The organism is Cryptosporangium sp. NPDC048952 (assembly GCF_043197895.1).
Classification (GTDB): domain Bacteria; phylum Actinomycetota; class Actinomycetes; order Mycobacteriales; family Cryptosporangiaceae; genus Cryptosporangium.
In genome coordinates, this window is the sequence record NZ_JBICTY010000003.1 from 1,145,471 (window position 1) to 1,201,301 (window position 55,831).

The window sequence follows — 55,831 nt, forward strand, 5'->3', positions numbered from 1 at the left end:
CGGATGGTTGCGCGCCCGGCGGCTGGGCGCCTGATGGTTGGGCGCCGGATGGCTGGGCGCCTGGTGGTTGCGCGCCTGATGGTTGCGCGCCCGGCGGCCGGGCGCCTGATGGTTGGGCGCCTGATGGTGCGCTGGATGGGGGCGTGGGGGAGGGGCGCGTGGATGTCGTCGGGGCGGTGCCTGCGGCGGTTCGGAGGCGGAGGTTGGTGGGAGGGTGGCGCGGGGGCTGGAGGGAGCCGACGGCGGTGCCGCGTTTCCAGTGGGTGCCGCCGTCGGCGCTGAGCCAGCGGCGGCGGCCCGCCTCGACCGTGATCGTGTGGGGCCCGGCCGCGATCAGCTGCACGCCCGAGTCGCGGCCCAGGGTCTCCGCCGGGACGGCGACCTCCTGCCACGTCGACCCGCCGTCGGGCGTCCGCCAGAACGCGGGATCGCACGACGTGGGGGAGGCGCACCGCGGGGTGAACGCCCACCCGTTGCGGTCGTCGGCGAACGCGACCTGGTTCACGACAGTGCTCCACCGCGCGGCGCTCGGTGCCGGTTCCGGTGCTCGCGGGGTGGGATCCGGGCTCGGCTCCGGGCCGAAGGTCGCGACGCCGGCGGTGACCGCGACCGCTCCGGCAACGAGCGCTGCGATCAATCCGTAGCGACGGGGCTGGGAGGGCGGCACGGCTCGATTGTCACCCGCGTGCGGTGAACACGCGTCACCGCGACGCTGCACGTCGTCATTCGTTCAAGTAGTTGTAAATCGTGTAGCGGCTGACGCCCAGGGTTCGGGCGGCGAGTTCGACCGACTCCTTGATCAGGAAGAACCCTCGCTGTTCGAGGTCCTTGACGACGCGGGTCTTGTCGGACTTGGACATGTCGGCCACGTCGACGCCGGTCGCGCCGATCGCTCGGCGGAGGAGGTCGTCGGTGAGGTTCTCGACCGAGTCGTAGAAAGTCTCCTCGCGGTCGTGGCCGCTCACCGCCGGGGTGTCGATCAGTTCGGAGAGCAGGTCGCGGGCCTGGGTGAGGCGGGTGATGTCGCGGTTGAGGCACAGGGCGGCCACCGGTCTTTCGTGGTCACCGCGCAGGAAGATGGTCGACGAGCGGCAGACGATGCCGCCCGGGAGTTCGGTGCGGTAGCCGACGATGCTCTCCGGGGGGTCGTCCTGCATGAGCAGGCGGAGGCCCAGGTCGGTGGCGGGCGCGCCGACCGTGCGCCCGCTGAGCCCACCCGCGATCGCGACGACCGAGTTCGGCAGCTTGCTCAGGTCGTGCAGAACCACCTCGACGCCCGGCGCCAGCGCCGCCGCCAACGGCTCCACCAGAGGCCAATAAGTCTCCACCACCCGCCCCGCCTCAGCGGCGAACTCAGGCGTAGCCCACGACCCCACCGCGTCGGCCGCGCCCGGCCCAGGTGTGCTCGGCCCCACCGCGCCGGCCGCGCCCGGCCCAGGTGTGCTCGGCCCCGCCGCGCTCGGCAAGACGGCCGCGCGCGCCGACGGCGGCGCGCCCGTCGCCTCCGGCGCGATGCCCGCGCTGGGCGGCGGCGCTGCGGCGTCCGGCTCGGGGGTCGGCTCAGGCAACGTGGAACCGTTCGGCCCAGGCCAGGACGTCGGCCACCGAGGCGTTGCCGCCACAGACGACCAGGCCCAGGCGGCACGAGGGGCCGACGCGCTCGATCACCCGGCGCGCCGCCGGGAGGAGGCACCCCGCGGCCGGCTCGGTCCACACTTTCGCGGCCTCGGCGAGCTCCAACGAACCCCGTACCGCCTCGGCGTCGGTCACCACGAGCACGTCCTCGACCAGCGCCTGTACGTGCGCGAACGTCAGCGGCGCCACCGCGGGCGGCGAGAGCGTCGTCACGATCGACGTCGGCACGATGGTCACGGGCCCGCCCGCCGCGAGCGCCCGCGCCATCGTGTCCGACCCCTCGGTCTCGACGCCCCACACCCGCACCCCGGGCCGCAGCGCCCGGAACGCAGCCGCCACCCCCGAGATGAGCCCGCCGCCGCCGATACTGACCAGGACGTCGGTCAGTTCGCCCGCGTCCCGGGCGAACTCCGACCCCACAGTGCCCTGCCCGGCGATCACCGTCGGATCGTCGAACGGGTGGAGCAGCGTCAGGCCCTCGGCCTGCAGCCGGGCGCTGAGCGCGAACGCCTCGGTGACGTCACCGGTCAGGTGCACCGCGGCACCGTGCCGCTCCGCGAGCTCGACGGCCCGGCGAGGCGCCGACCGCGGCATCACGATCGTCGCCTTCACGCCGAGCGCATCGGCCATCGTCGCCACCGCGATGCCGTGGTTGCCCCCGCTCACCGCGACGACTCCGGCCGCGCGCTCGGCGTCGTCCAAAGAATGCAGTTTGGCAGTTGCGCCGCGGGCCTTGAACGAACCGGTGCGCTGCAACAGCTCCAACTTCACGGTGACCGGGACGCCGAGCGCATCGGCCAGTCCGGGGCTGTCGACGGTCGGCGTCCGGACGATGTCGTTCTGGATGAGCAGTGCTGCCGCCTCGACCGCGGCCAGATCCACGAGCATCAACAAAGTGTAGAACCAAATCCACAAAATGTGGAATCATGCCGCGGTGGCCTCGCCGAGGTAGCGGTGGAGCAGTTCCTCGCCCGCCGCGTCGGCGGGCCCCGACCAGGACGTCCGGCCGCGCTGCAGGATCAGGCACGCGTCGGCGAACTCCAGCGCACGGCCGGCGAACTGTTCGATGAGCAGCACCGACACCCCAGCGGCCCGGGCGCGGCCCAGGCTCTCGAAGATCAGGTCGACGAGCTTCGGGGCGAGGCCGAGCGACATCTCGTCGGCGATCACGAGCTTCGGCTCGACCATGAGCGCCCGGGCGAGCGAGAGCATCTGCTGCTCACCGCCGGACAGCGTGCCGGCGAGCTGGCGGCGCCGCTCTCCGAGCACGGGGAACAGCTCGAACGCCCGGTCCAGGCCGGATGCTCGCCGTCCCTTGTCGACGCCGAGGCCCATCCGCAGGTTCTCCAGCACGGTCAGGCCGGGGAACACCCCGCGCCCCTCGGGCAGGTGCACGATGCCCGCGCGGCGCACCTTCGCCGGGGACAGGCGGGTGATGTCCCGGTCGTCGAAGCGGATCGTGCCGCCCTGCGACGGCACCAGGCCCGACAGCGCCCGGGCGAGCGTGCTCTTCCCGGCCCCGTTCGGACCCAGGACGGCCAGCGCGCTGTTCGGCGGCACCTCGAACGAGACGTCGCTCAGCGCCTGCGCGGCGCCGTACCGCACGGACAGCGTGTCGACAACGAGCGTGCTCATGCCACCCCCAGGTACGCGGAACGAACTTTTGGGTCCTCGCGGATCTCGGCCGGGGTGCCGGTCGCGATGCAGATGCCGAAGTCCAGGACGTGCACGCGGTCGCACATGCCCAGCACGAGCGGGACGTCGTGCTCGACGAGCAGCAGCGAGACGCCGTGGTCCTTCACCAGCGTTTTGAGGGTCTCGGCGAGTTCGTCGGTCTCCCGGACGTCGAGCCCCGACGACGGTTCGTCGAGCAGCAGCACCTGCGGATCCACCGCGAGCGCCCGCGCCACCTCGACCAGGCGGCTGGTGCCGAGCGGCAGTCCGGCGGCGGGGGAGTACTGGACGCGGCCGAGGTGCAGCGCGTCGACCAGTGCGTCCACCCGCTCGGTCTCGGCCGCCGGTGGGCGGCGGAAACCACCGCCGGTGAGCAGGTCGGTCCAGAGCCGGGCCTTGGCGTGCCGCATCCGGTAGCCGAGGACGATGTGCTCGCGGACGGTCAGCGTGGAGAACAGTTCGGGGTGCTGGAACGTCCTCGCCAGCCCCCTCCGCGCCCGGGCCTGCGGCGACGCGCTCGTGACGTCGTCGCCGTCCATCAGCACGGTGCCTGCCGTCGGCCGGAGCAGTCCGGACAGGACGCCGAACAGCGTGCTCTTCCCGGCCCCGTTCGGGCCGACGAGCCCGACGATCGACTGCGCCGGTACCTCCACATCGACGTCGTTCAGCGCGACGAGCCCGCCGAAGCGGACCGTGACACCGTGAGCTTCCAGACGGGCAGTCACACTCGCTCCTTCGCGAACGCGGTCACCGGGGTGCGGGTACGAAACCGCGCGGTCAGGCGGGCGATCGCTGCGCCGTTCTGGGCGACTGCGCCCTCGGGGTGGTTGGCCAGCGCGATCGCGCCGAGGCCGAACAGGATCACCGGGATACCGGCGAACTCCGACGGCACGTACGTCGAGAACAGGCCGGGCATCAGGTAGTACAGCAGCCCGGCGGCCAGCGCGGCCATGATCGACCGCGATCCCAGCGTCACCAGCACCGCGAGCCAGACGAGCCCGGCGAACGGGGCGTAGGAGTCCGGCAGCGACGACTGGAAGTTCATCGCGAGGAACCCGCCACCGACCGCGGCCACGAACGACGCCACGCCGGCGACGAGCACCTTGGCCTGCAGCACGCTGATGCCGAGCGTCCGCGAGCCGTTCTCGCTCCAGCGCACCGCGCTCATCGCGAGCCCCGCGGTCGACCGTCGAAGGTTCAGCACGACGAGGCCGAGAATCAGGAACGCCGCCAGCGTCAGCAACGCGAACGACTGGTTCTCCAGCGCGAACGACGGCCGGGGCATCGGCTGGCCGGACCCGAAGTTGTAGAACCGGTCGCGGGTGAACACCAGCGTCGAGACGAGCAGTCCGAACGAGAGTGTCACCAGCGCCACGTAGAGGTTGCCGAGCCGGATCGTCAGCACACCGAGGATGACGCCCAGCGGCACCACGACCAGCGCGGCGACCAGCACCGCGAGCAGCGGCGGCCACGCGTGGTACGTCGAGAGTTCCGCGGCGAGCACCGCGCCGATCCCGGCGAACGTGATCTGGCAGAGCCAGACCATGCCGCCTTCGCCGGTCACCAGCGTGTAGGAGAGCAGCGCGATGCCGAGCGCGATACCGGCCGCGGCGAGCCCGGCCCAGTACTCGGAAAGCATCAGCGGAAGCGCAGCGACGATCACCACGAAGACAGCACTGGGTATGAGGCCCGAACGGGGAGAAGAAGCCGCCGGCGCCTCCTCCTGAATACTGATCGCCCGGTCGAGCGCACCGCCGGCCGTCGTGTCCCCGGCCTGCCCGCGCGCCGCGTAGTACAGCAGGAACACCAGCATGAACGCGAACGGCACACTCGGCACGACGGCTGCGGTGAACGGGCTCTCCGCGTCCAGGTACTTCTGGATCACGGTCGTGACCAGTCCCATCGCGAGCGCGACCCCCACCGCGATCGGCAGGCTGCGCAGCCGCGCGGCGACCACCGCGGCGAACGCGGCCGACATCAGCACGGTCATGCCCTCCGCGGACAACCCGGCGGTGGGGGCGATGAGGATGCCCGCCAGCCCGGAGAGCGTCGCGCTCGCGGCCCACACTCCGAGCGACACCCGTCCCGGCGACGTACCGGAGAGCCCGGTGAGCGCCTCGCTGTCGACGAGCGCCCGGACCTTCAGCCCGACGTCGGTGAACCGCAGTACGCCGACGCCGACGATCAGCACGACCGCGAGTCCGATGTACGCGACGAGCTGGTCGGCGTTGAGCACGGCGCCGAACGGGTGCCAGGTGGTCAGCGGCCGCGGCGCGAGGCCCGGCGCGGTGACGCTGGTCAGGTGGCCCATGATCAGCTCGACCAGGGGCGGGAGCGCGACCGACAGACCCATCGTCGCCATCAGCTTGACCAGCATCGAGCGCTGACGCAGATGGCGGAACAGCACCCAGTACAGCGCCATGCCGAGCACCGGCGCGAACAGCAGCAGCGCGACGACGGCCGACGGCACGATCGGCCAGCCGGCCTCGGTGTTCAGCGCGTAGTAGACGCGCGCCACGGTGAACGCCATGGCGGCGAACGCCAGGCTGAAAATGCCGGATGCGACATAGGTGACGACCAGCGATCCGGCGGCGATCGCGTAGATGGAGCCGAGGGCCAGCCCGGCGAGGACGTAGGAGAGCACAGAGCCTCCAAGCAGGGGGTGGAGCCGTAGATCCACCACAGAGTGCGTCACGGTGTGACTCACGTCAATCCTTGTAAATTTTTCTAACCTTCGAAAGGATCGATGGAAGCTTAGATGCATCTGTAACTGTCAGAGAGGACAGTGAACATGAGCGGAAGAGGCATCGCCGCGGTCGGAGCAGCCTGCGCGGTCGCGCTGGCGGTCTCGGCCTGCGGTGGCGGGTCCGGCGGCAGCGCGACCCCTGGCGACACCGTCAAGGTGGGCGTCCTGACGTCGCTGAGCGGCCCGAACAGTGCGGCGTTCAAGGGCACGGTCTCCGGTGCCGAGGCCCGGCTCGCCGCCTACAAGGACGAGGGCGGCAAGTGCAGCGACAAGAAGTTCGACGTCGTCAAGGCTGACGACCAGTCGAACACGCAGGGCACGCTGACCGCCTCGCAGAAGCTGATCCAGCAGGACAAGGTCTACACGGTGCTGGCGGTCAGCTCGTTCCTCTACGGAGCGACGCCGTTCCTCACCACCGCCGGCAAGGGCACGCCGGTCATGGGTGGCGGCTTCGACGGCGCCAAGGAATGGCAGAACACCAAGAACAACCTGTTCCCGGCCATCCCGGTGCCGGACTACTCCAAGACCTACACGACGGCCGGCGAGTACCTGAAGAGCGTCGGCGGCACCAAGGTCGCGGGCATCGCGTACGAGAGCCCGAGTTCGCAGCAGGGCCTCGAAGCGTCGCTGCGGTCGGCCGAGGCCGCGGGTCTCCAGCGCGGATACGTCAACACGACGATCCCGTTCGGCAGCACCGACGTCGGCGCGATCGTTCTCGGAATCATCGAGTCGAAGTCCGACGTCATCCAGATGGGCATCAACCCCGACACGTCGTTCGCGATCGTGGCCGGGCTCAAGCAGGCCGGCTACACGCCGAAGGCCGTCGTCTCGGCCACCGGCTACGGCAACGACCTGCTGGAATCCGCGCCCGCGGTGCAGGCCGGACAGGGCGTCACGTTCACCACCGGCTGGGCGCCGAACGAGCTGAAGAACGAGGGCACCGAGCGTCTCTCGGCCGCGCTGAAGAAGCACGCGGGTTCGAAGTCCGGCATCCCCGGCTTCGCCCAGGCGATGGGCTGGATGACCGCTGACATGTTCCTGCACGGCCTCGAGATCGCCGGTTGCGACGCCGACCAGTCGAAGTTCCTCTCGACGATGCGTGCGGACAAGACCTGGACCGCCGACGGGCTCTACCCGGCGCCACGGGACTGGACCACGACCGCGGTGACCCAGTCGTGCCAGTACTTCCTCAAGCTCCAGGGCAACGCGTTCGTGCTCGAGCCCAACGCCGCCCCGCTGTGTGGCAAGGAAGTCGCGAACTGAGTGCGGAACAAATGTTAGGTTTCGATTCCTCCCGTCCGAAGAGGAGTGCAGATTGACTACCGAACTCGCACGCCGCCTCTACTCCACGATGACGCTGGCGCAGGCCGTCGACGCGCGGTTACGCAAGGGCATCGGCCGGGGTGAGTTCTTCGCGGTGATCTGGCCCGCGCGCGGCCAGGAGGCCGTGGCGGCGGGCCTGTCCGCGGCCCTCCGCCCCGACGATCGGCTCGTCACCACCTATCGAGGCATCCACGACCTGGTGAGCAAGGGCGTCCCGCTCACCGAGGTCATCGGGGAGATCCTCGGGAAGAGCATCGGCGCGTCCCGCGGCAAGGGCGGCACGATGCACATCACCGCGCCCGATCAGGGGGTCGCGCTGACCACCGGCATCGTCGGTGCCGGGGTTCCCGTGGCCGTCGGGCTCGCGCTCGCCGCCAAGCAGCAGGGCAGCGACCGGGTCGCCGCGGTGACGTTCGGCGACGGCGCCACCAACACCGGCTCGTTCCACGAGGGCATGAACCTGGCGTCGACCTGGCAGTTGCCGGTCGTCTTCGTCTGCCAGAACAACCTCTGGGCGGAAATGACGCCGACCCACGAGACGATGAACATCGAGCAGGTCGTCGATCGCAGGCTCGCGTACGCGATGCCCGGCGAGCGGGTCGACGGCAACGACCCGGAGGCCGTGCACACAGCGGTCGCGGCGGCCGTCGACCGTGGCCGCACCGGTGGCGGCCCGACGTTCATCGAGGCGGTGACGTTCCGCTTCGAGGGCCACTACTTCGGTGACCCGCAGCAGTACCTGCCCGCCGACGAACTGGCGGCGGCCAAGGAGGCCGACCCGATTCCGCGCTACCGGCAGCGGCTGCTCGGTGCAGGTCTGCTGTCGGAGGCCGAACTCACTGCGATCGAGGACGACGCCACCGCGCGGGTCGACGCGGCGCTGGCCGAGGTCCTCGCTGCCCCGGCGCCCGAACTCGCCGAGCTGGAACAGGACTTCTTCGCCGACATGGAGGGCATTCCCTCGTGAGCGCCGTCACCGAATCAGAGACCAAGACGCTGACGTTCGGCGCCGCGCTGAACGCCGCACTGGACGAGGCCTTGACCGCCGACGAGCGCGTGTTCCTGCTCGGCGAGGACCTGGCCGACCCGGCCGGCGGCGTCGGCAAGGTCACGGCCGGACTGTCGACGAAGCACGGCAGGCACCGCGTGCTCGACACCCCGATCTCGGAGGCCGCGATCGTCGGCGCCGCGATCGGGGCCGCGATCGACGGTCAGATCGCGATCGCCGAGATCATGATCATGGACTTCATCGGCATCGCCGTGGACCAGATCGTGAACCTCGCGGCGAAGGCACGCTTCACGTCGGCCGGGCGGACGCCGTGCAACATCACCGTGCGGACGTCCAGCTTCGGCGGCCTGGGCTCGGGCGCGACGCACTCGCAGTCGCTCGAGGCCTGGTTCATGCACATCCCCGGCATCAAGGTGGTCGTGCCCGCCACGCCCGCGGACGCCAAGGGCCTGCTCACGGCGTCGATCTTCGACCCGGACCCGGTGCTGTTCCTCGAGACGAACATCCTCTACGGCAAGCGCGGCCCGGTGCCGACCGGCTCGCACACGGTGCCTCTCGGCAAGGCCGACGTCAAACGGCCAGGGTCCGACGTCACGATCGTCACGTACGGCCGCGGGGTGCACGACGCACTGGATGCCGCCAAGGCACTCGAGACCGAAGGCATCGACGTCGAGGTGCTCGACCTGCGCACGCTCGTGCCGCTCGACGTCCCGGCCGTGCTCGAGTCGGTGGGCCGCACCGGCCGGGCCGTCGTCGCGCACTACGCGGTGGAGTTCGCCGGGCCGGGCGCGGAGATCGCCGCCCGGATCAGCACCGACCTGTTCGGACAGCTCCAGGCCCCCGTGGCCCGGGTCGGGGCCCGGTTCCGGCCGATCCCGGCCGCCAAAGAGCTGGAAACTGCCGTGTTCCCCAACGTCGACCGCATCGTGTCGGCCGTTCGAGCAACAGTGGGATACAACAAATGACCCAGAAGGTCCCTGTCAACGTTCCGAAGCTGACGATGGCCACCACGGAGGTGACGTTCCTCGAGTGGCTCGTCCCCGACGGGACCGCCGTCACGGAGGAAGAGCCGATCTACGTCGTCGCCACCGACAAGGTGGAGAACGAGGTGAACGCACCGGCTTCGGGCATCCTCCGGCACGGCACCGCCGAGCCGGAGGAGGTCTACCCGGTCGGCACCCAGATCGCGACGATCGAGACCGCGTGAACTCCTCCTCGGACGTTCTCGTGCTCGGCGGAGGGAGCGGTGGGTACGCCGCTGCCCTCCGCGCCGCCGAGCTCGGCCGGTCCCATGTCCACGGCTGAGGCTCCTTACCGGGAGCGCATGTCTCGGATGCGGAAGATCATCGCGACCCGGATGGTCGAGTCGCTGCAGACGTCCGCGCAGCTCACGTCCGTCGTCGAGGTGGACGTCAGCGGCATCGCGGCGGTGCGCAAGCAGGCGGGGCTGTCGTTCCTCCCGTACTTCGCGCTGGCCGCGGTGCAGGCGCTGGCCGAGCACCGGATCGTGAACGCGTCGATCGTCCCGGAGACGCACGAGGTCGAGTACCACCCGGCGGTGCATCTGGGGATCGCGGTGGACACTGCACGGGGTCTGATGGTTCCCGTGATCCGGGACGCCGGGGATCTCGACCTGCGCGGACTGGCGGCGGCGATCGACGACGTCGCCGCACGCACCCGGGACAACAAACTCAAGCCCGACGAGGGCAGCGGCGGCACGTTCACGATCACGAACACCGGCAGCCGCGGCGCCTTGTTCGACACCCCGATCATCAACGCGCCGCAGTCCGCGATTCTCGGCACGGGGGCCGTGGTGCGGCGGCCGGTCGCGGTGACGGGTGTCGGCGGAGCGGAGCGGGTCGAGATCCGGTCGATGGTGTATCTCGCGCTCTCCTACGACCATCGGCTCGTCGACGGCGCGGATGCGGCCCGGTTTCTGGTCGCGGTCAAGGACCGTTTGGAGGCTTCTCGCTCATGACGGGATACATCGGTAGCTCGGTGCGGGAGATCGACGCGGCGCCGGACGCGGCGCTCACCGCCGAGCTCCTGGAGCGGCTCAAGGACCTGGACGCCACCCGGATCAACAAGGACGACCAGATCGTCATCCGCAAGGCAGTGCTCGGGTTGCTGTCGATCGTGTCGACGCTCGAGGCGCGGATCGTCGCGCTGGAGGCGGGCGACCAGTAGAGCTGGCCTCACCATCAGGTGGGTGGCCTGCACCAGTGAGTCGCGGCCCCGTGCTGGGCGATCGTGTGGGCGTGCGGAGATTGCTGGGGATTTTGGCTGCGGCCCTCGGTGTCGCGTTCGTGGTGGCGCCCGGATGGATCGCCGGGATCGGCGCGGACTCCCTCGACGCCCGCGGACTCGCCGATCCGTTCCGCACCGCCTTCCGGGCGTGGTGGCAGCGCGGAGACCGGGCTCTCACGCCGGAGCTGGAGGGGATCGTCGACTATTGGTTCCGTTACCACCTGGCAAAAGGTGCGATCGCCGCTCTGTTGCTGGTGGTGCTGGTTCTGCTCGGCCTGCGGCTCGGGCGGTGGGCGGCGGCGTTGGTGCCGGTCGGGTTGGTCGCGATCGCCGCGGTGATGGCGAACGTCCAGGGTGCGGTGGCTCCGTTCGCGTCACTGTTTCCGTTGTTGTCGATCGACGATCTGCGCGCGCCGGCCGCGGTGATGCGTGCGGGGGATCGGCCGCCGACGTTGGTCGCGATGATCGACGACTACACGCTGTATCACGCGGTGATGATCGGGGTCGCCGGTGTGGTGACGGTGGTGTTCGCCGGCGTGGCTGTGGTTCTCGGCCGCCGGTGGGCGCGGTCGTCGTCGAACCGGTGGTGGTTCGGGTCGTTCGGAATACTGGCCGCGCTCCTGTCGGTAGCAGCCCTTGTCGTCACGATCGCGAACACGACCACCACCCTCAACCCCGAGCCGGGCCTCCTAGGCTTCTTCGAAGGAAGCTGGTAGCCCTGGCCGAAGGGCGCCTCGGAGGACGGTGGCTCGGGCGTGGGCGAAGACGCCGCGGGTCGTGCTGCGGCCCACCACACTCGGTGGCACCCAGATCAGATCGCGGACGCAGAAGCTCAGCACGGTCAACGAGCCACCGTCGGTCCGGATCTCGCCCGCGTCCAGCCCCGCGCCGACGATGTCGCGGATCGTGCGGGTGCGGTCCCGCAGCGAGTCCGACAACATGCTCGTCTCCGGCGGATACGACCGGAACCAGGCCCGCTGGATCTCGAACTCCTCGCTGAACCGGTCGCGCGCGTTGATGTTGATCCAGGTCAGCGCGTCCAGCTTCTCGACCGCGGACGCCGCTGACGACGCCACCGCCGCGTAACCGGCCGACAGTCGCGTGTAGAACGCGTTCATGATCGAGGCGAGCAGCGCCTCCTTGCCCTCGACCAGCCGGTACACCGACCCGGTGCCCATGTTCGCGGCGGCCGCGATGTCGCGGATCGTCGTCGTCTCGTACCCGCGACGCGCGAACTCGGCCCTGGCCACGGCGCGCAAGGCAGTCCGGCGGTCGTCGAGATCCTCGTCGGGCGTCGACCACTGCGCGATGGCCGCCGACGCGGCCCCCATCGCCGCGGACCGGTTGAGCACCCGATCGCTCGGCGGCCGCATCGCGATGCCGTGCAGCAGCAGCGTGCAGAGCAGCGTCGCGGTGGTGGCGGCCGGGTCGTCGCCGTGCAACCGCGCGATACCGACGTGCAGCATCGTCTCGCGCAGCTGCTCGGCGAACATCGTGCGGTCGAGCCGCGCGACCAGATCACCGCGCTCGGCGGCGTCGTCCAGATTGCGGTGAATCGCGGCGGTGACGGCGGTCGGTTCGCGCTGCACGAGGCTGACCAGGTCGGGCGTGGCGCCGGTGTGCGGTTCGTAGGCGGAGAGCTGCAGCGCGGCAGCGTGCCGGACGGCACACTCGGCGATCGCGACGCCGAGCGCGGTGAGGCGGTCGGCGGTGGGCGCGCCGAGGGGTTCGGTGAGCCAGTGCTGGCCGATCGCCTCCAGCTCGTCGTGATAGCGCTCGAGCAGTTCGGTGGCGATCGCCTGCTTCGAGTCGAAGTGGTGGTACAGGCTGCCGGGCAGGATTCCACAGGCGTCGGCGACGTCTTTGAGCGACGTGCGTGCGTACCCGGACGCCGCGAACAAGCGCGACGCGATCTGCAGGATCTCCGACCGGCGGGCGCCGTCAGTGGCCTTCGCGCCGGCCACCAGCGGTTGATTCACGCACCCAGTATGACGGCCGTCCGGGGAAACGCCGCAGGGTGGAGCCAAAGCTGGCAATCCTTATAAAGATTACATTATCGTGGGGCGCATGGACTTCAGCGAGAGCGGAGCCGCGGAGGCACTGCGGTCGGAGTTACGTGCGCTGATCGACGAGCACGTCCCCGCCGGCTACCTGGGTGCCTTCACCGACGATCCCGCCGATCTGGCGGTCGCCCAGCGGTTCGCACGCGTGCTGGCCGAACGCGGCCTGTTGTGCCTGGCGTGGCCCGTCGAATTCGGCGGACGCGGGGGATCGGTGTGGGAGCAGACCGTCGTCCGCGAGGAGATGTGGGCACACCACGAGCCGCGGGGCGCGCAGTACATGGGCGTCAACTGGGTAGGCCCGACGATCATGCGTCACGGAACTCCCGCCCAGCAGCGCGAGCACCTCCCCCGGATCGCGCGCGGCGAGGTGATCTGGTGCCAGGGGTTCAGTGAGCCCGACGCCGGGTCCGACCTGGCGTCGCTCCGGACCCGCGCGCGGCCCGACGGGGATGGCTGGCGGATCTCCGGACAGAAGATCTGGACGTCCTACGCGACGATGGCGCAGTGGTGCTTCCTGCTCGCCCGCACGTCAGCGGGGGAGACCAGACAGCAAGGACTGACGATCTTCCTGGTGCCGATGTCGGCGGCCGGGATCGAGGTGCGGCCGATCCGGAGCCTGATGGGTCCGCACCACCTCAACGAGGTCTTTTTCGACGACGTGCGCGTCGGTCCGGCGGACGTGCTCGGAACCGTGGACGACGGCTGGCGCGTGGTGCAGGAAGTGCTGGCGTTCGAGCGGGTCGGCATCGCCCGGTACGCGCGGTGCGAGCGGCTGCTGCAGGCGGCGCCGGACGTGCTCGGCGACGCCTGGGACGCGTTACCGGCCGAACTGCACTCGCGGTGGGCGCGGATGCTGGTGCACTGCCGGCGGGCGCGGATGCTCGCCTACCGGGTGGTGGCCCAGCAGAGCGAGGGGCGCGTGCGGCCCGGTGACGCGGCGGCGTACCGGATCGCGGTGACGCGGTTGGATCAGGAGAGTGCCGAGGTGCTGCAGGAAATCGTCGGCGCGGCGCCGACCGTGGACCGGATCTTCCGGCGCGCCGTCGAGGACCACTGGCGTTACTCGCAGGCCGCGACAGTGGCATCCGGGAGCATCGAAATCCAGCGCGTGCTGCTGGCCCGGGCATTGCTGGCGGCCTCGTGAGGGTCGAGCTGAGTGACGAGGCGGTTTCGTTCGGTCGGGAGGTCAGCCGGGCGATCGAAGCGGCCGGCGGGGACTCGCTCCTGCAACTCGCCGAACTCGACCCGGAGGGCCGCGCGGACCTGGCCGAGCCCGTGCTCAAGGAACTGGGCGCGTGGGAGCTCGAGCCGCGCCGCGACCCGGACGAGCTCGAGGCCGCAGCCGCACTGTGCCGGAGCGTCGGGTACTGGGCGTTGCCGTATCCGGTGGCCGAGCGCCTCGCCCGGCCGGTGGATCTCGACGTCGACGGGCTGCTCGTCGTGGCACCCGATGCCCCGCGTGCGGCAGTCGCGGGGTTGGACCTCCGCTGGGCGGCGGTGACGCTCGACGGTTCGCGGAGCGTGGCGGTGCCCATGGCCTCGGACGTCCCACCCCGGCACGCGGCGTTCGTCGCGCCGCTCCTGCTGCGTCCGCTGTACGGCATGCCGACCGCGGAGGTCGGGTCGACCGCGAGCGCCAGGTCGGCGGCGGGTGCCGGGCCGTCGGACGCCGCCCTCGCGCTGGTTCTGCCGGTGTGGACGCTCCTGGGGATGCTGGACCGGGCACTGGCGCTCGCGGTGGGGCACGTCACGGTGCGTGAGCAGTTCGGGCGGCCGTTGTCGGCACTGCAGGGCGTGCAGTTCCAGTTGACCGACGCGGAGGTCGAACGCGCGGGGCTCGACGCGCTCGCGGGGCACGCGCTGTGGAGTGCGGGGGTCGGGGGCCCCGACGCGCTGGTCGATGCCATCGCGTTGCGGGTGGCGGCGATCGAGGCGGCCGAGGTGGTGTTCCGGGTGGCGCACCAGGTGCACGGGGCGATGGGGTTCTGCGACGAGACGCCGGTGTCCTGGCTCTCCCGGTACAGCCAGCCCTTGCGCCGCCTTCCCTGGGGCCTCTCCGCTTCTCGCGACCTGCTGGTCCGCGCGGCGGGCCGCCGCGGCCTGACCGGCCTCTTCGCCCCCAGCCCGGCCGCGGCCACTCCGGCCTCCGGGCCGGCCGTCGACGGGCTGGATGCGGACGGGACCGAGGTGGGTGGATGAAGTACGAGCTTCCGGACGCGTTGACGGTGGACGTCGAGGGGCCGGTGCGGGTCGTGACGATGAACCGGCCCGGAGCGCACAACGCGGTAGACGTGGCACTGCACCGCGCGCTGGCGGTGGTGTGGCCGCAGTTGGCGGCGGACACCGAGGCGAAGGTCGTGATCCTCACCGGTGCCGGGTCGGCGTTCTCGGCCGGTGGGGACCTGGACTGGATCACGTCGTTCCTGGACGATCCGGCCGCCCGGGACGACTCCCTGCGCGAGGGCGCCCAGATCATCGACGAGTTGCTGCGGTTCCCGCTGCCGGTGATCGCGGCGGTCAACGGGCCCGCGGTGGGGCTCGGGTGCAGCCTGGCCGTGCTCTCGGACATCCTGCTGATCTCCGAGACCGCGTTCCTGGCCGATCCGCACGTCAGCGTGGGGCTGGTCGCGGGAGACGGCGGTGCCGCGTTCTGGCCCCTCTTGACGCCGATCCTGCGCTCGCGCGAGTACCTGTTCACCGGCCGCCGAATCCCGGCCGCGACCGCCGTCGAACTCGGCCTCGCGACCCGTACCGTCCCACCCGACGAACTCCTCGCCGAGGCGCGACGCACCGCCGACGAGCTCGCCGCCCTGTCGTCCGCAGCTCTGCGCGGCACGAAGCGCGTCGTCAACATGTACCTGTCGCAGGCGCTGAGCGGAGCCGTCCAGGCGGGCTTCGCCGCCGAAGCCGAAACCATGCGCTCCCCGGAACACCGCGACCGCCTCCTGGCTCTCCGTCGGGCCCGACGATGAACTGGTCGGCGGACCTCGACGAATTCCGGACCGAGGTGGGGGAGTGGTGTCGGGAGCACGTGCCGTCGGGGTGGCGGGAGGGCCAGACCGGGGTCGGGGATGACGAGTTCGTTCGGTTCCAGAAAGGGTGGTTCCGGGAGCTGAGGGACGCGGGCCTGGCCGTGCCGCACTGGCCGCGCGAGTGGGGCGGTGGGCTCACTGTCGCCCAGCAGGTGATCCTGTACCAGGAACTCGCAGCGCACGACGCCCCCCGCCTCGTGCTGGCCTTCGTCGCGATCCACCACGCGGCAGCCACCCTGCTCGCCGCCGGCACGGACGAGCAACGCGCCCGGCACCTCCCCGCGATCCTCGACGGCGAGATCTGGGTCCAGGGCTTCTCCGAACCGGACGCCGGCTCGGACCTGGCCGCGCTGCGCACCGCCGCCCGCCGGCACGGCGACACGTACGTCGTCAACGGCCAGAAGCTCTGGGCGAGCGGAGCGGCACACGCGGACTGGTGCCTGCTGCTGGCCCGCACGGACCCGACCGCGCCCACGCGACGCGGCATCTCGTACCTCCTCATGGACATGCGGTCCCCCGGGATCGACGTGCGCCCGATTCGGCAGGCCACCGGCGAGTCCCACTTCTGTGAGCTCTTCCTCGACGACGTCGAGGTGCCCGCCGCGAACCTGATCGGACCGGAGAACGACGGCTGGCGCGTGGCCCAGCAGACGCTCGGCGCCGAGCGCGGCACGACGATGCTGGAGCTCGCGGAACGTCTCGGGAACGCCGGTTTCCGGTGGCTGGTCGAAGCCTGCCCGCCTCCGATCGACGCGCTGGTCGCGGATCGGCTCGCGGCGTTCGAGACCGAGATCGCGGGGCTCCGCGCCCTCTGCCGGGATCACGTCGGGAAGTCCGAACCCGGCCCGGCCGACGCGTCGATCGTGAAGCTGGTCTACAGCGAGCTGCTGCAGCGGCTGATGGACTTCGGCACCGAGGTCGCCGGGCTCGAGACCCACACTGTCCTGCGCAAACCGGCGTCCAGCGGGTGGGAGTCGGGAGCCTGGGCCCTGGACTTCATCAGCTCCTGGGAGTGGACGATCCCCGGCGGGACGAGCGAGATCCAGCGGACGATCATCGGCGAGCGTGGCCTGGGGCTGCCCCGTGGCTGACCTGACCGAGTTCCACGACGAACTGCGTGCGGTGGCGCGGGAGGTGCTCGCGAAGCCCGGGCCGGTCGACATCGCCGCGACGGGGTGGTGCGGGCTCGAGGTGCCGTCCGAGTTGGACGGTGCGGGCGCCACGTTCGCGGAGGTGGCCGTGATCCTCACCGAGTTGGGGCGGGCGGCGGCCCAGACCTCGTACCTGGGCTCCGCGGTCCTGGGGGTGGGCGCGTTGCTGCTCCTCGAGCAGGACGCTCTGCTCCGCGGGATCGCCAACGGAACCACCGCGGTCGCCGTGGCACTCGAGGGCACGTTCCGCATCGAGGGCTCCCGGCTGTACGGGCAGGCGAGTTTCGTGCCCGACGCCGCCGAGGCGCAGCACCTACTCGTCATCACGGATGAAGGAACAGCAGTCGTTTCGGACGGGCTCACGGTCGCACCGCAGCCGGTGCTCGACCAGACCCGCCGGCTCGCGACCGTGCACGCCGACGGCGTCACGATCGACGAAACCGCGCGGTTCGCGGACCACCACCAGACCCTGCGGAACCGCGCCGCGATCGCCATCGCCTGCGACAGCCTCGGCATCAGCGAAGCAATGCTCGACGCCACCGTCGCCTACGTCGCCACCCGCGAGCAGTTCGGCCGCCCGGTCGGCTCGTTCCAGGCGGTCAAACACGCCTGCGCCGACATGCTCGTGAAAACCACCATGTCCCGGACGCTGATCGCCGAAGCGATCCGGAACCCCACCAGCGTCACGGCGTCCCAGGCCAAGTCCTACGTCTGCGCCGCCGCGGTCGACGTCGCCGGCACCGCGATGCAATTGCACGGCGGTATCGGCTACACCTGGGAGAGTGGCATCCACCGCTACCTGAAACGCGCGACGCTCAACCGGTCGTTGTTCGGCTCGCCCGCGGCCCACCGCCGCCTGCTCGCGCAGAGATACGCCTGATCGATGGTGGCTGAAACAGCCGGACTAAAATTCCGGTCGATGAGAGCGATTCCGGACGCCATGGCGGCCAAGGTCATGACCGCCGCCGACCTGTTCGTCGAACAAGGCCTCGACGGCGCGAAGATCAGCGACATCGCAACGGTCACCGGAATCCCACGCGCCACGCTGTACTACTACTTCGAGGGCAAAGAGGGCGTCTTCGGGTACATCATCGGCGTCGTCGTCGAGGCGTTCGAGGAAGCGATCGAGAAGGCGCTCGCCGGGCCCGGCACGGCCGCCGACCGCCTCAGCGCGGTGATCCGCGCCCAGTTGGACATCTACGCGGCCTACCCTGCCGCTCTCCTGGCGCTCAAGCTCGACCTCGGCCGGCTCGCGCGCCGCCCCGAGATCATGCGGACCGCGGTGCGCAACTACGTCCGGCCGGTGGCCGAACTGCTCGAGGAAGGCGCCCGCGACGGGTCGCTGCGCAAGGTACCCCAGCCCGACGCCGTCGCCGCGGCGCTGCTCGCGTCGATGACGTTCGCCGCGCAGCAGTCGCTGCAGTCCACCGACGCCACGGCGATCACGGATTTCCACGCATCGATGCTGTCCGTGGTCCTCACCGGACTAGGGCCTGAAGCGCGTTCTTGACGCCGCTCACGGGAACCGTTAGACAGTTCTCAACATTTAGTTTGAACGCTTGGTCAGACTATTTCGCCGGAGGCCCCGCTGATGGCAATCTCTGCGGCCCGGTATGCGGGCGCCCGCGTACCCCGCGTCGAAGATCCGCGCCTGCTCACCGGCCACGGCACCTTCGTCGACGACGTCACCCGTCCGGGCATGCTGCACGCCCACTTCGTCCGCAGCCCGATCGCCCGCGCCCGCATCCTGTCGATCGACGCCACCGAGGCGCTCGCGCTGGACGGCGTCTACGCCGTTTTCACGGCCGAGGACCTCAACCCCGGTGTGCACGAGCACTGGTACTCGCTGATGGGTCCCGACGTACCGGACACCCCGCGCCCACCCTTGGCGCAGGACGAGGCCCGGTTCGTCGGCGACCCCGTGGCCATGGTCGTCGCTGTCGACCGGTACGTGGCCGAGGACGCCGCCGAGCTCGTCCACGTCGACTACGAACCGCTCGCGCCCGTCGTCGATTACAAAGAGCCGTCGGACGAGCTCGTGCATTCCGGCTATCCGGGAAACCTTGCCGGCGAGCTGAGCGGTCGGCCGATGGCCGACCTCGACGAGATCTTCGCGAACGCGCCGCACGTGGTCGAGGAGACGATCTACCAGCAGGCGTACGCCGCGGCGCCGATGGAGACGCGCGGGCTGATCGCGGAGTACTCCGCGCCGACCCGCGAGATGACGATCTGGGCGTCCACGCAGGTGCCGCACGAGATGCGTCTGTTCTGCTCGCGGACGCTGGGGTTACCGGAGCACCACGTCCGGGTCGTCATGCGCGACACCGGTGGAGGGTTCGGGCAGAAAGCGGTGCCGCAGCGCGAGGACATGTGCGTGATGCTCGCCGCGACCAAGGTGCCGACCGCGCTCAAATGGATCGAGGACCGCCAGGAGAACCTCATGTCGGCCGGGCAGGGCCGGCACGAGCACGGCACCGCGCGCATGGCGTTCGACGACGAGGGCCGGATTCTGGCCGCCACGATCGACCACTCCCAGGACGCGGGCGCGTACCCGGTGCCGTGGCCGGTGCAGACCGCGATGGTGGTCGGTCTGCTGTTCCCCGGTCCGTACCGGGTGCCGGACGCCACGTTCACCTGCCGGTCGGTCTTCTCCAACACGACAGCGCGTGCGGCGTACCGCGGTCCGTGGCAGTTCGAGTCGCTGGCCCGCGAGGTGCTGCTCGACATCGCGGCGCGGCAGATCGGCGTCGATCCGATCGAAGTACGCAGGCTGAACCTCCTGCGCGCCGACGAGATGCCGATAGCGAACCCGTGCGGGATGCCGTACAGCGACGTCACGCCGTGGGAAACGTTCGAACACGCCATTGAACTGCTTGATTACGACGATTTCCGCAATCAGCAGGCCGCGGCGTTGCGCGAGGGTCGATATCTCGGCGTCGGAACGTGTTCGTACATCGAACCGACGACGAGCGGAATGGGCTTCCTCGGCACCGAGGGCGCGACGATCCGGATCGAGCCGTCGGGCACGGTGAACGTTTATGTGGCCGGTGGTTCGAGCGGCAACAGCCTCGAGACGACGGTCGTACAGCTCACCGCCGACGCGCTGGGCGTCGACATAGCGGACGTGAGCACGATCCAGGGGGACACGGCCGTTACGCCGTTCGGAGCGGGGACAGGCGGGAGCCGGTCGGGGTCGATGATCGCGGGCGCGGTCGCACAGACCGCGTCGGGGCTGCGGGAGCGGATCGTGGCGATCGCTGCGCACCAGTTGGAGGCGTCGGTCGAGGACATCGAGCTGAGCGGGAGCGCGGCTCGCGTGCGGGGGGTGCCCGATGCGGTGCTGACGCTGGGGCAGATCGCGTCGATCGCGTACTTCGAGACGCATCGGCTGCCGCCCGGGGTGCCGCCGGGGCTGGAGGCGAGTGGGCGGTACTCGGGGCGGGCGCCGATGATCTGGGCGAACGCGACGCACGTGTGCACGTGCGAGGTGGATGTGGTGACCGGAGCGGTCACGTTGCTGCGGTACATCGTGAGTGAGGACTGCGGTCCGATGATCAACCCGAACGTGGTGGAGGGGCAGATCGCCGGCGGGACCGTGCAGGGGATCGGTGGCGCGCTGTACGAGCACGCCGGGTACGACGAGTCGGGGAATCCGACGGCGACGACGTTCATGGACTATCTGCTGCCGACGAGTACCGAGGTGCCGACGATCGAGTACGGGCACGTGGAGTCGCCCGGGCCAGGCGAAGGGGGATACAAGGGGGTTGGCGAGGGCGGCGCGATCGGCGCGCCGCCGGCGGTGGTCAACGCCGTAGCCGACGCCTTGGCTCCACTGGGTGTCCGCATCACCGGCACCCCGCTGAGCCCGTCCGCGCTCGTCGCCCTGATCGAAGAAGCCGAGGCCAGGGCGTGAAGCCGGCGGCGTTCGACTATCACGCGCCCGAGACGGCGGCGGAGGCGGTGGGGCTGCTCGGGGAGCTGGGGGAGGATGCCAAGGTCATTGCGGGTGGGCAGAGTCTGGTGCCGATGCTGGCGTTCCGGTTGGCGTTCGTGGAGCACCTCGTGGACCTGCGGAAGCTCGGCGAGCTGAAGCGGATCGAGGTCGGCGCGGACACCGTCCGGATCGGCGCCGGTGTCACGCAGTCGGCGATCCAGCGGTCCGCCGAGGTGGCGGAGCACGTGCCGCTGCTGACCGCGGCGACGCCCCTGATCGGGCACCCGGCGATCCGGAACCGCGGCACGATCGGCGGGTCGATCGCGCACGCCGACGCCTCCGCGGAGTACCCGGCGGTGGCGCTCGCGCTCGGTGCGCGGATCGAGACCACCCAGCGGATGATTCCCGCGACGGAGTTCTTCACGGGGCTGTGGTCCACGGTGCTGGCACCGGACGAACTGGTCACCGGCGTGACGTTCCCCCGGCGACGGCCACGCGAAGGATTCGCGATCGAGGAATTCGCCCGGCGCGCGGGCGACTTCGCACTCGCCGGCGCGGCGGTGGCCGTCGAACTCGACGAGGAGCACCGAATCAGCCGCTGCGCGATCGGCCTGTTCGGACTCGCTCCGACGCCGGTTCGAGCAACGGCAACCGAGGCGGCGCTCGTCGGCACCACCCCGAACGCCGCGACGGGCCGCGACGCCGTGAACGAGCTCCCCTCCGTCCGTTCCGACCAGCACGGATCGTCCGCCTACCGCAAACGCGTAGGCGCAGCCATGATCACCCGCGCCCTGCACCGCGCCACGAAGGAGGCGTCCAGTGAGTGACGTCAAGGTTCGGATGACGGTCAACGGGGTGCCGCGGGTGGGGACCGTGGCCGCGCGGCTCACGCTCGCGGACTTCCTCCGCGTCGACTGTGGACTCACCGGCACGCACCTCGGCTGCGAGCACGGCGTCTGTGGCGCGTGCACGATCCTCGTCGACGGCGAGGCCGTCCGGGCCTGCCTCATGTTCGCCGTGCAGGCCGACGGCGCGACCGTCACCACGATCGAAGGCATCGCCGCCCCGGACGGCGAACTCTCCCGCGTCCAAGCCGCGTTCCGCGACCACCACGGCCTGCAGTGCGGTTTCTGCACCCCCGGCTTCGTCATCACCACCACCGCGCTCCTGCGCGACAACCCGAACCCCTCCGAGGACGAGATCCGCGAGGGCCTCTCCGGCAACCTCTGCCGCTGCACCGGCTACCAGGGCATCCTCGCCGCAGTCCGCGCCGCCGCAACCCCCACCGCCGCACCGCACTCGCCGACGACTGCCGCATCACGCGAGGGCCCTCGCCCGCAGCGCTCTCCCTCCCCGGAACACCTGCAGGGCCACAGCGACCAGTAGACCGAAGGCGAAACCCTCGGCAGTGACCAACCCGTGGGCGTTGTCCTGGAGGAACCAACTGGCCAGCCCGGCTGCGGGAAGCGCGAGCGCGAGCAGGCGCACCCGCAGCTCCACCCGGGCCAGCACGAGCCCCGCGGCCAACGTGGCGCCGAGGAAGTACATCGTGCCGGAACTCCCGACCCAGTTGCGCGCCTGGTGACTCACCGCGCCGCCGCCGGCGAGCAGGTCGATCCAGTGCGGCACGAGAATCGCGAGGACGAACAGCACGGTGGCCCGCAGGCGTCCCCAGTGCGCCTCGGCCAGCGTCAGCACGATCAGCGCGGTCACGAGGTTGAACGTGTCGCCCAGGAAGCCCCCGTTCTGCAGGAAGGTCGCGGTGATCGGGCGCCACCACCCCGACTTCGAGGGATCGGAGTCGAGAGCCTCCGTCGCGCCGCTCCAGCCCGCCTGGAGCACCAGGCCCGCGACGAGCAGCGTCGTGACGACGATCGCCAGCCAGGGCAGCCCCGTGCGATCGGGTGCCAGCCGCTGTCCGAGCTTGATCATCAGCACCATCAGTGCGGCGGTCACCAGGTTGTACAGCACGACGCTCATCGCCAGCCTCGATTCAAACGGTGTTTGAATCCACGCTAGCAGAGCTTTCGAACGACGTTTGAATTTACGGTAGGCTGACGTCGTGAAGCTGACTCGGGACCGGATCGTCGACGCCGGAATGCAGGCTTTCGCCGAGCGCGGGTACGCCGGGATGTCGATGCGCCAGCTCGCCGAGACGCTCGACGTGCACGCGGGTTCGCTCTATTACCACGTCAAAAACAAAGAGCAGTTGCTGGCGCTTCTCGCCGAGCGGGTAGCGGACGAGGCGTACACGGCCGGAACCGCCGCACTGGCCCAGCTACCCGCCGACGCTCCGTGGCCCGACAAGATCGAGGCGCAGCTGACCGCACTCCGGGCCAGCCTGCTCGCCCGCACCGGCGCACCGGCCCTCCTGGCCGCCAGCCCGGCCCTGCTCTCCGACGCCTCGCTCGGTCTGATGGAGCGGCTACAGGAGACGTTGGTGGACGCGGGCATCGCACCGGCCGAGCGCGGAATGGCCGCTGACACGCTGATGAGCTACGTGACCGGTTTCGTCCTGCAGGAGCAGACCGACGCCTTCCCCCGCGGCCTCGCCGACGAAGCCCGCATCGCCGAGCTCGCCGGCCGCTACCCGCTCACCTTCAGCGGCAGGGGCCCCAATCCGGACGCGATGTTCCAGCGCAGCCTCCGAATGCTCTGCGGCGGCATCGCAACCCTGGTCGGAGCCCCTGCCTGAGAGCGAGCTACGCGGTGATGGCGTGTTCGGGGCAGCTGCTGACTGCTGAGTGGACGGCTGGTTCGAGGGTCGACGGCACCTCCTCCTCGGACGCCACCGCGTAGCCGTCGTCGGTCAGGGTGAACACCGAGGGGCAGATCGTCCAGCAGATGCCGTGGCCCCGGCACGCGTCGTCGTCTACCGAGGCCCTCATGCCAAACCCGCCTTCGGATACAGCTCCACGTTCAGGTGCGTCAGGCCGCGCAGGATGAACGTCGGCAGGTAGGAGTAGTTGCGTGCGTCGGCGGGGCCGTGCACCGACTCGGAGATGCGGATGTCGGTGGTGCGGTCCAGCAGCCGCTCCAGGCACGCACGCGTTTCGGCCCGCGCCAGCGGCGCACCGGGGCACGTGTGGATGCCCCGCCCGAACGCCATGTGGTGCCGGGCGTTCGCGCGGTCGAGGTCGAACGTGTCCGGGTCCTCGAAGTGACGCGGATCCCTGTTCGCGGCGGCATTCACCACCATCAGCGTGGTGCCGGCCGGGACGTCGACACCGCCGACGACAGTCGAGCGCCGAGCCACCCGGAAGTCACCCTTCACCGGGCCCTCGAACCGCAGCGTCTCCTCGATGAACGGCACGATGCGATCGCGCTCGCGCCGCAGCAAGGCTTGCAGGGAAGCGTCTTCCGCGATGCGCTGAACCGCGGCCCCCAACAACCGCACCGTCGTCTCCTGGCCCGCCGCGAACACGTTCGCGGCCACCCGCACGACCTCGATCACCTCGGGCTGCGACCCGTCCGGGAACGTCGCCGACGCCATCCCGGTGAGCACGTCGTCGCGCGGGTTCACCCGTCGGTCGGCGATGTACTCGCTGAACTGCGAGTACAGGAACTCCAGCGGCGAGTGCCGCATCGAGTCACCGTCGGTGCCCCCGATGCCCCCGCCCTGCCCCATGCCCCGGGCGAACGCCTCCTGGTCCTCGGACGGCACCCCGAGCAGGTCGGAGATCACGAGGAAGCTGAACGGCTGCGCGAACCCGCTGATGAACTCCGCCCGGCCGGCCGAGAGCAACGGGTCGAGCAGACCGTCGGCCAGCCGCCAGATCGTCTCCTCGTTCTCCTTGAGACGCCGCGGCGTGATCAGCCGCATGAGCAGCGCCCGGTGCTTCGCGTGCACCGGCAGGTCCATCGTGATGATCTGGTCGCTCATCGGGAGCCCGGCGCGGTGCTCCTCGATGAGGTCGCTGACGTCGTCGCCCTCCAGCGGCACCGGGAAGCCGGGGAACGGACCGGTCACCGACGACGCCGAGGAGAACGTCTCGGTGTCGGAGTAGACGGCGGTGGCCTCGTCGTAGCCGGTCACCATCATCACGTCGTGGTGCGGCTCGCGGAGAACCGGGCACTTGCTGCGCAGTGCGCGGTAGTACGGGTACGGGTCGTCGATCAGCTCGTTGCCGAGAAAGAAGTCGTAGTCGATCACGAGTTTTCCAATCGCTTCGCGGCAAGGGCCCGGAGATCGGCGGACTTGATCTTCGCGCTGCCGGTGAGCGCGATCTCGTCCGAACGGAACAGCAGGACGTGGCGGGGAACCTTGTAGGCGGCCAGGTGTTCCCGCAGGTAGGCGAGGAGCTTGTCCACGTCGAACTCGACCTCGTGCGGCACCACGCACGCGACGACGACCTCGCCCAACGTGTCGTGCGGCACGCCGACGGTCTGCGCGACCTTCACCCCCGGATAGGCGACGAGGACCTCGTTCACCTCGAGCGGGGACACGTTCGCGCCGCCGGTCTTGACGATGTCGGTGAGGCGTCCGCTCCAGTACAGGCGGCCCTGTTCGTCGAGGTGACCGCCGTCGCCGGTGTGGAAGTACCCGTCGGAGTCGAGCGTCTCGTCGAGGGGTGTTCCGAGGTAGCCCAGCATGAGCGTGGGCCCTTTGACGCAGATTTCGCCATGGGAACCGCGCGGGACCACGTCGCCGGACAGGACGTCGACGATCTTGAACGTGTTGCCGGGCAGCGGTTCGCCGCTCGAACCCTCGGCGATCTCCTCCGAGTTCGCCGGGTAGCAGGCGCTGAGCGTGAACGTCTCGGTGTTGCCGTACGCGTGGAACGGTTCGGCCCAGTGGCCCCTCACGGTCGGGTGCTGGGCGAGCGCGGTCCGGAAATCCACGAACCTCAAGGCCGAAAGATCGACGTCGGGCCAGTTCGGTGCGCTCGCCAGCTGGGCCCACTGGTGGGGCCAGGCCAGGGGGAAGTTCACCTTCTCGGCCTGCATCAGCTCGAGTGCCTCCGCCGCGGCGAACGTCCGCTGGAGCACGATCGCCCCGCCGGCGGCGAAGGTGGCGCCGATCGCCATGCCGAAGTTCCCGGACCAGAACAGGCCGTTCGCCGGCCAGCACCGGGGGAGGTCGTCGGGGGTGAAGCCGTACATGCGGGAGAAGCGCCAGGACTGGATGGCGACCGCACGGTGTGCGCTCAGCACGCCTTTGGGCTTGCTCGTCGAGCCGGACGAGAAGAACACGACCGCCGGATCGCTCGGCTCGACCGCGTCGGCCATGGCTCGGACGATGGCCGGCGACGATTCCACGCCCCGTGCGAGGAACTCATCCCAGGCAGGGTGGCCCAGCTCCACGGTGTGACGCAGATAGGGCAGTTCCGAAAACCCGTCCAGGATCTCGGTGAAGTCCCGGTGTGGTGCTTCCCGCTCGTACAGGAGCACCGAGACGCCCGACTTGTGCAGCAGGTACTCCAGCTCCGAAGCCGTCGAGAACGTGCTGAGCGTGACCGCGACCCCACCGGCCATCGTGATGCCGAACACCGCCGACACCCACTCCGGCCGGTTCGTCATCAGCACCCCGACCCGGGTGCTCTTGCCGACGCCGAGCGCCCGCACCGCCTGCGCGACCTCGAACGACCGGTCCCACAGGTCGGCGTACGTCCACCGGGTCGACCCCTGAACCAGCGCCTCCCGGTCGGGGTAGCGATCCCGGACCTCGCGGAGGAACCCCGGCAGCGTCAACGCCCCGAGCCCCGGCTCGGTACCGAGCGGCGGCCCCTGCACCACGGACGTCACAGCGGTAACTCGACTTCAGCGGTGCAGGACACCAGCGTCCCGCCGTCCTGGTTGGTCAACCGCAGCTTGATCTGGACGATCGGCACACCCCAGCTCGACGTGGCTTCCTTGCTCACGACCGAAGCGTCGAAGTACGTGACGTCACCCTCGAACGCCGGACCGCGGAAGTCCGCCTTCGTGTGCCGCACGAACCCGTCGTTCCCGGCCCAGTAAGCCAGATAATCGGTGCACCACGCGCCCATGGTCGCGCCGTAACCGTAGGCACGTGCCATGCCGACCGCGCCGGCCCTCTCCTCGTCGATGTGCCCCCGCGACGGCCCCACGTACAACCCGTCGCGCTTGCGCGGATCGATCCGCGCGCCCTCCTCGTCGAACTCGAAGCCTTCGACCCAGCCGGGGTCCTGGTTGATCCACGGGTCCTCGATGCCGGGCGGCGCGGTCCACCCGAACGTCCCCCAGATGTTGAACAGGAACGCCCGGTACTCGGTGGTGAACGACGCGATGCTGTGCGGGCCGAGCACCCGCCGGGGCAGCACATCACCGACGTTCACCTCGTCGAAGTGCGGCGAGACACCGTCGCGACCCGACAGCAGCCACTCGTGCCGCAGTTTTTCGACTTCGTTCAGCTCGGTGGCCGTCCACTTCTTCACCGGGGCGAGCTGGTCGGCGTACATGCCTCGTTTCTCGGCCTCGGCGGCGAGGTAGCGGATCGCTGTGGACCGCTCGCGGGCGACCAGCGATCCGTGCTGGTTGCGGTGGACCGTGTCGCCGCGGGAGAACATCGTCGGGCCGGCGAACTTCGTGTCGGTGATTTTGTAGTCGTGGAAGCGACGCTCCTGAAGCAGCTTGTCGCCGGGCCGGATCGGCGTGCCGTAGAACCACCACTCCTCGCCGCCGAAGATGAGGTGGCTGCCGGGGATGTACCCCACGCAGGCCGGTTGGGCCCCGTGCCCGTAGTCCAGGGCGACAGCCATCGACTGCGGTGCGACCAGGCCACCGAACTGTTCGGCGTACTCCTCGTCCCAGTGCCGCGGGTTCGGGTAGTCCATCGCCATCACCCAGCGGCGGACGTCCGACTTGCTGCACGGATCCCACAGCTGACCGCCACCGACCGGTTTCCCCACCCGGTGGTCGACGTCCGACAGGTCGAGGTTCATGAGGTCCTCACCACCACGCGTCCGCGGATCTTGCCTTCCATCAGCTGTCCGGCCGCTTCGATCGCGTCGGCCAGCGCCACCTCCGACGCGATCGCGTCGATCGTCGTCGCATCCAGATCGCGGGCGAGCCGTTCCCAGGCGGCCACCCGCCGCGCGCGGGACGCCCGGACGCTGTCGATGCCCAGCAGCGACACGCCCCGCAGGATGAACGGCGCGACGGTCCCGCTGAAGTCCATGCCCTGCGCCAGCCCGCAGGCCGCGACCGCCCCGCCGTAGCGCGTCTGCGCGCACGCGTTGACCAGCGTGGTGCTGCCGACCGAGTCGACGACACCCGCCCAGCGTTCCTTCTGCAATGCCCTCGCCGGTTTACCCAGCCCGGGCTCGCTGAGCTCCGCACGGTCGATCACCGCGGTTGCTCCCAGGGCCTTCAGAAATGCTTCTTCCGACGACGTTCCGGTGGACGCCGTGACGTTGAGGCCGACCCGGGCGAGCAGCGCGATCGCGACGCTGCCGACGCCCCCGGTCGCGCCGGTGACGAGCACGTCGCCGGAGTCGACGCCGGAGGCGAGCAGTGCGTCCACGCAGAGCGCAGCGGTATAGCCGGCGGTGCCGAGCGCCATCGTCTGCCGCGGCGTCAGACCCGACGGGAGCGGGATCAGCCAGTCGCCGTTCACCCGGGCGCGCTGCGACAGCCCGCCCCAGTGCGTCTCGCCGACGCCCCAGCCGTTGAGCACGACCGCGTCCCCGGGCTTCCAGGACGCGTGGGTGCTCTCGGTGACAGTGCCGGCGAAGTCGATGCCGGGAACCATCGGGTAGGTGCGCACGATCGGTGAGGTCCCGAGGATGGCCAGGCCGTCCTTGTAGTTCAGCGTGGAGTACTCGACGTCGACGGTGACGTCGCCCTCGGGCAGGTCGTTCTCGTCGACCGCTGTCACCCCGACGGATCGCCCGTTGTCGTCCTTCTGGATCAGTACCGCGGAAAACACCCGGCGCCCGCCCTTCCACTCTGGATTCCTGGACCGAAAGTATGGAACCGTAGTCCAAACTGCAAGGCTTTCGGTAGCGTCCCCATCTAGTGAATCTTTACAAGGATTGTGATATCAAGTCACGGTAATCAGCGCGGACGCTGGGACAACGACGAGGTTGCCGGGAGCCGTTCCGATGACGCAGCTGCACTCACGCCACTCCACGCCCGCGACGATCAGCCTCATCAGCGGGTGGAGCTCCGAGGCGCTCCTGCCGCCGAGCGGGCTCTTCGGCGCCAACGGACTCCGCACCGGCCCGGACGGCCGGATCTACATCGCCCAGGTCTCGGGCAGCACCATCAGTGCGCTCGACCTGGCCACCGGAGCGCTCGAGACGATCAGCGCGAAGGGCAGCGACATCGTCGGGCCGGACGACGTCACCTTCGACGCGGACGGGAACCTGTACGCCACGGAGTACTACCAGGGCCGGGTCAGCGTCCGGAGTCCGGACGGAAGCACCCGCGTCTTACGCGACGACCTCCCCGGCGCGAACGGGATCACGTTCCATGCCGGCCGCCTGTTCGTGAACGAGTGCCGGATCGGCGGGCGCCTGCTGGAACTGCCGCTCGACGGCGCTGAGCCGCGGGTCCTGCTCGACGGGCTGATGATGCCGAACGCGATGGAGGCCGGCCCGGACGGACTGCTCTACTACCCGCTGCTGGGCACGAACGAGATCTGGCGGGTCGACCCCCAGGGTGGGGAACCCGAGCGGGTCGCCGGCGACCTGGGTGGCCCCGACGCGGTGAAGTTCGATCCGCACGGCTACGTGGTCTCCACCCAGGCCGCGACCGGCGACGTCCTGCGCATCGACCCGCGGACCGGCGAGCGCACGGTGCTGGCCAACGTCGGCCCCGGGCTGGACAACCTGACGTTCGTCAGCGACCGGCTGTTCGTCTCCCGCTTCACCGGCGAGATCATCGAGATCCTTCCCGACGGGACGACCCGGCAGACGCTGCCGGCCGGTCTGAACGGGCCGCTCGACCTGACCGCGAGCGCCGACGGAGCCCTGTACCTCGCCGACGGCGCGTTCTTCTACCGGCTGGTTCCCGGGAGCACACCCGAGACCGTCGGCATGCTGTTCAGCCCCGGCTACCCGGGGTACGTCCGCGGGGTCGCGTCGCCGGCCGCCGGTGAGTTCCGGGTGACCACCTCGACCGGTCAGGTCACCCGCTACCGGCCGGCTGAGCAGACCAGCGAGGTGCTCGCCGAGGGCTTCGACCAGCTCTACGGCATCGACGTCGCGCCCGACGGGTCGTGCGCGGTGGCCGAGTTCGGCGTCGGGCGGGTGTTGGCCGTGCGGACCAGCGGCGTGGAGGAGCTCGCCACCGGTCTCGACCGGCCGCTCGGGGTGGCGTTCGGGCCCGACGGCACGTTGTTCGTGGCCGAGTCGGGGGCCGGGCGGGTCGTCGCGGTCACGGGGGCGTCCGTGGACACGGTGGTCGACGGGCTCGAGCAGCCGCACGGGCTTCTCGTTCAGAACGACCAACTGCTCGTTGTCGACGTCGGGGCGAAGGCGCTCGTCGGCGTCGACCTGGGCAGTAAGGCGCGGCAGACGATCGCGTCGAACCTGCCGGTGGGACCGCCGCCCGGCGTGACGCCGAAGCCGCTCGTCGGGATCGCGCCGTTCTCCGGTCCGGAAGGCCCGTTCGCCGGGATCACCGCCGGCCCCGACGGCGCCCTGTACCTGTCCGCGGACGCCGAAGGCAGCGTCCTGGCCCTGCGCCGGGATGCGCAATGACTATCCGACTGTGCCAGGAGGCGTAGCGCATGGATCTTCGACTGGACGGGCGGATCGTGATCGTCTCCGGGGCCGGGGGCGGCGGGATCGGTACCGCGGTGACGCGGATGGTGGCCGAGGCCGGGGCGACGGTGGTCGCGGTCAGTCGGTCGTCGGAGAATCTCGGCAAGCACATCGAGCCGCTCGCGGCCGAGGGGCGCAGCGTGGTGCCGGTCGCGGCCGATGCGTCCACCGACGAGGGCATCGCGGCAGCGCTGGCCGCCGCCGACAACGCCGACGGCGACCTCTACGGCCTGGTCAACGTGGCCGGGGGTGCGGCACCCGGCACCTGGATGCCGTCGACCCGGGTGAGCCGCGACGATTGGCGCGCCCTGTTCCACCAGAACCTCGAGACGATGTTCTTCTTCAGCCAGGCCGTGGCCGCCCGGCTCAAGGAGATCAAGCGCCCGGGCTCGATCGTCTCGATCTCGTCGATCAGCGGCATGAACACCGCACCGCTGCACATCGCCTACGGAACCGCCAAGGCAGCGCTGGTGGCCGCAACCCGCACGATGGCCGTCGAACTCGCCGCCCACGGCATCCGGGTGAACGCGATAGCGCCGGGCGTCACCGAGACCCCGGCGTCAGGCACCTACGTCGACCACGACCCGGAACGTGACCTCCGGGCGATAGCGATGGGCCGCCGCGGCCGCCCCGAGGAACAGGCCGGACCCATCCTGTTCCTGCTCTCGGACCTGTCCGCCTACATCACGGGCCAGACGGTCCTCGTGGATGGCGGACTCAACCTGAAGTGGACACACCTCGGGGCCGACAACACCTCCCTGTTCCTCAAGAACGAGGACTTCCGCGCCGCGATCCTCTCGGAGGGCTGATGACCGAGATCTCCGTGGACGCCTACGTCTCCGCCGACTACGCCCGCGCCGAGCACATCGGCACGCCGACATGAGCCGGTTCGACGACCGGGTGGCCGTCGTGACCGGCGCCGGCCGGGGTCTGGGCCGCGCCTATGCGCTGCTCCTCGCGTCGAAAGGCGCGAAGGTCGTGGTGAACGACGTCGGCGCGTCGATCGCGGGCGACGGTGCCGACACCGCGCCCGCGCAGGACGTCGTCCGGGAGATCGAGAAGGCCGGCGGCGAAGCCGTGGCCTGCACCGACTCGGTGGCGACACCCGAGGGTGGCCGGGCGGTCGTCGACACCGCGATGCGGACGTTCGGCCGGATCGACGTCCTGGTCCACAACGCGGGCAACAATCGGCGGGCGCCGCTCACCGAGATGACGTACGAGGACTTCGACGCTGTCCTCGACGTCCACCTGCGCGGTGCGTTCCACGTCGTGCGGCCGGCGTTCCCGCTGATGGTCGCCGCCGGCTACGGACGGGTGGTGCTGACCTCGTCGATCGGCGGGCTGTACGGCAACCAGCTGGTCGCGAACTACAGTGCGGCGAAGGCGGGCGTCATCGGGCTGTCACACGTGGTGGCGCTGGAGGGTGCCGCCCACGGCGTACGGTCGAACGTCATCGCGCCGGGCGCGCTGACCCGGCTCGCCGAGGGGCTCGACACGTCGGCGTACCCGCCGATGGACCCGGAGCTGACCGCGCCGGTCGTCGGCTGGCTCGCGCACGAGTCCTGCTCGATCAGCGGCGAGGTGCTGGTCACGATGGCCGGTCGGGTCGCGCGGGCCTGGGTCGCGGAGAGCCGCGGTGTCTACCACCCGGAGTGGTCGATCGAGCAGGTCGCCGACGACATCGACACGATCCGCGACACCAGCGATCCCTGGACGTTGCCGGTCGTCCCGTCGGCGTTCGGCGAGCACATCGGCCGCAGTTTCACGATGGCCCGCACCTCTACGACGGCGAGGAACTCATGACCAAGGTTTACGAACGGCTCCTCGACCTCTTCGAGGCCGAGGGCATCAACACGATCTTCGGCATTCCCGACCCGAACTTCGTGCACCTGTTCCACCTGGCCGACGAACGCGGCTGGAACGTCGTCGCCCCGCACCACGAGGCGTCGGCCGGGTTCATGGCCGAGGCGGTCTCCCGGATGACCGGCAAGCCCGCGGTCTGCATCGGCACGCTCGGCCCCGGCATCGCGAACCTGGCCCCGGCGATCATGTGCGCGAAGGTCGAAAACTCGCCGGTGATCTTCCTCGGCGGCCAGCGGGCACGCGTCACCGAGCAGCGCGTCCGGCGCGGGCGCATCCAGTTCGTGCAGCAGGCGCCGCTGGTGGAGAACTCGGTGAAGTACTCGGCCAGCCTCGAGTACGCCGACCAGACCGACGAGATCATCCGTCAGGCGCTGCGCGCGACGATGTCCGGCACACCCGGCCCGGCGTACATCGAGTACCCGTCACACGTGATCATGGCCGACCTGGACGAGAAGCCGGCATTACCGCCGAGCGGGTACCGGTTGGTCGACCAGGAGGCCGGAACGGCCCGGATCGCCGAGGCCGCCGCGCTGGTCCAGGCCGCGGAGAAGCCGATCCTGCTGGTCGGACACGGCGTCCACACCGCGCGGGTGGGGGAGTCGGTGCGTGCCCTGGCCGACGCGCTGGCCTGCCCGGTGATCCAGACCTCCGGCGGGACGTCGTACATCAAGGGCCTGGAGGACCGCACGTTCCCGTACGGCTTCTCGCCGTCGGCGATCGAGGCGGTCGTGCAGTCCGACCTGTGCATCGCGCTCGGCACCGAGCTCGGTGAGCCGGTGCACTACGGCCGCGGCCGGCACTGGGTCGCGAACGAGGCGAACCGGAGGTGGATCCTCGTCGAGCAGGACCCGGCGGCGATCGGCGTCAACCGGCCGATCGACGTGCCGCTGGTCGGTGACCTGCGGGCTGTCGTCCCCCAGTTGGTGGACGCGCTTCCCCGGCGGACCGCCGGGCCGGAACTCGCCGCCTGGGTGCAGCAGGACGCCGAGCGGCTCGCGGAGCTCGCCGAGAGTGCCCCGTCCGGCGGTTCACCGGTGCACCCCGCGCGGCTGATCGTCGAGGCCACGCAGGTCTTCCCGGCCGACGGCATCATGGTCCGCGACGGCGGCGCGACGACGATCTTCGGCTGGACGTACTCCCAGGCCAAGCCGAACGACGTCATCTGGAACCAGAACTTCGGGCACCTCGGTACCGGCCTGCCGTACGCGATCGGCGCGGGGGTGGCCGACGGTGGGCAGCGTCCGCTGATGCTGATCACCGGCGACTCGTCGTTCCTGTTCCACATCGGCGAGCTGGAGACCGCGGCCCGGCTGAACCTGCCGCTGGTCTGCGTCGTCGGCGTCGACTACTCGTGGGGCCTCGAGGTCGGGGTCTACAAGCGCACGTTCGGCCAGGGCTCGCGGGAGACCGGCACGCACTGGAGCACCCAGACCCGGTTGGACAAGGTCGCCGAGGGCTTCGGCTGCTACGGCGAGTACGTCGAGCGCGACGAGGACATCGCCCCGGCGATCAAGCGCGCCTACGCCAGTGGCAGGACGGCGGTCATCCACGTGGTGGTCGACCCGAAGGCTAACTCGGAGGAGATGCCGTCGTACGACGAGTTCCGGACCTGGTACGCCGAAGGGACGCAGTGACATGCGCGAATACTCGAAGTTCTACATCGGCGGCCAGTGGGTCGACCCGGCTGGTCCGGCGACGATCGACGTCGTCAACCCCGCGACCGAACAGGTCAGCGGACGGGTGGCGGCTGGTTCTTCGGTCGACGTCGATCGCGCGGTCGCGGCGGCGCGCGGTGCCTTCCCGACGTGGGCGGTATCGACGCGCGAGGAGCGGCTCGAACTGCTGCGTTCGATCCAGGACGCCTACCAGAAGCGGAGCGGGGACCTCGCTGCCGCGCTGACCGAGGAGATGGGCGCACCCGCGGCCCTGGCGGGCGGCTTCCAGCTGGGGCTCGGCGGCGGACATCTGGCCACCGCGATCGAGCTGCTGGAGAACTTCGTCTTCGAGGAACAGCGCGGTGTGACGCTGGTGGTGAAGGAGCCGATCGGCGTCTGCGGGCTGATCACGCCGTGGAACTGGCCGCTGAACCAGATCGCGGTCAAGGTGTTCCCGGCGCTGGCGACCGGCTGCACGATGGTGCTCAAACCGTCCGAGCAGGCGCCGGGCGTCGGGCAGATCTTCGCCGAGATCCTCGACACCGCCGGGGTGCCGGCCGGCGTGTTCAACCTCGTGCAGGGTGACGGGCCCGGCGTCGGCGTGCCGCTGTCGGCGCACCCGGACGTCGATCTGGTGTCGTTCACCGGCTCGACGCGGGCGGGCATCGAGGTGGCGAAGAACGCCGCGGCGACCGTCAAGCGGGTCACCCAGGAACTGGGCGGCAAAGGACCGAACGTCATCCTCGACGACGAGGCGCTGGCGGAGAACGTCGCCAAGGGTGTTGGTGGCGTCATGATGAACTCGGGTCAGACGTGCAGCGCGGCCACCCGGATGCTGGTGCCGCGGGGGCGGATGGCCGAGGCGGCTGCGGCCGCTCGCAGTGCGGCAGAGGCAACTTCCGTAGGCGATCCGACCGGAGAGGTCGCGATCGGGCCCGTCGTGTCGGAGGCCCAGTTCGCCAAGGTCCAGGGCCTGATCGCACAGGGCATCGAGGAAGGGGCCACTCTCGTGGCGGGCGGGCCCGGCCGGCCTTCCGGGCTCGACACCGGGTACTACGTGAAGCCGACGGTGTTCGCGGACGTCACGAACGACATGACGATCGCCCGCGAGGAGATCTTCGGCCCGGTGCTCGTCATCATCGGCTACGACGACCTCGACGACGCCGTGGCGATCGCGAACGACACCGACTACGGGCTGGCCGCCAACGTGTCCGGCACCGACCAGGAGCAGGCCCGGTCGGTGGCCCGGCGGCTGCGCGCCGGCGCGGTGTACGTCAACGACGCGTTCGACTTCGGCAGCCCGTTCGGCGGCTACAAGAAGAGCGGCAACGGACGCGAGTGGGGCGAGTTCGGGTTCACCGACTATCTCGAGGTCAAGGGGATCCTTGGATACTGAGATGCGGACACGGAGCCTGGGTCCGTTCGGCGTCGAGGTGCTCGACGTCGATGCTTCCCGCCTGCTGGAGGACGACGATCTGCCGGGCGCGTGCCTGGAGGCGCTGGAGGAGCACGGCGTCCTGCTGTTCCGCGAGCTGCACGCCGACGATGCGGTCCAGGCGGCGTTCGGACGCCGCCTGGGCGAGCTCGTGCGGTTCCCGGCGTACGCGAACCCCGAGGTCATGGAGATCAGCTTCGACCCGGCCAACCCGAACGCCGAGTACTTCGCGAGCAACGACTACTGGCACATCGACGGCGCGATGGACGCGATCCCGGCGAAGGCCGCGCTGCTCAGCGCGCGGGTGCTGGCGTCGGAGGGTGGGGAGACGGAGTTCGCGAGCACCTACACCGCCTACGACCTGCTGTCCGACCGGGAGAAAGCCGACTACGCCGACCTGCGCGTGCTGCACACGTTCGAGGCCGTGCAGCGTCGGGCGTATCCCGAGCCGACGCCGGAGCAGCTGGCGGAGTGGGCGTCGCGGAAGGTACGGGAACACCCGCTGGTGTGGTCGCACGCGTCCGGACGTCGCTCGCTGGTGTTCGGGGTGACGGCCTCGCACGTGATCGGCACGGATTCCCGGGAGCTCCTCGACGAGCTGGAAGCACGGGCGACCACGCCCGACCGGGTGCTGCGGCACGCCTGGTCGGTCGGTGACCTCGTGATCTGGGACAACCGCGGGCTCGTGCACCGGGCCTGCCCGTTCGACCGTACGGAACCGCGGCGCATGCACCGCACGACTCTTCGTGGAGACGAACCGATCTCATGAGTACACGTACAGCGATCGTCACCGGTGGGGCCTCGGGTATCGGTGAGGCGATCAGCAAGCGCCTGGCTGCCGACGGGGCTCCGGTGGCGATTCTCGACCTGGATCCGGACGCCGCGTCGGCGACGGCTGCCGCCATCGAGGAGGCCGGGGGCAAGGCCGTGGGGCTCGGGGCCGACGTCTCCGACCGAGGTGCGGTGGACGCCGCGGTGGACGAGTTGCGGTCGCGTCTCGGGCGGCCGACGATCCTGGTCAACAACGCGGGCATGAGCGTGACCGGCTCGTTCCTCGACCTGTCGCTCGAGACGTGGAACCGGGTACTCACCGTGAACCTCACGGGGACGTTCCACTGCTGCCAGGCGGTGTTGCCGGACATGATCGACGAGGGGTGGGGGCGGATCGTGAACATCTCCTCGTCGAGTACGCACAGTGGGGTGGCGGGGATGACGAGTTATGTCGCCGCGAAGTCCGGGGTGGTGGGGCTCACCAAGAGCCTGGCGTTGGAGTTCGCCAAGCGCGGGGTCACTGTGAACACGATTCCGCCGGGGTTCATCGACACGCCGATGCTGCGCAAGACGGTCGATCGCGGGTTCGTCGACATGGACCGGGCGATCGCGATGACGCCGGTCGGTCGGGCCGGGCGTCCCGAGGACATCGCCTCGGCGTGTGCGTTCCTCTGCAGTGCGGAGGCCGGTTACATCACCGGCCAGATCATCGGCGTCAACGGAGGACGAAACACGTGAGCGTCCCTGACCCGGCGCCTCCGGGCGCGCTCTTTCCGCGGCAGGGCGTCGTGCCCGCGCCGCGTGCGGGCGCCGTGTCTGCGTCGGGCGCTGGTACTGCGCCGCGCCTCGCGCCGGTGGCGCGGGCGGAGTGGGCGCCGGATCTGGCCGAATACGTTGCTGGCTTTCGGGCCAGCGTGGGGGCGGGGCGGTCGGAGGAAGGGCGGGCCAGCGGGGGGAACCTGTTGGGGACGCTGGCGCACCATCCGGCGCTCACGAAGGCGTTCCTGGCATTCAACGGGCACCTGCTCTACGGCACGACGCTGACCCCGCGCCGGCGCGAACTGCTCGTGCTGCGCGTCGCCCACGTCGGACGCAGCGACTACGAATGGGCCCAGCACCACCTGCTGGGCCGGGTCGCCGGCCTCACCGACGAGGAGATCGCCCGGGTCGCCCAGGGCCCGGACGCCTGGACGTCCCTGGACCGCACCCTGATCGAAGCCACCGACGAGCTGATGACCGAGGGTGCGCTCAGCGACGGCATCTGGAAAGCCCTCGCCGAGGAGCTGACCGAGCAACAGATCCTCGACGTGATCTTCACGGTCGGTGCGTACTCGACGATCGCGATGGTGCTGCGCACGTGCGGGGTCGAGGCGGAGCCGGAGCTCCGTCCCTATCTGCCGAGGCCGTGATGTGGGGGAACGAGGTGTCACAGTGCACCCTGCACGGCCATCCCTGCCGCATGTACGCGGAACGTCCGCGGCGGATCGCCGAGGTCGTGGCGGCGTCCCGGCGGTGGGCCGACCGCACGTTTCTCGTCCAGGGTGAGCGCCGGATGACGTTCGGCGAGCACGAACGGGCCGTGCACGCGGTGGCCGCACGCCTGCGCGAGCACGGGGTACGCCCCGGTGATCGGGTCGGGCTCTACGCCGCGAACTCGCCCGACTGGGTCGTGACGTTCTTCGCCGTGCTCGAGGTGGGCGCGGTCGTCGTTCCGTGCAACGGTTGGTGGTCCGCCGCCGAAATGCGCCACGCCTGCGACGTCGTCACCCCGACCGTCGTCGTCTGCGACGCCCGCCGCGCCGAACGCACCCCACCAACCGTCCGCCGAATAGCCCTGCCCGACCTAATGGCCGCCCCCGGCCGCCCCCCGGCGGCCGACCGGGTCGACCCGGTCGGCACGGACCGCCGGGGCGGGGAGGACGAGGCGGCGATGGTGTTGTTCACGGCGGGGACCACTGGGTTTCCGAAAGGGGCGACGCTTTCGCATCGGGCGCTGATCGCGAACCTGCAGACGCTGCTGGTCGTCTCCCGCAAGCTCCCGCACGAGATCACCGACGAGAATCCGCCGAGCGTCACGCTCGTCGGTCTGCCGCTGTTCCACATCGGCGCGATCCAACTGATCCTCACCCCGCTGATGACCGGCGGCACCGTGGTGTTCCTCCCCGGCCGGTTCGAACCGGACGTGGTGCTGCGCCTGATCGAGGACGAGGGCGTGACGATGCTGTCGGCCGTGCCCACGATGATGGAACGTCTCCTGCGCCATCCCGAACGAACCGCGTGCCCGACCCTGCGAACGGTCGTGCTCGGCGGGTCCCCGGTCAGCGACGAGCTGCTCGAACGCGTCGCTGTCGCGTTCCCGAACAGCCGGCGCCGCCTCGGCCGCACCTACGGGCTCACCGAGGCCGGCGGCGTCGTCAGCACCGGCGTGGGCGCCCAGATCACCGCTCACCCGGGGAGCTCGGGGAAGCTCGCGCCGGTCGTCGACGTGAAGGTCGTGGACGGCGAGGTGCTGGTGCGTTCGCCGGCCGTGATGGACGGCTACTGGGGTCTGCCGGACGACCCGGCGCTCGACGCCGACGGCTGGCTGCACACCGGCGACGTCGGTCACGTCGACGACGACCGGTTCCTGTACATCACCGGGCGCCGGAAGGACGTCATCATCCGCGGCGGGGAGAACGTGTCGGCCGCGCGGGTGGAGACCGTTCTCTACGAGCATCCCGACGTCGCCGAGGTGGCCGTCGTCGGGCTGCCGGACGCGGATCTGGGCGAGGTGGTGGCCGCCGCCGTGGTGCCCGCGCCGGGCTTCGAGCTGGCGGCGCTCGAGCAGTGGGCGAAGGAGTCGCTCGCCCACTTCGCGGTGCCCACCCGCTGGTGGATCCGCAACGAGCCCTTACCCGTGAACGACGCCGGCAAGGTACTGAAACCAACCCTCATCGCGACGTGGCCCTCCGAATGACGGGCTCACCCGGGCGTGGCCGCTGCCGCGGCCCACGCCCGGGGGGTGGCGCCCGCGCCGGGGTGGCGCCCACGCCGGGGTGGCGCCCTAGCGCAGTGGCGGTGCAGCTAGCGCGGCGGCACGCTGCGCTGCGGTAGCACGACGCGGGCGGTGCCGCGGGCGGATTCCAGGCCGTCCTGGTTCACCGCGTTCAGCGTCAGCGTGACCGTGTCGCCGTCGACGGCGGTCACCACACCGTCGGCGGTCACCAACTCACCGAGCACGTTGTGCCGGCGCACCTGCACGTCCAGGTACTGCAGGAACCCGTCATCCCCCATCCAGTCGGTGACGACGTGCCCCATCCAGGAAACCCGCTCGGGCCCGTAGTCGTACGCGCCGGGCACACCGACCCGGCGGGCGAGGTCCGGATCCCAGTGCACCCGCTCGGGCGGCTCCGGCACCCCCCACTCGTTCGGGATCGCCAGCGCGGGGTGCCGCGTGAACAGATCGAACGCGTCCGCGTGCCCACGCACGTACAGCCCGCCCCAGCCGAGGAGATACGCGATCGCCGTCGTCGCGGTGTACGGCCCCTTGGTCAGTGCAGGAACCAGATCGCCGACCCGCACGTCCTCGACGTACCGGGGCTCCGCGCCCCGACGGCGAGCCTCCTCGTCGCGATACCGCTGGGCGATGTCCTCGATCTGCGCAGGCGTCCAGTCGACCCGGATCTCCTCGTACTTCTTCGCCTCCCGGGCGCTGTCCCGCTCGACCCGGAAGCAGTACGAGTGCCCGGTACAGACCAGCTCGCCATCCGGCGTGCGGAACGGCACCCGGTAGATCTGCTGCCACGAGCGCCCGGCGAACCGACTGGGGCGTTCGATCAGCTCGGCGAGCGTGGCGTCGCCGGTGAGCCGGTCGGAGATCCGCGGCGCCCGCTCGAACTCGAACGTGGCCCCGGCGTACATCGCGTGGATCCCCGGCAGGCCGGTGACGTACCCGCTGAACACCTTGTCCATCGCGAGCAGGGCAGTGGGCACCGCCAGCGTTCCGGCGGTCCACAGCGGATTGCGGTCGCCGATGCCGTGGGCGTAGTGCCGGACGGCGTCCGGGGTCAGCTCGCTGATGTGCGGGCGGTCGCTGCGGATCGGCTTGCCGATCATGCTCCGGAGGTGTTCGACCTGCTGCTCGTCGATCGAGGCGAACTCGCGGTCGGCCCGCGTGATGTCCGTTGTCATGTCGATCGACGCTAGCGCTATCCAGTGAATCCTTACAAGGATTGTGATATCAAGATCTCAACCGAGGAGGAGGGCGTCATGACCGAGATCGTGGAGAACCCGTTAGAGGCGCTGTCGGAGTCGTACGTGATCCCGGTGGAGGCCTACTACTCCCGGGAGTACGCGCAGGCGGAGAAGGAGAAGCTCTGGTCCAAGGTGTGGCTGAACGTCGCCCGGGTCTCCGAGCTGCCGAAGTTCGGCGACTTCCTCACCTACGCCATCGCCGACGACGAATTCATCGTCATCCGCACCGGCGACAACACGTTCAAGGCGTACTCCAACGTCTGTTCGCACCGCGGACGTCCACTGGTCGACACCGAACCCGGTGAGCACGACGCGCGCGGCCGCCGCCGGCAGTTCGTCTGCGGCTTCCACGGCTGGCGGTACGACACCGAGGGCGCCTGCACGTACGTCACCGAACCCGAGGACTGGGGCCCGAACGGGCCCGACCTGGACTCCTACCGGCTCCCGCAGGTACAGGTCGACACCTGGGGCGGCTGGATCTGGCTCACGATGAACCCGAACGCCGAGCCGTTACGCGACTACCTGTCGCCGATGGCCGGCCTGCTCGAGCCGTTCCAGCTGGAGAACATGCGCTGCCGCTGGCGTCGGTGGCTGGAGTTCGACTGCAACTGGAAGGTCGCGCTCGAGGCCTTCATGGAGACCTACCACGTGCCGGTGACGCACCCGGAGTTCCGCGTCTTCGGCAGCTTCCTCGGCTGGTCGCGGGCCCAGGGAACGCACAGCCACATCGGCTACGACGCTCCCAAGGGCATGGAGGAGAACCAGGCGAAGGTCCGCATCGCCCAGGGCACCGAGGACGCCCGCGTCTCGACCGCCACGATGCAGAACTTCACCTGGGAAGCGGTGAACACCAACACCACCCAGACGCTTGTCGACGCCGCCAACCGCCTCGTCGACGAACTGCCGGAAGGCACCCCGCCCGACGTCGTCCTCAAGCACTGGCTGAGTTCGGCCCGGCGCGACGACGAGGAGCGCGGGGTGATCTGGCCGAGCCCCACCCCGGAGCAGACCGCCGCGAGCGGCACCGCCTGGCAGGTCTTCCCGAACTTCCAGATCGGCCACGGCCTGAACAACGCGCTCTGCTACGGCGCCCGCCCGCTGGGCGACGACCCGAACAAGTGCATCTTCGAGGCCGCTGTCTACGAAATCTTCCCGCCCGGCGAGGATCCGCAGGCGCCGTGGATCAAGACCCCGGTCGACGACGAGTACTGGGAGACGCACATCGTGCTGCCCCAGGACTTCTCGAACATGGCCGCGATCCAGAAGGGCATGAAGCGGCACGGGTTCGCCGGTAACAAGCCGAACCCGTATCGCGAGCGGGGCATCGTCAACTTCCACCGCAACCTCGCGCGATACATGGGAACCGGAGCGCCGCGTGAGCTCTGACAGCCTGCAGTCCTGCGCACCGACGCAGACGCCTGACGTCGACCACAATTTTCTGAGAGAGAAGTTCCGCGCCGAGCGGGACAAGCGACTGCGTCCGGAGGGCGGCGAGCAGTACCTGGTGACCGAGGGGGAGTTCGCCGAGTTCTACGAGGCCGACCCCTACACCCCGGTCGTGCCGCGACTGCCGATCCACGAGGACGTCGAGGTCGTCGTCCTCGGCGGTGGCTTCTCCGGGCTGCTCGCGGCCGGTCGGATCAAGCAGGCCGGCATCTCCGACGTGCGGATCATCGAGCTCGGCGGTGACTTCGGCGGTGCCTGGTACTGGAACCGGTACCCGGGCATCCAGATCGACACCGACGCCACCGCGTACCTCCCGCTGCTGGAAGAGATCGGGTATCTGCCGACGCAGAAGTACTCGCTGGGCGACGAGGTTTTCGAGCACTGCCAGCGGATCGGCAAGCACTTCGGGCTGTACGACAACGCGATCTTCCACACGCTGGTGCGGTCGCTGCATTGGGACGCGTCGATCAGCCGCTGGCGGGTCGGGACGAACCGGGACGACGACATCCGGGCGCGGTTCGTGGTGATGGCCCAGGGGCCGTTCCACCGGCCGAAGCTGCCGGGTATCCCGGGGATCGCGGACTTCGAGGGGCACACGTTCCACACCGCGCGGTGGGACTACCAGTACACCGGCGGTGACGTCCGGGGCGGGCTCGACCGCCTGGGGGACAAGCGGGTGGCGATCATCGGCACCGGCTCGAGCGGTGTGCAGACGATCCCGCACCTCGCGGCCGCCGCGCAGCACCTGACCGTGTTCCAGCGGACGCCGTCGTACATCAACGAGCGGGGCAACGTCGAGATCACGCAGGAGTGGGCCGACTCCTTGCAACCCGGGTGGCAGGAGGAGCGGCGGCGCAACTTCCACACCGCGGCGTTCGAGGCGTTCGCGCCCGGTCAGCCGGACCTGATCTGTGATGGCTGGACCGAGATCTCCCGGAACCTGCAAGCTCATCTGGACGCGACGAACGGTTGGTCGGCCCTGACCGACCCCGTGCGCTTCATGGCACTCCGGGAAGAGATCGACCACCGGTACACCGAGCGGCTCCGACAGCGGGTCGCGTCGATAGTGGACGACCCGGAGACGGCCGAGAAGCTCAAGCCGTACTACAACTACATGTGCAAGCGGCCGTGCTTCAACGACGAGTACCTGCCGGCGTTCAACCGCTCGAACGTGACGCTGGTGGACGTGTCTTCGTCGCGTGGCGTGGAGCGGATCACGGCTCGCGGGGTGGTGGCTTCCGGCGTGGAACATCCGGTGGACTGCATCATTTTTGCCTCCGGGTTCGAGGCCACCACCGACCTGGACCGGAAGATGGGTGTGAAGCCGTTCGCCGGGCGGGACGGGCTGTCGCTCTACGACCACTGGGGCGACGGGTTCAAGACGCTGCACGGGATGATGAGCCACGGGTTCCCCAATGCGTTCTTCGTCGGGTTCATCCAGGGCGGCATCACGGCGGCGGTCACGTCGGTGTTCGAGCAGCAGGCCGAACACATCGCGTACGTGATCCGGGAGTCGCTCGCGCGGGGCGCCACCGTCGTGGAGCCGTCGGAAGAGGCGCAGGACGCGTGGGTGCGGACCGTGCGGGAGACCGCGTTCGACAACTCGGACTTCTCGCGCGCCTGCACGCCGGGGTACTTCAACGGCGAGGGTGAGCCTCGCCTACGGTCCCAGTTCGGCGAGCCGTACGGCCCGGGTTTCTACGCGATGGGCGATCTGTTGCAGGAGTGGCGTTCGGCCGGCGACCTCAAAGGCCTGACGCTGACCTGAGCGACGACTTCCGGGGCCTACGACGAGTCCCCGGGCCTACGCAGCGCCCGCGTAGGCCCGGGGACTCGTCGTAGCGCCGGTTTTCAGTAGCCTCGCCTGGCCAGCGCGATCGCTTCCCGCTCGAGGTCGTCGCGGAAGGAAGGGTGGGCTACCGCGGCCAGGCGGCGGGCGCGCTCGGGGATGCTCCGGCCCGTGAGCTCCGCCGCGCCGAACTCCGTCACGACGACGTCGACGTCGCTGCGTGGGGTGGTGACCGGGCCCTGCAGTGCGGCCGTGATCCGGCTGACCGTTCCTCGCCGAGCGGTGGACGGCAGCGCGATCACCGAACGACCCCCGGGCGACCGCGCCCCGGCACGCACGAAGTCCGCCTGGCCCCCGGTACCGCCCAGATACGAATCCCCGCTCTGCTCGGCGTTCACCTGACCGGTGAGGTCCACCTCGACCGCCGAATTGATCGCGACGAGCCGCTCCAACCGCGCGAGCACCGCCGCGTCGTGCGTGTACGTGGCCGGGTACATCGTGAGCGCCGGGTTGCGGTCGGCGAACGCGTACAACCGCCGCGTCCCGATCAGCGCCCCGCACACCGACACCCCGGTGTCGATCGACTTCCGCGCGTTCGTCACCACCCCCGCCTCGACGAGGTCCACCAGCGCGTCGCCGACCAGCCCCGAGTGCACCCCGAGGTCACGCCGGTCGGTGAGCAGCTGCAGCACGGCGTCCGGCACCGCGCCGACCCCGACCTGCAGCACCGACCCGTCCTCGACGAAGCCGGCGACGTGCGCGGCGATCGCCCGGTCGGTCGCACCGATCCGAGCGGGCGGCACCTCGACGGGCGTCCGGGAGACCTCGACGGAGAAGTCGATCGCCGACGCCGGGAGCGTCATGCCGTACGTGAACGGCACCTGGTCGTTCACCTCGGCCACCACGAGCCGGGCCGTCGCGACCGCCGTCCGCACGTGGTCGCTGATCAGCCCGTAGCTGTGCTCCCCGCGCGCGTTCGGCGCGCTGACCTGGATGAACGCGACGTCACACCCGATCGTTCCGGCCGCGATCAGCGACCCGATCCGGCCGACGTGGCAGGGGATGACGGTGAGCCGGTGCTCCGCGGTGAGCGCGCGCAGCGCACCGATCGCGCCCATGCTCGACACCGCGAACGACTTCGTCGCCGCCGGCGTGAACAGCCCGGAGAAGCTCGACGCGATGAACACCGACAGGTCGCCGATCGCCGGACCCTGTTCGATGAGCGCCTCGATCAACGTGGTGGGCTCGCCACAGGCCTGGCCGATCACGATCCGGTCGCCACGGCGAAGGAGTTGTTCCAGCATCAGTACGACTTCGGCAGTCCGAGAACCTTCTCGGCGAGAAAGTTCAGGATCAGGTGCGGGCTCACCGGCGCGGTCCGGGGGATGAGGATCTCCCGCAGATAGCGCTCGACGTGGTACTCCTGCGCGTACCCCATGCCGCCGAGCGTCAGCATCGCGGTGTGGCACGCCTCGAAACCGGCCTCGGCGGCCAGGTACTTCCCGGCATTGGCCTGCACACCGCAGTCGAGCCCCTGGTCGAACCGGGTGGCGGCGTTCAGCACCAGAAGGTTCGCGGCCTCGAGCTGGGCCCAGCACTTGGCGAGCGGATGTTGGATTCCCTGGTTCATGCCGATCGGCCGGTCGAACACGATCCGTTCCCGCGCGTAGGCGGCCGCCCGGTTGATCGCTGCTCGCCCGAGCCCGACCGCTTCGGCGCCGAGCAGGATCCGCTCCGGGTTCAGCCCGTGCAGGATGATCCGGAACCCGTCGCCTTCGGCGCCGATCCGGTCTTCGACCGGAATCTCCAGGCCGTCGAGGTACAGCGTGTTCGAGTCCACCGCGTGCCGGCCCATCTTCTCGATCAGGTGGACGTCGATCCGCGACCTGTCGAAGTCGGTGAAGAACAGCGACAGTCCGTCGGTCTTGCGCTGCACCTCGTCGAGGGGCGTCGTGCGGGCGAGCAGCATGATCTTGTCCGCTTCGCGGGCGACCGAGATCCACACCTTCTCCCCGTCGACGACGTACCCGCTGTCGGTGCGCCGGGCACGCGTGCGGATCTTCGTCGTGTCCAGGCCGGCGTCGGGTTCGGTGACCGCGAAGCACATCAGCTGTTCACCGCGCAGGATCGGCGGGATCATGCGTTCGCGCTGCTCGGGTGTGCCGAACTCGATCACCGGCTGCATGCTGAACACCGGGCCGTGAATGCTGGACGCCGCGGCCATGCCACCGCCGGACTCGGCGACGGCCTGCATCATCACGGCGGCCTCGGTGATGCCGAGCCCGGCACCGCCGACCGACTCGGGCATCGCGACACCGAGCCAGCCGGCCTTGGCCATCGCGGCGTGGAAGTCGCGGGGGAACGCGCCGTCGCGGTCGCGGGCGAGCCAGTAGTCGTCGGGGAACTGGGTGCAGTACTCGAGCACGCCGTCGCGGATTCCCTGCTGGTCTTCGTCGAGCATCATCATGCGTGTTCACCGAGGCGGGGTGCGGGGCCGGAGATTCGTGCGGGCGTGCGGGAGAACCCCACCGGGGGACCGGGGAAGCGCACCGGCCCGTACGGCGAATCGACCGTCTCGAAGAATCCGACGTCGTTCAGGTGCTCGTTGGTGAACAGGTCGTCCAGGCTGCGCACCGGTGCGGCCGGGATTTCGAGCGAGCGCAGCAGGTCCAGCCAGTCCTGCGTGGTGCGTTCGAGGAACGTTCTGCCCAGCAGTTCGTAGACGGTGTCGATGCGTTGCGCGCGCAGAGCCAGCGTCGCGAAGCGGTCGTCGGCCCACGGCGGGTCGACAGCGCCGACGAAGGCGTCCCACTGCTTGTCGTTGTAGACCAGCGCGGACACGTAGCCGTCCTTGGTGCGGTAGGGGCGCCGGTTCGGCGCGAGCGCCCGGGGATAGGCCGCCGGGCCCAGCGGGGGATCGAACAGCGCGCCGTTCGCATGCTCGACCAGCATGAACGCGGCCATCGTCTCGAACATCCCGACCTCGACCTCCTGGCCCTCGCCGGTCCGTTCGCGGTGGAACAGCGCCATGGCGGTGGCGTAGAGGGCGGTCATCCCGGCGATCTTGTCGGCCATGATCGTGCCGACGTACCCGGCGGTGCCGGTCAGCTGCTCCTGCACGTAGGGGAGCCCGCACTCGGCCTGGATCGTGTCGTCGTAGGCGGTCAGGTCGGCGTCCGGGCCGCCCCGGCGGTAGCCGTAGCAGTTCGTGTAGACGATCGCCGGGTTGATCGCGGCGACCCGCTCGTAGCCGAACCCGAGGCGGTCGATCGCGCTGGCCCGCATCGAGTGGACGAACACGTCGCCGTCGGCGATCTCGGCGCGTAACCGGGCTTTGCCCTCGTCGGTCCGCAGATCCAGGACGACGCTTCTCTTGCCGCGGTTGACGTTGACGAAGACGCCGCTCATCGCCGGCTCCGGGCCGACCGAGATGTACCGGGTGCTGTCCCCGCCCGGCGGTTCGATCTTCAGGACGTCGGCGCCCAGGTCGGCCATCATCTGAGTGCAGTACGGGCCCATGACCATCGTGGTCAGGTCGACGACTCGGACACCCGCCAGTGGACCAGTGTGTGTCATGCAAACTAGTCAATCATTACAAGGATTGTGATATCAAGGGTGCGTGCAGTCGATCGCTGAAGTGCTCGACGAGGCTCTCGACCGGGACGCCGAGGCGCCCGCCGTCCAGGCGGCCTCCGGCATCTGGTCCTACGCGGACCTCGACGAACAGGCGCACCGCGCGGCCGGGGCGCTCTGGGCGCTGGGGGTCCGGCCCGGTGACCGCGTCGCCGCGTGCCTGCCGAACGACCTCGACATCGTCGCCGCGTTCCACGGCGCGCAGCGCATCGGAGCGATCTGGGCCGGCGTGGGCGAGGCGCTCGTTGCCGCCGAGCAGGCAGAGCTCGTCGAACTGATCACGCCGACGGTCGTGCTGGCGGGCCCGCGCTGCCATGTCGACGGGGTGCCGCTCGACCGCTGGCGGGCACTGCTGTCCGACGCGTCGTCCGCGCCGACCCTGCGGACTTCGCCCGAGGCCCCCGCCGGCATCGCGTTCACCAGCGGAACGTCCGGCCGGCCCAAGGCCGTCGTCCACAGCCAGAACAATGTGTTGACGCCGGGCGCGGTGCTCGTGAAGACCCGGGGGTACGGTCCCGACCTGCGCAAGGGCGACAGCTTCCCGTTCACGATCCTGAACCTGATGGTGCTCTCGACGCTGCTCACCGCCCAGGCCGGTGGGTGCGCGATCGTGATGGACCGCCGCGACGTCGACGGGGTCACCGAGTGGATCGACGCCACCCGGGTGACCGTCTGGAACGGCGCGCCGGCACAGGTGCACGACCTCGCACGGCGTCCGGACGCACCGATCGGCTCGTTGCGCGAGGTGTGGAGCGGTGGGAGCGACACCCCCGACGCGTTGCGGTCCGCGTTCGCGAACGCGCACGGTGGCCTGGTGCCTCGAGCCACGTACGGGCTCACCGAGGCGCCGACCGTCGTCTCGATCGACCCTCCGGGCGGCCAGTGGCGTCCGGGCACCAGCGGCCAGGTGTTACCGCACTACGACGTCGCGGCCTACGACGACGACGGCCACCGGTTGCCGCCCGGCGAGCGCGGCGAACTCCGGCTCGCGGGCACGCCCGGAGGCCCGTGGACGCCGCTGCTGGGGTACTGGGAGTCGGGCGGGATCCGTGCTCCGGAACCCGGCCCGGTGCCGACCGGCGACATCGGTTCCGTGGACGAGGATCGGTGGCTGACTGTCGTCGATCGGAAAAAGCTCGTGATCGTGCGGGGCGGTGCGAACGTGTACCCGCTGGAGGTCGAGCGGGTGATCGCTACTCATCCCGGGGTGGTGCGGGTGGCGGTGTGCGGGGTGCCGGACGAGCGGCTCGGGCAGCGGGTGGTGGCGCTGGTGGAGGGGCAGGTCGATCTCTCCGGCCTCACGGCGCTGTGCCGGGGAGCGCTCGCGGGGTACAAGGTGCCGGAGCAGTGGATCGAAGTCGACGCGCTGCCGGTCAATCCGATGGGCAAAGTGCAGCGCACGGCGCTGCCGGAGCTCGTCCGAAGGGGGTCCGGCCATCGCTGCTAAGTTTGCAATCATGGAGCTTGCAGGAACTGAGCCGACTAAAATCGGGCAGTTGCGGATGGCGGAGCAGGTCGCCTCGGCGCTGCGCGATCGGATCCTCGCCGGAGGCATCCGCGACGGTTCGTCCCTGCCGAAGCAGGATCAGCTCGTCGCCGAGTTCGGGGTGAGTTACCCGTCGGTGCGCGAAGCGCTGCGCATCCTGGAGACCGAAGGCTTCATCACCGTGCGGCGCGGCAACCGGGGTGGGGCGATCGTGCACGCGCCCGACATCGGCACGGCCGGGTACGCGCTCGGGCTCACGTTGCAGGCGATGCAGGTGAAGGTGCCCGATCTCGGGGCTGCGTTGTCGACGCTCGAACCGTTGTGTGCGGCGCACTGTGCCGCGCGGGCCGACCGGAAGAAGACTGTCGTGCCGCGGCTGCGTGAGCTGTTGATCCGCAGCGAGGCCGCGATCGACGACGGGGCGGTGTTCACGCGGACGTCGCGCGAGTTCCACGACGCGGTCGTGAGTTACGACCCGAACGCCACGTTGCGGGTCGTGGTGCAGAGCCTGACGTCGCTGTGGTCGGTGCAGGAGGAGGCGTGGGCGGACGCGCAGATGTCGCGGGGTTCGTACCCGTCGCACGGCGACCGTGAGGCGGCGCAGCACGCGCACGAGCGTCTGCTGGAGAGCATCGAGGCCGGCGACGCCGAGTCGGCGAGCCGGATCGCCGAGGAGCACCTCACCGCGGCGCAGCGCGTGGTGTGCCGCACGTTGAAGACCACCGTGATCGACGCGGCCTCCGACCGAAGCCGCAAACGCTTCCGCCGAGGCTGACGCGCCGCGGTCGCGGACGCTCCGTCCGGCCGGCCCTGTCGGCCGCGGTCGGGTGGCCGGGTGGCTGGGTGGCCGGTGGCCGGGGCGGTTGGATGCGGTCTGGATCGCGATGCGGAGGAGGCCAGGGATGGCGGATCGGACCGTCGCTGATCGGATGACGGATCTCGAGGGGCGCATCGCGATCGTCACCGGGGCGTCGTCGGGGTTGGGGGCGGCGGTGGCTCGGGCGCTTGCCGGGCTGGGGGCGCGGGTTGCTCTGGTCGGGCGGCGGAAGGATCGGATCGAGGCGCTCGCCGGGGAGCTCGGGGGGTTGGCCGTGCCGTGCGACCTCGCCGATTCGTCACTGGTCGGTGCCGTGGTCCCGGCCGTGGCGGAGGGCCTCGGGCCACCGGAGATCCTGGTCAACGCCGCGGGCAGCATGTTCACCGAGGCGCGCGCCGAAGACGAACCGCTCGACGCGATCTCGAGCACGCTGTCGCTCAACCTCATGGCCCCGTTCCTGCTCGCACAGGGCGTCTTCCCGCACATGCGGGACCTCGGCCGCGGATCGATCGTCAACGTGTCGTCGATCAGCGGACGCGTCGGCATCCCCGGCATCCCGCAGGCGTCGTACGCGGCGAGCAAAGCCGGACTCTCCGGCCTCACCGCCGAACTCGCCGTGCAGTGGGCGCGCCACTCGATCCGCGTGAACACCGTCGCTCCCGGTTTCTTCCGCAGCGAGATCACCGGTCCCCTCTACGAGGGGGAACGCGGAGCCGAGTACCTCCGCCGCAACACCCCGTTACCCATGGAGGGCTCCCCAGAGGACGTCGTGGGCGCCATCCTCTGGCTCACCAGCGACGCCGGCCGCTACGTGACCGGCCAGACCATCGTCGTGGACGGCGGCTGGACCGCCCGCTGACGATCCCCGGCCGCAGCGGCCGGTGGCCGCTCTCGTACCGCGCGAACCCCTTATGCGACCACGCCGAGGATCAGGAAGCCGTTCAACCCGATGATCACGGCTGACGCGGTGGCCAGGGCCGCGGTCGTGAGGCGGCGATTGACCATTTCCCGCATCACGGACCTGTCCCGCGTCAACACGAGCAACGGAACCAGCGCGAACGGGATGCCGAACGAGAGCACGATCTGCGAAACCACGAGCGCCTGACTCGGATTCACAGCGGTACACAGCACCACCAGCGACGGCAGCATGGTGAGCCCGCGCCGCAGGAACAGCGGGATCCGCCGGTCGAGAAACCCCGACATCACGACCTGCCCCGCATACGTCCCGACACTCGCCGACGCGAACCCCGACGCGATCAACGCGACCCCGAACGCGAGAGCGGCGCCCGGCCCGGCCACGGCGCCGAGCGTGCCATGGATGTCACCGAGATCGGCCCCGACCTCACCGGGAAGCGCGGCCGCGACGCACAGCATCGCGAGGTTGATCGCCCCGGCTGTGCCGAGTCCCACGACGCAGTCCCAGCGGTTCAGCCGCAACCGACGCCGTCGCTCGGTCACGTCGTCAGGCGTGAACCCCGGCGTACGCAGCGCCGAATGCGCATAGATCACGTGCGGCATCACGGTCGCGCCCACGATCCCCACGACGAGCGGCACCGAACCCCCCGGTACCTGCGGCACCAACCCACCCGCAAGCGCTCCCCAGCGCTGCGCACCGGCCACGAACAGCAAATACACAAAGCCGCCTGCGACGACGACCAGCAGCGCGACGATCGCGATCACGAACCGTCGCTGTCCTCGCTGTTCGAGCGCGAGGATCATGAACGCGACCACCGCGGTGAGCAGGCCCGCCGGCAGCAGCGGCATACCGAAAACGAGGTGCAGCCCTACCGCTGCCCCGACGAACTCAGCGAGGTCCGTGGCCATCGCGACCACCTCGGCCTGCAGCCAGAGCACGATGTTCGTGCGGCGTCCGAACCGTGCGCGGCACAGTTCGGGCAGACTGCGTCCGGTCGCGAGCCCGGCCTTCGACGTCACGTACTGCACGAGCGTGGCGACGAGATTCGCCACCACGATCACCCACGCCAACCGGTACCCGAACTCGGCCCCGCCCGCGAAGTTCGTCGCGAAGTTTCCCGGATCCACATAAGCCACAGCCGCCACGAACGCCGGTCCCACCGCCGCGAACACCACCCGGTGTCTGGACGGAGCAATCGTCACTCGGGGGAGAGTTCGATGATCGCGTGGACGGGGCAGTCGAGGAGGGCTCGGTGGACGTCGGCTTCATCGGGTGGCTGGACGGTGCCGTTGCCGATGAGGGACGCGTAGCCCCAGTCGTCGAGGGAGAAATGCTCGGGGGCGTGCTTGGCGCAGATGCCGAAACCGTCGCACAGCGTGCGGTCGAGTTTGATCCTCACGGGAACGTCACCTCGAAGGGTTTGTCGGCGCGGTACGGGGTGCTGTTGCAGCTCGTGCAGGTGCCGTCCAGGTGCTGCTCCACCTCGGAGGGAAACTCGCGCAGGAGGCTCGCTGCGACGTTCGTGGCACCGTCGAGCGTGCCGCAGGCTCCGCGGCCGCGGAGCACCACCGACCAGCGCGCCAGGCGGTCGACGTCCGCCTGCTCGGCGACACCGTCGCGGAGAGCGGCGGTGACCGCGCTCATCGCGGCCGTGCCGTTGAAGCACGAACCGCACTGGCCGGCGTTTTCGCGGTCGAAGTACGCCAGAACCGAGGCGGCGACCGCGACCGCGCAGTCGTTCGTGGTCAGGAGAGCGATCGCGCCGCAGCCCAGGCCCGTGTCGAAGCGGCGTGCGGTTTCGTGGTCGAGGGTGAGGTCGAGGATCCGCCGGTTCACGACCCCGGCGAAGTAGCCGCCCATGAGCGCGCCGCGTAGATCGTCGGCGTCGACGCCGTGGAGCGTGAGCAGGTCGCCGAACGGGAGGCCGTGCGGGAGCTCGTAGAGGGCGGGGCCCGGGCCGCCGGTCACCGTCGCCAGGAACGTGCCGGGGGAGCCCGGCGTCCCGTGTGATCGGAACGCGTGCGCCCCGTGCCGGACCAGCCAGGCGAGGTTCGCCAGCGTCTCCACGTTGCTGACCAGCGTCGGCCGCCCCTCGACCCCTTCCTCGTACGGCCGCGGCGGCTTGTCCGTGGGCAACGCCTGCCCACCCCCGATCGCCCGCACTACCGCGGTCTCCTCCCCAGCCACATAGGCCGCCCCCACCTCCACCACAACAACCTCCACCCCAGCCCCCCACCCGCCCGCATCCGTGCGTGCGGAAGCGGCGTCGCGCGGCCGCGCACCGGCTCCGGTCGCGGCGCCGGCGACGTCGCGGATGGCGTTGGCGGAGGCTGGGTGGGAGACGTAGACGTAGGTGGTTTCTGCGCCCACGGCGTGGGCGGCGGCGCGGAGGCCGTCGAGGACCAGGCGGGGGCGGTGGCGGAGTAGCCAGCGGTCTTTGGCTGACATGGGCTCGCCCTCCTCGCCGTTGGCGACGACGACCGCCGGGCGGCCCGACGACGCGACCGAGCGGAGCTTCACGCCGAGCGGAAACGCCGCGCCGCCCCGCCCGAGCAACCCCGACTCGTCGACGAGATCGAGCAACTCCTCCGGCGAGGGCAACACCAATTCAGCCTCGGAGTCCGCGCCGAGAATCCGCGAATCCGCGCCGGGAACGATACGAATACTCGTCCACGCCGTTATTGAATCCATCGAAGCCCCTAGAATTCAGCCATGAGAACAGCGGTGGTCCGGATCAACGTCGACCCGCGTGCGGAACTCGAACAATCAACCCTCCGGGAGCGCATGGAGGCCCTCTCGAGAGAGGCAGAAAAAGCGGGCCTGGAATTGGTCAGCATCAATCTGGACACCCTGCCCCCGAACCGCCGTGAATTACAGTTCCTCGCCGCCACCGACGACCCCACCACAGTGCGCGCCACCGCCTCGACACTCTGCCGACGCGCGTTCGGCGTCGAACCGAATGCCGGAGCCGTGACGTACCTGAGCCGCGGCACGGACGACGACGCAGCAGGCGTCCTGGCGGGTTTCGGACTGACCGGAACGATCTCCCGAAGCCTCGACGACGACGGTTACGACGTCGTCGAGGTCCGGTTGCGCAGGTCCGACCTCGCTCGCATCCCGGAAAGCCGGGTTCAGACCGCGCTCGAGGCCGCGCTCAACGCCGAGGTGCGCCTACTCGTCGAGGAACTTCAGGATTGAGGGCGCGGCCTGCACCCACGTATCGAACATGTTGTACCGATCGACTCGCCCGGCCGCCCGGTCCTCGGTGGCCCGCTCCCACGCGTCCTCCGGCCACGGCGGATCGATCACCACGCTGCCTTCGATCAGGCAGCTGACCTCGAGCGACGTGCGCTTCGGGTGATACCAGTCGTCCTTGCCGCCGCGGATGATCAGCGTCGGGACGCGGATGTTCGTGAAGTCGAGGTCGTCGACGCCCGGGATGGTCTGGCCGGGCTTCGACACGTACGCGTTGAGCCAGCGCAACATCAGCGCGAGGAACTCGTCGCGATCGAGCGCGCGGAGCCGGTCGGCGTTGGCGGGGTTCGCCGCGACGCGTTCCTGCCATTCCGGCAGGTCGAACAGCCCTTCGATGCCTTTGGCCTGCACCGCCTGAATGCTCGGCAGCGCGTAGAAAGCGCCGAGGGCGAACGAGCCGAACACGCCCCCGACGATGTTCCAGACGACCAGCTTCGTCGCGAGTTCCGGGTAGAGCATCGCGGTCAGCATCGAGTCCCGAGCGCCGCCGGAGCCGCCGGCGAGGACGCAGGGGCCTTCGCCGAGTTCGGTGAGCAGGCCTTTCAGCGTCGCCGCGCGCATGTGCGACTCGGTTGCCCCGAAGAACTGGACGTCGGAGGCCCCGGTATTGGGCCGGTCCCACAGAAGGACCCGTCGCCCGCCGTCCACGAGTGCTTCGGCCAACGGCCGTAACCCCTCGATGTCCTTGCTGAATCGGCCGCCCGGCGTGAGAACTATCAACTCTCCGGACTCACCCAGAATCTCGTGGACGACATTCCCGCCGTTGATCTCCATCGATCTCCTCACGCGGTTACGAGTACGTCATTTCCGACCACCCGCACCGGATACGTGCGGATACTCCATTCCGGCTTCACGGCAGTGGTGCCGGTGGCGAGTTCGAATCCCCATTGGTGCCACGGGCAGTAGATGTATTCCAGGTCGCGCACCATCACCGCGTCGCCCGGAACGCTTTCGTCGACGACGGTTCGTCCCCGCGCCCGCCCCTTGCACAGAGGGCCACCCTCGTGCGGGCAGTAATTCGCGATCGCGTAGAACGTGCCGTTGACGTTGTAGACGCCGACGCCGTGCCGCCCGATCGGCACCACCTTGAAACTGCCGGGCGGAATCTCGTCCAGCGTCGCCACCGCGTGTTCCCGCCCCTGCGCCAGCCTCGCCGGCGTCGCGGCCGCGGGTCGACCGCCCTCGGGAGCGTCACCAGACACGGGTTTGGCTTTCCACGGCGGGAACCGTCGACGGCAGTTTGTAGGTCTCGATGCCGTTCTTGAACATGACCGCCTCGCGGGCGTGCTCCGGCAGGTGCTTGAGCAGCCACTTCGGGTCGTCGAACGTCCAGTGCGGGTAGTCGGACGAGAACAGCAGGATCTTCTCGGCCTCCATCCACTCGAGCGCCCGGGTCAGTTCGGTCTTGTCCTCCGGGTAGTCCAGCGGCTGGGTGGTGAACTTGATGTGGTCCTTGACGTACTCCGACGGCTTGCGCTTGATTCCCATCCAGGACTTCCGGGCCGCGTAGATCGCGTCCATCCGCCACATCAGCGGCAGGATCCAGGTGAACGCGTGCTCGACCAGCACGATCCGGAGCGTCGGGAAGCGGTCGAAGACCCCGTCGAAGACCAGGCTCATGACCTGGTTCGCGGCCAGCAGCGAGTACGTGACCATGAAGTCGTGGTTGTAGCTGGGGAACCCGACCGGCGGCATCGGCATCGTCTCGAAGTTGCCGCGGGAGAGGTGGCAGCTGACTGTGATGTCGTGCTTGGTGGCTGCCGCCCAGACCGGGTCGTAGATCGGGTTTCCCCAGGCCGGGCGGGGTTCCGCCTTGATCAGCACCTGCGCCATGTACGGGTGGCCGACCCACTTCTCGATCTCGCGCGCCGCGCCGTCCGGGTCTTCGATGGCGACGCAGATCGAGCCGCGCCAGCGCTCGTGCCAGTTGTTGCGGCTGTCGAGCCAGTGGTTGGCCAGCCACTCGTTCGTCGCGGTGGCCATCGCCGAG

At 70.0% G+C, this 55,831-nt stretch carries 56 protein-coding genes (1 of these 56 only partly in view); 34 read left to right on the forward strand and 22 right to left on the reverse strand.

From position 1 onward, the window contains the following. Positions 1 to 245 precede the first annotated feature (245 nt). Entirely contained in the window at positions 246 to 644 is a 399-nt protein-coding gene (locus ACGFY5_RS21390) for a hypothetical protein (protein ID WP_392722147.1), read from the forward strand. 78 nt (positions 645 to 722) lie between these two features. Here ACGFY5_RS21390 and ACGFY5_RS21395 read toward each other — a convergent pair whose 3' ends face one another. From ACGFY5_RS21395 to ACGFY5_RS21415, 5 genes are read right to left on the reverse strand one after another with little or no spacing between them, the layout of a single operon-like run. After that, positions 723 to 1,568 carry a transcriptional regulator gene (locus ACGFY5_RS21395; protein WP_392722148.1) on the reverse strand — a complete coding sequence of 282 codons (846 nt, stop codon included), beginning with the start codon at positions 1,566 to 1,568 and terminating at the stop codon, positions 723 to 725. After that, on the reverse strand, positions 1,561 to 2,523 hold the full coding sequence (locus tag ACGFY5_RS21400; protein WP_392722149.1) for a threonine/serine dehydratase: 963 nt from the start codon (positions 2,521 to 2,523) through the stop codon (positions 1,561 to 1,563). The genes ACGFY5_RS21395 and ACGFY5_RS21400 overlap by 8 nt, the downstream gene beginning before the upstream one ends. 36 nt (positions 2,524 to 2,559) lie before the next feature. Next, complete coding sequence (locus ACGFY5_RS21405) at positions 2,560 to 3,270, reverse strand: ABC transporter ATP-binding protein (RefSeq protein WP_392722151.1); 711 nt, start codon at positions 3,268 to 3,270, stop codon at positions 2,560 to 2,562. Continuing rightward, positions 3,267 to 4,034, reverse strand: a complete 768-nt coding sequence (locus ACGFY5_RS21410) for an ABC transporter ATP-binding protein (RefSeq protein ID WP_392722153.1) — start codon at positions 4,032 to 4,034, stop codon at positions 3,267 to 3,269. Before ACGFY5_RS21410 ends, ACGFY5_RS21405 begins: the two co-directional genes overlap by 4 nt. After that, positions 4,031 to 5,953: an ABC transporter permease gene (locus ACGFY5_RS21415; RefSeq protein WP_392722154.1), complete on the reverse strand. Its 1,923-nt coding sequence runs from the start codon at positions 5,951 to 5,953 to the stop codon at positions 4,031 to 4,033. The genes ACGFY5_RS21410 and ACGFY5_RS21415 overlap by 4 nt, the downstream gene beginning before the upstream one ends. Positions 5,954 to 6,100: 147 nt before the next feature. On the opposite strand from ACGFY5_RS21415, the gene ACGFY5_RS21420 reads away from it, so the two are divergent. The 8 genes from ACGFY5_RS21420 to ACGFY5_RS21455 all read left to right on the forward strand — a co-directional run bounded on the left by ACGFY5_RS21420 (position 6,101) and on the right by ACGFY5_RS21455 (position 11,350). Then, positions 6,101 to 7,318 carry an ABC transporter substrate-binding protein gene (locus ACGFY5_RS21420; protein WP_392722155.1) on the forward strand — a complete coding sequence of 406 codons (1,218 nt, stop codon included), beginning with the start codon at positions 6,101 to 6,103 and terminating at the stop codon, positions 7,316 to 7,318. Positions 7,319 to 7,406: 88 nt separating this feature from the next. After that, a complete protein-coding gene (locus tag ACGFY5_RS21425; RefSeq protein WP_392722573.1) occupies positions 7,407 to 8,345 on the forward strand; it encodes a thiamine pyrophosphate-dependent dehydrogenase E1 component subunit alpha in 939 nt (312 codons plus the stop codon). Continuing rightward, positions 8,342 to 9,352: an alpha-ketoacid dehydrogenase subunit beta gene (locus ACGFY5_RS21430; protein ID WP_392722156.1), complete on the forward strand. Its 1,011-nt coding sequence runs from the start codon at positions 8,342 to 8,344 to the stop codon at positions 9,350 to 9,352. Before ACGFY5_RS21425 ends, ACGFY5_RS21430 begins: the two co-directional genes overlap by 4 nt. Then, positions 9,349 to 9,594: a biotin/lipoyl-containing protein gene (locus ACGFY5_RS21435; protein ID WP_392722157.1), complete on the forward strand. Its 246-nt coding sequence runs from the start codon at positions 9,349 to 9,351 to the stop codon at positions 9,592 to 9,594. Before ACGFY5_RS21430 ends, ACGFY5_RS21435 begins: the two co-directional genes overlap by 4 nt. Further along, on the forward strand, positions 9,591 to 9,692 hold the full coding sequence (locus tag ACGFY5_RS21440; protein ID WP_392722160.1) for an FAD-binding protein: 102 nt from the start codon (positions 9,591 to 9,593) through the stop codon (positions 9,690 to 9,692). Before ACGFY5_RS21435 ends, ACGFY5_RS21440 begins: the two co-directional genes overlap by 4 nt. Before the next feature lie 19 nt (positions 9,693 to 9,711). Further along, positions 9,712 to 10,365, forward strand: a complete 654-nt coding sequence (locus ACGFY5_RS21445) for a 2-oxo acid dehydrogenase subunit E2 (RefSeq protein WP_392722161.1) — start codon at positions 9,712 to 9,714, stop codon at positions 10,363 to 10,365. After that, positions 10,362 to 10,574: a hypothetical protein gene (locus ACGFY5_RS21450; protein ID WP_392722163.1), complete on the forward strand. Its 213-nt coding sequence runs from the start codon at positions 10,362 to 10,364 to the stop codon at positions 10,572 to 10,574. The genes ACGFY5_RS21445 and ACGFY5_RS21450 overlap by 4 nt, the downstream gene beginning before the upstream one ends. 71 nt (positions 10,575 to 10,645) lie before the next feature. After that, positions 10,646 to 11,350, forward strand: a complete 705-nt coding sequence (locus ACGFY5_RS21455) for a hypothetical protein (protein ID WP_392722164.1) — start codon at positions 10,646 to 10,648, stop codon at positions 11,348 to 11,350. Here ACGFY5_RS21455 and ACGFY5_RS21460 read toward each other — a convergent pair. After that, positions 11,324 to 12,613 (reverse strand): TetR/AcrR family transcriptional regulator, encoded by a 1,290-nt coding sequence (locus ACGFY5_RS21460; RefSeq protein WP_392722166.1) that lies wholly within the window; start codon positions 12,611 to 12,613, stop codon positions 11,324 to 11,326. The genes ACGFY5_RS21455 and ACGFY5_RS21460 overlap by 27 nt on opposite strands. An 88-nt stretch (positions 12,614 to 12,701) precedes the next feature. Between ACGFY5_RS21460 and ACGFY5_RS21465 the strand changes: the two genes are divergently transcribed. From ACGFY5_RS21465 to ACGFY5_RS21505, 9 genes are all read left to right on the forward strand, one after another. Then, the gene (locus ACGFY5_RS21465; RefSeq protein WP_392722167.1) at positions 12,702 to 13,841 is read left to right on the forward strand and encodes an acyl-CoA dehydrogenase family protein; all 1,140 of its coding nucleotides are present in this window, start codon (positions 12,702 to 12,704) and stop codon (positions 13,839 to 13,841) included. After that, positions 13,838 to 14,896, forward strand: a complete 1,059-nt coding sequence (locus ACGFY5_RS21470; protein WP_392722168.1) for an acyl-CoA dehydrogenase family protein — start codon at positions 13,838 to 13,840, stop codon at positions 14,894 to 14,896. Before ACGFY5_RS21465 ends, ACGFY5_RS21470 begins: the two co-directional genes overlap by 4 nt. Continuing rightward, positions 14,893 to 15,669 (forward strand): enoyl-CoA hydratase/isomerase family protein, encoded by a 777-nt coding sequence (locus tag ACGFY5_RS21475; RefSeq protein WP_392722170.1) that lies wholly within the window; start codon positions 14,893 to 14,895, stop codon positions 15,667 to 15,669. The genes ACGFY5_RS21470 and ACGFY5_RS21475 overlap by 4 nt, the downstream gene beginning before the upstream one ends. Continuing rightward, a complete protein-coding gene (locus ACGFY5_RS21480; RefSeq protein WP_392722172.1) occupies positions 15,666 to 16,820 on the forward strand; it encodes an acyl-CoA dehydrogenase family protein in 1,155 nt (384 codons plus the stop codon). Before ACGFY5_RS21475 ends, ACGFY5_RS21480 begins: the two co-directional genes overlap by 4 nt. Next, positions 16,813 to 17,760, forward strand: a complete 948-nt coding sequence (locus ACGFY5_RS21485; protein ID WP_392722173.1) for an acyl-CoA dehydrogenase family protein — start codon at positions 16,813 to 16,815, stop codon at positions 17,758 to 17,760. The genes ACGFY5_RS21480 and ACGFY5_RS21485 overlap by 8 nt, the downstream gene beginning before the upstream one ends. A 39-nt stretch (positions 17,761 to 17,799) precedes the next feature. Next, positions 17,800 to 18,390, forward strand: a complete 591-nt coding sequence (locus ACGFY5_RS21490; RefSeq protein WP_392722174.1) for a TetR/AcrR family transcriptional regulator — start codon at positions 17,800 to 17,802, stop codon at positions 18,388 to 18,390. Positions 18,391 to 18,471: 81 nt separating this feature from the next. Beyond that, a complete protein-coding gene (locus ACGFY5_RS21495; protein WP_392722176.1) occupies positions 18,472 to 20,793 on the forward strand; it encodes a xanthine dehydrogenase family protein molybdopterin-binding subunit in 2,322 nt (773 codons plus the stop codon). Further along, entirely contained in the window at positions 20,790 to 21,641 is an 852-nt protein-coding gene (locus tag ACGFY5_RS21500) for an FAD binding domain-containing protein (protein WP_392722179.1), read from the forward strand. The genes ACGFY5_RS21495 and ACGFY5_RS21500 overlap by 4 nt, the downstream gene beginning before the upstream one ends. A 13-nt stretch (positions 21,642 to 21,654) precedes the next feature. Next, entirely contained in the window at positions 21,655 to 22,200 is a 546-nt protein-coding gene (locus tag ACGFY5_RS21505; protein WP_392722574.1) for a (2Fe-2S)-binding protein, read from the forward strand. Here ACGFY5_RS21505 and ACGFY5_RS21510 read toward each other — a convergent pair. After that, positions 22,132 to 22,794 (reverse strand): hypothetical protein, encoded by a 663-nt coding sequence (locus ACGFY5_RS21510; RefSeq protein WP_392722180.1) that lies wholly within the window; start codon positions 22,792 to 22,794, stop codon positions 22,132 to 22,134. The genes ACGFY5_RS21505 and ACGFY5_RS21510 overlap by 69 nt on opposite strands. A gap of 82 nt (positions 22,795 to 22,876) precedes the next feature. On the opposite strand from ACGFY5_RS21510, the gene ACGFY5_RS21515 reads away from it, so the two are divergent. Then, the gene (locus ACGFY5_RS21515) at positions 22,877 to 23,509 is read left to right on the forward strand and encodes a TetR/AcrR family transcriptional regulator (RefSeq protein WP_392722181.1); all 633 of its coding nucleotides are present in this window, start codon (positions 22,877 to 22,879) and stop codon (positions 23,507 to 23,509) included. A gap of 7 nt (positions 23,510 to 23,516) precedes the next feature. Here the strand turns inward: ACGFY5_RS21515 and ACGFY5_RS21520 are convergent, their stop codons facing one another. Genes ACGFY5_RS21520 through ACGFY5_RS21540 form a run of 5 tightly spaced genes read right to left on the reverse strand, consistent with a single transcriptional unit; the run spans position 23,517 to position 28,702 of the window. Next, entirely contained in the window at positions 23,517 to 23,702 is a 186-nt protein-coding gene (locus ACGFY5_RS21520) for a ferredoxin (RefSeq protein ID WP_392722183.1), read from the reverse strand. Next, entirely contained in the window at positions 23,699 to 24,967 is a 1,269-nt protein-coding gene (locus ACGFY5_RS21525) for a cytochrome P450 (RefSeq protein WP_392722185.1), read from the reverse strand. Before ACGFY5_RS21525 ends, ACGFY5_RS21520 begins: the two co-directional genes overlap by 4 nt. Next, positions 24,964 to 26,559: a class I adenylate-forming enzyme family protein gene (locus ACGFY5_RS21530; protein WP_392722186.1), complete on the reverse strand. Its 1,596-nt coding sequence runs from the start codon at positions 26,557 to 26,559 to the stop codon at positions 24,964 to 24,966. The genes ACGFY5_RS21525 and ACGFY5_RS21530 overlap by 4 nt, the downstream gene beginning before the upstream one ends. Next, positions 26,556 to 27,716 (reverse strand): MaoC family dehydratase N-terminal domain-containing protein, encoded by a 1,161-nt coding sequence (locus ACGFY5_RS21535; RefSeq protein WP_392722187.1) that lies wholly within the window; start codon positions 27,714 to 27,716, stop codon positions 26,556 to 26,558. The genes ACGFY5_RS21530 and ACGFY5_RS21535 overlap by 4 nt, the downstream gene beginning before the upstream one ends. Then, the gene (locus ACGFY5_RS21540) at positions 27,713 to 28,702 is read right to left on the reverse strand and encodes an MDR family oxidoreductase (RefSeq protein WP_392722188.1); all 990 of its coding nucleotides are present in this window, start codon (positions 28,700 to 28,702) and stop codon (positions 27,713 to 27,715) included. The genes ACGFY5_RS21535 and ACGFY5_RS21540 overlap by 4 nt, the downstream gene beginning before the upstream one ends. A gap of 175 nt (positions 28,703 to 28,877) precedes the next feature. On the opposite strand from ACGFY5_RS21540, the gene ACGFY5_RS21545 reads away from it, so the two are divergent. From ACGFY5_RS21545 to ACGFY5_RS21585, 9 genes are all read left to right on the forward strand, one after another. Beyond that, positions 28,878 to 30,479 (forward strand): SMP-30/gluconolactonase/LRE family protein, encoded by a 1,602-nt coding sequence (locus tag ACGFY5_RS21545; RefSeq protein ID WP_392722189.1) that lies wholly within the window; start codon positions 28,878 to 28,880, stop codon positions 30,477 to 30,479. 29 nt (positions 30,480 to 30,508) lie between these two features. Further along, positions 30,509 to 31,351, forward strand: coding sequence for an SDR family NAD(P)-dependent oxidoreductase (locus ACGFY5_RS21550; RefSeq protein ID WP_392722190.1), 843 nt, complete (start codon positions 30,509 to 30,511; stop codon positions 31,349 to 31,351). Positions 31,352 to 31,421: 70 nt separating this feature from the next. Further along, complete coding sequence (locus tag ACGFY5_RS21555; protein ID WP_392722191.1) at positions 31,422 to 32,345, forward strand: SDR family NAD(P)-dependent oxidoreductase; 924 nt, start codon at positions 31,422 to 31,424, stop codon at positions 32,343 to 32,345. Further along, a complete protein-coding gene (locus tag ACGFY5_RS21560; protein ID WP_392722193.1) occupies positions 32,342 to 34,039 on the forward strand; it encodes a thiamine pyrophosphate-binding protein in 1,698 nt (565 codons plus the stop codon). Before ACGFY5_RS21555 ends, ACGFY5_RS21560 begins: the two co-directional genes overlap by 4 nt. Position 34,040: 1 nt before the next feature. Next, positions 34,041 to 35,456, forward strand: a complete 1,416-nt coding sequence (locus ACGFY5_RS21565; protein WP_392722194.1) for an aldehyde dehydrogenase family protein — start codon at positions 34,041 to 34,043, stop codon at positions 35,454 to 35,456. Between the two features lies 1 nt (position 35,457). Next, entirely contained in the window at positions 35,458 to 36,264 is an 807-nt protein-coding gene (locus ACGFY5_RS21570) for a TauD/TfdA dioxygenase family protein (RefSeq protein WP_392722195.1), read from the forward strand. Continuing rightward, positions 36,261 to 37,004: an SDR family NAD(P)-dependent oxidoreductase gene (locus ACGFY5_RS21575; protein WP_392722196.1), complete on the forward strand. Its 744-nt coding sequence runs from the start codon at positions 36,261 to 36,263 to the stop codon at positions 37,002 to 37,004. Before ACGFY5_RS21570 ends, ACGFY5_RS21575 begins: the two co-directional genes overlap by 4 nt. Continuing rightward, positions 37,001 to 37,675 (forward strand): carboxymuconolactone decarboxylase family protein, encoded by a 675-nt coding sequence (locus ACGFY5_RS21580; protein WP_392722197.1) that lies wholly within the window; start codon positions 37,001 to 37,003, stop codon positions 37,673 to 37,675. The genes ACGFY5_RS21575 and ACGFY5_RS21580 overlap by 4 nt, the downstream gene beginning before the upstream one ends. 50 nt (positions 37,676 to 37,725) lie before the next feature. Then, complete coding sequence (locus ACGFY5_RS21585; protein ID WP_392722198.1) at positions 37,726 to 39,222, forward strand: class I adenylate-forming enzyme family protein; 1,497 nt, start codon at positions 37,726 to 37,728, stop codon at positions 39,220 to 39,222. 107 nt (positions 39,223 to 39,329) lie between these two features. On the opposite strand, the gene ACGFY5_RS21590 is transcribed toward ACGFY5_RS21585, so the two are convergent. After that, a complete protein-coding gene (locus ACGFY5_RS21590; RefSeq protein WP_392722199.1) occupies positions 39,330 to 40,436 on the reverse strand; it encodes an acyl dehydratase in 1,107 nt (368 codons plus the stop codon). Positions 40,437 to 40,514: 78 nt separating this feature from the next. Here ACGFY5_RS21590 and ACGFY5_RS21595 point away from each other — a divergent pair, with 78 nt between their 5' ends. Then, a complete protein-coding gene (locus ACGFY5_RS21595) occupies positions 40,515 to 41,885 on the forward strand; it encodes an SRPBCC family protein (RefSeq protein ID WP_392722201.1) in 1,371 nt (456 codons plus the stop codon). 4 nt (positions 41,886 to 41,889) lie between these two features. Continuing rightward, positions 41,890 to 43,713 carry a flavin-containing monooxygenase gene (locus ACGFY5_RS21600; protein ID WP_392722576.1) on the forward strand — a complete coding sequence of 608 codons (1,824 nt, stop codon included), beginning with the start codon at positions 41,890 to 41,892 and terminating at the stop codon, positions 43,711 to 43,713. A gap of 83 nt (positions 43,714 to 43,796) precedes the next feature. Here ACGFY5_RS21600 and ACGFY5_RS21605 read toward each other — a convergent pair whose 3' ends face one another. The 3 genes from ACGFY5_RS21605 to ACGFY5_RS21615 are packed head-to-tail and all read right to left on the reverse strand — an operon-like array spanning position 43,797 to position 47,310. Next, positions 43,797 to 45,038 (reverse strand): acetyl-CoA hydrolase/transferase family protein, encoded by a 1,242-nt coding sequence (locus ACGFY5_RS21605; RefSeq protein WP_392722202.1) that lies wholly within the window; start codon positions 45,036 to 45,038, stop codon positions 43,797 to 43,799. After that, positions 45,038 to 46,201 (reverse strand): acyl-CoA dehydrogenase family protein, encoded by a 1,164-nt coding sequence (locus ACGFY5_RS21610; RefSeq protein WP_392722204.1) that lies wholly within the window; start codon positions 46,199 to 46,201, stop codon positions 45,038 to 45,040. The genes ACGFY5_RS21605 and ACGFY5_RS21610 overlap by 1 nt, the downstream gene beginning before the upstream one ends. Continuing rightward, entirely contained in the window at positions 46,198 to 47,310 is a 1,113-nt protein-coding gene (locus ACGFY5_RS21615; protein WP_392722207.1) for a CaiB/BaiF CoA transferase family protein, read from the reverse strand. Before ACGFY5_RS21615 ends, ACGFY5_RS21610 begins: the two co-directional genes overlap by 4 nt. A 43-nt stretch (positions 47,311 to 47,353) precedes the next feature. On the opposite strand from ACGFY5_RS21615, the gene ACGFY5_RS21620 reads away from it, so the two are divergent. From ACGFY5_RS21620 to ACGFY5_RS21630, 3 genes are all read left to right on the forward strand, one after another. Further along, positions 47,354 to 48,814 (forward strand): class I adenylate-forming enzyme family protein, encoded by a 1,461-nt coding sequence (locus tag ACGFY5_RS21620; RefSeq protein WP_392722208.1) that lies wholly within the window; start codon positions 47,354 to 47,356, stop codon positions 48,812 to 48,814. Positions 48,815 to 48,824: 10 nt separating this feature from the next. Beyond that, the gene (locus tag ACGFY5_RS21625) at positions 48,825 to 49,628 is read left to right on the forward strand and encodes a FadR/GntR family transcriptional regulator (protein ID WP_392722210.1); all 804 of its coding nucleotides are present in this window, start codon (positions 48,825 to 48,827) and stop codon (positions 49,626 to 49,628) included. A 127-nt stretch (positions 49,629 to 49,755) separates the two neighbouring features. Next, complete coding sequence (locus ACGFY5_RS21630; protein ID WP_392722212.1) at positions 49,756 to 50,529, forward strand: SDR family NAD(P)-dependent oxidoreductase; 774 nt, start codon at positions 49,756 to 49,758, stop codon at positions 50,527 to 50,529. Between the two features lie 50 nt (positions 50,530 to 50,579). Here the strand turns inward: ACGFY5_RS21630 and ACGFY5_RS21635 are convergent, their stop codons facing one another. From ACGFY5_RS21635 to ACGFY5_RS21645, 3 genes are read right to left on the reverse strand one after another with little or no spacing between them, the layout of a single operon-like run. Next, a complete protein-coding gene (locus ACGFY5_RS21635; protein WP_392722214.1) occupies positions 50,580 to 51,788 on the reverse strand; it encodes an Nramp family divalent metal transporter in 1,209 nt (402 codons plus the stop codon). Beyond that, positions 51,785 to 51,985, reverse strand: a complete 201-nt coding sequence (locus ACGFY5_RS21640) for a ferredoxin (protein ID WP_392722215.1) — start codon at positions 51,983 to 51,985, stop codon at positions 51,785 to 51,787. The genes ACGFY5_RS21635 and ACGFY5_RS21640 overlap by 4 nt, the downstream gene beginning before the upstream one ends. Continuing rightward, a complete protein-coding gene (locus tag ACGFY5_RS21645) occupies positions 51,982 to 53,277 on the reverse strand; it encodes an NADH-ubiquinone oxidoreductase-F iron-sulfur binding region domain-containing protein (RefSeq protein ID WP_392722216.1) in 1,296 nt (431 codons plus the stop codon). Before ACGFY5_RS21645 ends, ACGFY5_RS21640 begins: the two co-directional genes overlap by 4 nt. Before the next feature lie 21 nt (positions 53,278 to 53,298). On the opposite strand from ACGFY5_RS21645, the gene ACGFY5_RS21650 reads away from it, so the two are divergent. Then, entirely contained in the window at positions 53,299 to 53,784 is a 486-nt protein-coding gene (locus ACGFY5_RS21650; protein ID WP_392722218.1) for a hypothetical protein, read from the forward strand. Here the strand turns inward: ACGFY5_RS21650 and ACGFY5_RS21655 are convergent. The 3 genes in view from ACGFY5_RS21655 to ACGFY5_RS21665 are tightly spaced (at most 8 nt apart) and all read right to left on the reverse strand, a layout consistent with a single transcriptional unit that may run on beyond the window. Beyond that, positions 53,758 to 54,615, reverse strand: coding sequence for an alpha/beta fold hydrolase (locus ACGFY5_RS21655; RefSeq protein WP_392722221.1), 858 nt, complete (start codon positions 54,613 to 54,615; stop codon positions 53,758 to 53,760). The genes ACGFY5_RS21650 and ACGFY5_RS21655 overlap by 27 nt on opposite strands. 8 nt (positions 54,616 to 54,623) lie before the next feature. Next, positions 54,624 to 55,043, reverse strand: a complete 420-nt coding sequence (locus tag ACGFY5_RS21660; RefSeq protein WP_392722222.1) for a Rieske (2Fe-2S) protein — start codon at positions 55,041 to 55,043, stop codon at positions 54,624 to 54,626. Beyond that, positions 55,033 to 55,831 carry the 3' portion of an amidohydrolase family protein gene (locus ACGFY5_RS21665; RefSeq protein WP_392722224.1) on the reverse strand. It continues 320 nt past the right edge of the window, so only the last 799 of its 1,119 coding nucleotides appear in the window; its start codon lies beyond the right edge, outside the window; its stop codon occupies positions 55,033 to 55,035. The genes ACGFY5_RS21660 and ACGFY5_RS21665 overlap by 11 nt, the downstream gene beginning before the upstream one ends.

Coding starts and splice junctions, on each gene's coding strand:
- ACGFY5_RS21400 (WP_392722149.1), bottom strand. CDS start 2,523: ATGCTCGTGGATCTGGCCGCGGTCGAGGCGGCAGCACTGCTCATCCAG.
- ACGFY5_RS21405 (WP_392722151.1), bottom strand. CDS start 3,270: ATGAGCACGCTCGTTGTCGACACGCTGTCCGTGCGGTACGGCGCCGCG.
- ACGFY5_RS21420 (WP_392722155.1), top strand. CDS start 6,101: ATGAGCGGAAGAGGCATCGCCGCGGTCGGAGCAGCCTGCGCGGTCGCG.
- ACGFY5_RS21425 (WP_392722573.1), top strand. CDS start 7,407: ATGACGCTGGCGCAGGCCGTCGACGCGCGGTTACGCAAGGGCATCGGC.
- ACGFY5_RS21435 (WP_392722157.1), top strand. CDS start 9,349: ATGACCCAGAAGGTCCCTGTCAACGTTCCGAAGCTGACGATGGCCACC.
- ACGFY5_RS21445 (WP_392722161.1), top strand. CDS start 9,712: ATGTCTCGGATGCGGAAGATCATCGCGACCCGGATGGTCGAGTCGCTG.
- ACGFY5_RS21450 (WP_392722163.1), top strand. CDS start 10,362: ATGACGGGATACATCGGTAGCTCGGTGCGGGAGATCGACGCGGCGCCG.
- ACGFY5_RS21465 (WP_392722167.1), top strand. CDS start 12,702: ATGGACTTCAGCGAGAGCGGAGCCGCGGAGGCACTGCGGTCGGAGTTA.
- ACGFY5_RS21475 (WP_392722170.1), top strand. CDS start 14,893: ATGAAGTACGAGCTTCCGGACGCGTTGACGGTGGACGTCGAGGGGCCG.
- ACGFY5_RS21480 (WP_392722172.1), top strand. CDS start 15,666: ATGAACTGGTCGGCGGACCTCGACGAATTCCGGACCGAGGTGGGGGAG.
- ACGFY5_RS21490 (WP_392722174.1), top strand. CDS start 17,800: ATGAGAGCGATTCCGGACGCCATGGCGGCCAAGGTCATGACCGCCGCC.
- ACGFY5_RS21495 (WP_392722176.1), top strand. CDS start 18,472: ATGGCAATCTCTGCGGCCCGGTATGCGGGCGCCCGCGTACCCCGCGTC.
- ACGFY5_RS21505 (WP_392722574.1), top strand. CDS start 21,655: ATGACGGTCAACGGGGTGCCGCGGGTGGGGACCGTGGCCGCGCGGCTC.
- ACGFY5_RS21510 (WP_392722180.1), bottom strand. CDS start 22,794: ATGAGCGTCGTGCTGTACAACCTGGTGACCGCCGCACTGATGGTGCTG.
- ACGFY5_RS21520 (WP_392722183.1), bottom strand. CDS start 23,702: ATGAGGGCCTCGGTAGACGACGACGCGTGCCGGGGCCACGGCATCTGC.
- ACGFY5_RS21535 (WP_392722187.1), bottom strand. CDS start 27,716: ATGAACCTCGACCTGTCGGACGTCGACCACCGGGTGGGGAAACCGGTC.
- ACGFY5_RS21545 (WP_392722189.1), top strand. CDS start 28,878: ATGACGCAGCTGCACTCACGCCACTCCACGCCCGCGACGATCAGCCTC.
- ACGFY5_RS21550 (WP_392722190.1), top strand. CDS start 30,509: ATGGATCTTCGACTGGACGGGCGGATCGTGATCGTCTCCGGGGCCGGG.
- ACGFY5_RS21555 (WP_392722191.1), top strand. CDS start 31,422: ATGAGCCGGTTCGACGACCGGGTGGCCGTCGTGACCGGCGCCGGCCGG.
- ACGFY5_RS21560 (WP_392722193.1), top strand. CDS start 32,342: ATGACCAAGGTTTACGAACGGCTCCTCGACCTCTTCGAGGCCGAGGGC.
- ACGFY5_RS21565 (WP_392722194.1), top strand. CDS start 34,041: ATGCGCGAATACTCGAAGTTCTACATCGGCGGCCAGTGGGTCGACCCG.
- ACGFY5_RS21570 (WP_392722195.1), top strand. CDS start 35,458: ATGCGGACACGGAGCCTGGGTCCGTTCGGCGTCGAGGTGCTCGACGTC.
- ACGFY5_RS21575 (WP_392722196.1), top strand. CDS start 36,261: ATGAGTACACGTACAGCGATCGTCACCGGTGGGGCCTCGGGTATCGGT.
- ACGFY5_RS21585 (WP_392722198.1), top strand. CDS start 37,726: ATGTACGCGGAACGTCCGCGGCGGATCGCCGAGGTCGTGGCGGCGTCC.
- ACGFY5_RS21590 (WP_392722199.1), bottom strand. CDS start 40,436: ATGACAACGGACATCACGCGGGCCGACCGCGAGTTCGCCTCGATCGAC.
- ACGFY5_RS21595 (WP_392722201.1), top strand. CDS start 40,515: ATGACCGAGATCGTGGAGAACCCGTTAGAGGCGCTGTCGGAGTCGTAC.
- ACGFY5_RS21605 (WP_392722202.1), bottom strand. CDS start 45,038: ATGCTGGAACAACTCCTTCGCCGTGGCGACCGGATCGTGATCGGCCAG.
- ACGFY5_RS21610 (WP_392722204.1), bottom strand. CDS start 46,201: ATGATGATGCTCGACGAAGACCAGCAGGGAATCCGCGACGGCGTGCTC.
- ACGFY5_RS21615 (WP_392722207.1), bottom strand. CDS start 47,310: ATGACACACACTGGTCCACTGGCGGGTGTCCGAGTCGTCGACCTGACC.
- ACGFY5_RS21625 (WP_392722210.1), top strand. CDS start 48,825: ATGGAGCTTGCAGGAACTGAGCCGACTAAAATCGGGCAGTTGCGGATG.
- ACGFY5_RS21630 (WP_392722212.1), top strand. CDS start 49,756: ATGGCGGATCGGACCGTCGCTGATCGGATGACGGATCTCGAGGGGCGC.
- ACGFY5_RS21645 (WP_392722216.1), bottom strand. CDS start 53,277: ATGGATTCAATAACGGCGTGGACGAGTATTCGTATCGTTCCCGGCGCG.
- ACGFY5_RS21650 (WP_392722218.1), top strand. CDS start 53,299: ATGAGAACAGCGGTGGTCCGGATCAACGTCGACCCGCGTGCGGAACTC.
- ACGFY5_RS21655 (WP_392722221.1), bottom strand. CDS start 54,615: ATGGAGATCAACGGCGGGAATGTCGTCCACGAGATTCTGGGTGAGTCC.